Source organism: Pseudoalteromonas sp. NFXS39 (assembly GCF_040148775.1).
GTDB lineage: Bacteria > Pseudomonadota > Gammaproteobacteria > Enterobacterales > Alteromonadaceae > Pseudoalteromonas > Pseudoalteromonas apostichopi.
Window position 1 is genome coordinate 113,770 of sequence record NZ_JAGDEC010000003.1, and the last position, 57,671, is coordinate 171,440.

The 57,671-nt window shown below is 41.3% G+C and carries 51 protein-coding genes and 1 pseudogene (2 of these 52 only partly in view); 36 read left to right on the forward strand and 16 right to left on the reverse strand.

Going from position 1 to position 57,671, the window contains the following annotated elements:
- The 5 genes from J3455_RS06730 to J3455_RS06750 all read right to left on the reverse strand — a co-directional run.
- On the reverse strand, nt 1–226 hold the beginning of the coding sequence (locus J3455_RS06730) for an FKBP-type peptidyl-prolyl cis-trans isomerase (protein ID WP_130050399.1). The gene continues 263 nt to the left of window position 1, outside the view; 226 of the gene's 489 nt are visible here — the first part of the coding sequence; it begins with the start codon at nt 224–226; the stop codon falls past the left edge of the window.
- 64 nt (nt 227–290) lie between these two features.
- On the reverse strand, nt 291–1,769 hold the full coding sequence (locus J3455_RS06735; protein WP_502935092.1) for a LysM peptidoglycan-binding domain-containing protein: 1,479 nt from the start codon (nt 1,767–1,769) through the stop codon (nt 291–293).
- A gap of 43 nt (nt 1,770–1,812) precedes the next feature.
- Nucleotides 1,813–2,799, reverse strand: a complete 987-nt coding sequence (locus J3455_RS06740; RefSeq protein WP_167658403.1) for an MBL fold metallo-hydrolase — start codon at nt 2,797–2,799, stop codon at nt 1,813–1,815.
- Nucleotides 2,800–2,867: 68 nt separating this feature from the next.
- The gene (locus J3455_RS06745; protein WP_130050402.1) at nt 2,868–3,155 is read right to left on the reverse strand and encodes a cell division protein ZapA; all 288 of its coding nucleotides are present in this window, start codon (nt 3,153–3,155) and stop codon (nt 2,868–2,870) included.
- Complete coding sequence (locus tag J3455_RS06750; protein WP_130050403.1) at nt 3,155–3,385, reverse strand: DUF904 domain-containing protein; 231 nt, start codon at nt 3,383–3,385, stop codon at nt 3,155–3,157. The genes J3455_RS06745 and J3455_RS06750 overlap by 1 nt, the downstream gene beginning before the upstream one ends.
- A 239-nt stretch (nt 3,386–3,624) precedes the next feature.
- On the opposite strand from J3455_RS06750, the gene J3455_RS06755 reads away from it, so the two are divergent.
- A complete protein-coding gene (locus J3455_RS06755) occupies nt 3,625–4,464 on the forward strand; it encodes a 23S rRNA (adenine(2030)-N(6))-methyltransferase RlmJ (RefSeq protein WP_130050404.1) in 840 nt (279 codons plus the stop codon).
- A 56-nt stretch (nt 4,465–4,520) separates the two neighbouring features.
- Here the strand turns inward: J3455_RS06755 and J3455_RS06760 are convergent, their stop codons facing one another.
- The 3 genes from J3455_RS06760 to J3455_RS06770 all read right to left on the reverse strand — a co-directional run bounded on the left by J3455_RS06760 (nt 4,521) and on the right by J3455_RS06770 (nt 6,899).
- Entirely contained in the window at nt 4,521–5,330 is an 810-nt protein-coding gene (locus tag J3455_RS06760; protein ID WP_239977677.1) for an META domain-containing protein, read from the reverse strand.
- 157 nt (nt 5,331–5,487) lie between these two features.
- Nucleotides 5,488–6,054 (reverse strand): PhnA domain-containing protein, encoded by a 567-nt coding sequence (locus J3455_RS06765; RefSeq protein WP_130050406.1) that lies wholly within the window; start codon nt 6,052–6,054, stop codon nt 5,488–5,490.
- An 80-nt stretch (nt 6,055–6,134) separates the two neighbouring features.
- On the reverse strand, nt 6,135–6,899 hold the full coding sequence (locus J3455_RS06770; RefSeq protein ID WP_294091332.1) for a substrate-binding periplasmic protein: 765 nt from the start codon (nt 6,897–6,899) through the stop codon (nt 6,135–6,137).
- A 104-nt stretch (nt 6,900–7,003) separates the two neighbouring features.
- Between J3455_RS06770 and J3455_RS06775 the strand changes: the two genes are divergently transcribed.
- The 7 genes from J3455_RS06775 to J3455_RS06805 all read left to right on the forward strand — a co-directional run bounded on the left by J3455_RS06775 (nt 7,004) and on the right by J3455_RS06805 (nt 15,923).
- A complete protein-coding gene (locus J3455_RS06775; RefSeq protein WP_130050408.1) occupies nt 7,004–8,281 on the forward strand; it encodes an EAL and HDOD domain-containing protein in 1,278 nt (425 codons plus the stop codon).
- 54 nt (nt 8,282–8,335) lie between these two features.
- Complete coding sequence (locus J3455_RS06780; protein WP_130050409.1) at nt 8,336–8,950, forward strand: paraquat-inducible protein A; 615 nt, start codon at nt 8,336–8,338, stop codon at nt 8,948–8,950.
- A gap of 43 nt (nt 8,951–8,993) precedes the next feature.
- Nucleotides 8,994–9,347, forward strand: a complete 354-nt coding sequence (locus J3455_RS06785) for a hypothetical protein (protein WP_349561390.1) — start codon at nt 8,994–8,996, stop codon at nt 9,345–9,347.
- Between the two features lie 104 nt (nt 9,348–9,451).
- Nucleotides 9,452–10,774 carry a TolC family protein gene (locus J3455_RS06790; RefSeq protein ID WP_130050411.1) on the forward strand — a complete coding sequence of 441 codons (1,323 nt, stop codon included), beginning with the start codon at nt 9,452–9,454 and terminating at the stop codon, nt 10,772–10,774.
- Entirely contained in the window at nt 10,767–12,224 is a 1,458-nt protein-coding gene (locus J3455_RS06795; protein WP_130050412.1) for an efflux RND transporter periplasmic adaptor subunit, read from the forward strand. The genes J3455_RS06790 and J3455_RS06795 overlap by 8 nt, the downstream gene beginning before the upstream one ends.
- Entirely contained in the window at nt 12,221–15,325 is a 3,105-nt protein-coding gene (locus J3455_RS06800) for an efflux RND transporter permease subunit (RefSeq protein ID WP_349561392.1), read from the forward strand. The genes J3455_RS06795 and J3455_RS06800 overlap by 4 nt, the downstream gene beginning before the upstream one ends.
- Before the next feature lie 142 nt (nt 15,326–15,467).
- On the forward strand, nt 15,468–15,923 hold the full coding sequence (locus tag J3455_RS06805) for a hypothetical protein (protein WP_349561394.1): 456 nt from the start codon (nt 15,468–15,470) through the stop codon (nt 15,921–15,923).
- Nucleotides 15,924–16,198: 275 nt separating this feature from the next.
- Here the strand turns inward: J3455_RS06805 and ppx are convergent, their stop codons facing one another.
- The 3 genes from ppx to J3455_RS06820 all read right to left on the reverse strand — a co-directional run bounded on the left by ppx (nt 16,199) and on the right by J3455_RS06820 (nt 20,671).
- Entirely contained in the window at nt 16,199–17,686 is a 1,488-nt protein-coding gene (ppx, locus tag J3455_RS06810) for an exopolyphosphatase (RefSeq protein WP_167658397.1), read from the reverse strand.
- Nucleotides 17,679–19,760, reverse strand: coding sequence for a polyphosphate kinase 1 (gene ppk1 / locus J3455_RS06815; RefSeq protein WP_349561395.1), 2,082 nt, complete (start codon nt 19,758–19,760; stop codon nt 17,679–17,681). Before ppk1 ends, ppx begins: the two co-directional genes overlap by 8 nt.
- A 404-nt stretch (nt 19,761–20,164) precedes the next feature.
- Entirely contained in the window at nt 20,165–20,671 is a 507-nt protein-coding gene (locus tag J3455_RS06820; protein ID WP_130050417.1) for a glycine cleavage system transcriptional repressor, read from the reverse strand.
- 348 nt (nt 20,672–21,019) lie between these two features.
- On the opposite strand from J3455_RS06820, the gene J3455_RS06825 reads away from it, so the two are divergent.
- The 10 genes from J3455_RS06825 to J3455_RS06870 all read left to right on the forward strand — a co-directional run bounded on the left by J3455_RS06825 (nt 21,020) and on the right by J3455_RS06870 (nt 31,845).
- On the forward strand, nt 21,020–23,254 hold the full coding sequence (locus J3455_RS06825; RefSeq protein WP_130050418.1) for an ABC transporter permease subunit: 2,235 nt from the start codon (nt 21,020–21,022) through the stop codon (nt 23,252–23,254).
- A 15-nt stretch (nt 23,255–23,269) separates the two neighbouring features.
- On the forward strand, nt 23,270–24,919 hold the full coding sequence (gene pstA, locus J3455_RS06830) for a phosphate ABC transporter permease PstA (RefSeq protein ID WP_349561397.1): 1,650 nt from the start codon (nt 23,270–23,272) through the stop codon (nt 24,917–24,919).
- Nucleotides 24,920–24,945: 26 nt separating this feature from the next.
- Nucleotides 24,946–25,773: a phosphate ABC transporter ATP-binding protein PstB gene (gene pstB / locus J3455_RS06835; protein ID WP_130050420.1), complete on the forward strand. Its 828-nt coding sequence runs from the start codon at nt 24,946–24,948 to the stop codon at nt 25,771–25,773.
- A 47-nt stretch (nt 25,774–25,820) separates the two neighbouring features.
- Complete coding sequence (gene phoU, locus J3455_RS06840; RefSeq protein ID WP_130050421.1) at nt 25,821–26,522, forward strand: phosphate signaling complex protein PhoU; 702 nt, start codon at nt 25,821–25,823, stop codon at nt 26,520–26,522.
- 151 nt (nt 26,523–26,673) lie between these two features.
- Nucleotides 26,674–27,351 carry a TIGR00153 family protein gene (locus tag J3455_RS06845; protein ID WP_130050422.1) on the forward strand — a complete coding sequence of 226 codons (678 nt, stop codon included), beginning with the start codon at nt 26,674–26,676 and terminating at the stop codon, nt 27,349–27,351.
- 42 nt (nt 27,352–27,393) lie between these two features.
- Nucleotides 27,394–28,662: an inorganic phosphate transporter gene (locus J3455_RS06850; protein WP_130050423.1), complete on the forward strand. Its 1,269-nt coding sequence runs from the start codon at nt 27,394–27,396 to the stop codon at nt 28,660–28,662.
- Nucleotides 28,663–28,738: 76 nt separating this feature from the next.
- Entirely contained in the window at nt 28,739–29,668 is a 930-nt protein-coding gene (locus tag J3455_RS06855; protein ID WP_130050424.1) for a hydrogen peroxide-inducible genes activator, read from the forward strand.
- 132 nt (nt 29,669–29,800) lie between these two features.
- Nucleotides 29,801–30,343 carry an RNA polymerase sigma factor gene (locus J3455_RS06860; RefSeq protein ID WP_130050425.1) on the forward strand — a complete coding sequence of 181 codons (543 nt, stop codon included), beginning with the start codon at nt 29,801–29,803 and terminating at the stop codon, nt 30,341–30,343.
- Nucleotides 30,336–30,935 carry a hypothetical protein gene (locus tag J3455_RS06865; RefSeq protein ID WP_130050426.1) on the forward strand — a complete coding sequence of 200 codons (600 nt, stop codon included), beginning with the start codon at nt 30,336–30,338 and terminating at the stop codon, nt 30,933–30,935. Before J3455_RS06860 ends, J3455_RS06865 begins: the two co-directional genes overlap by 8 nt.
- Nucleotide 30,936: 1 nt before the next feature.
- Nucleotides 30,937–31,845: a hypothetical protein gene (locus tag J3455_RS06870; RefSeq protein ID WP_167658395.1), complete on the forward strand. Its 909-nt coding sequence runs from the start codon at nt 30,937–30,939 to the stop codon at nt 31,843–31,845.
- A 29-nt stretch (nt 31,846–31,874) separates the two neighbouring features.
- On the opposite strand, the gene J3455_RS06875 is transcribed toward J3455_RS06870, so the two are convergent.
- Both J3455_RS06875 and J3455_RS06880 read right to left on the reverse strand, forming a co-directional pair.
- Entirely contained in the window at nt 31,875–32,078 is a 204-nt protein-coding gene (locus J3455_RS06875; protein WP_054563535.1) for a hypothetical protein, read from the reverse strand.
- 233 nt (nt 32,079–32,311) lie between these two features.
- Nucleotides 32,312–34,822 (reverse strand): two-component system response regulator, encoded by a 2,511-nt coding sequence (locus J3455_RS06880; protein ID WP_167658394.1) that lies wholly within the window; start codon nt 34,820–34,822, stop codon nt 32,312–32,314.
- A gap of 215 nt (nt 34,823–35,037) precedes the next feature.
- On the opposite strand from J3455_RS06880, the gene queA reads away from it, so the two are divergent.
- The 5 genes from queA (at nt 35,038) to secF (ending at nt 40,541) form a co-directional block, all read left to right on the forward strand.
- Nucleotides 35,038–36,069 carry a tRNA preQ1(34) S-adenosylmethionine ribosyltransferase-isomerase QueA gene (gene queA, locus J3455_RS06885; RefSeq protein ID WP_349561399.1) on the forward strand — a complete coding sequence of 344 codons (1,032 nt, stop codon included), beginning with the start codon at nt 35,038–35,040 and terminating at the stop codon, nt 36,067–36,069.
- A 138-nt stretch (nt 36,070–36,207) separates the two neighbouring features.
- Complete coding sequence (gene tgt, locus J3455_RS06890; protein WP_058583935.1) at nt 36,208–37,335, forward strand: tRNA guanosine(34) transglycosylase Tgt; 1,128 nt, start codon at nt 36,208–36,210, stop codon at nt 37,333–37,335.
- A gap of 29 nt (nt 37,336–37,364) precedes the next feature.
- Complete coding sequence (gene yajC, locus J3455_RS06895) at nt 37,365–37,703, forward strand: preprotein translocase subunit YajC (protein ID WP_036973302.1); 339 nt, start codon at nt 37,365–37,367, stop codon at nt 37,701–37,703.
- A gap of 22 nt (nt 37,704–37,725) precedes the next feature.
- On the forward strand, nt 37,726–39,585 hold the full coding sequence (secD, locus tag J3455_RS06900) for a protein translocase subunit SecD (RefSeq protein ID WP_167658393.1): 1,860 nt from the start codon (nt 37,726–37,728) through the stop codon (nt 39,583–39,585).
- A gap of 8 nt (nt 39,586–39,593) precedes the next feature.
- The gene (secF, locus tag J3455_RS06905) at nt 39,594–40,541 is read left to right on the forward strand and encodes a protein translocase subunit SecF (RefSeq protein ID WP_130050431.1); all 948 of its coding nucleotides are present in this window, start codon (nt 39,594–39,596) and stop codon (nt 40,539–40,541) included.
- A 61-nt stretch (nt 40,542–40,602) separates the two neighbouring features.
- On the opposite strand, the gene J3455_RS06910 is transcribed toward secF, so the two are convergent.
- A complete protein-coding gene (locus tag J3455_RS06910; protein WP_349561402.1) occupies nt 40,603–42,099 on the reverse strand; it encodes a mannitol dehydrogenase family protein in 1,497 nt (498 codons plus the stop codon).
- Nucleotides 42,100–42,116: 17 nt separating this feature from the next.
- Nucleotides 42,117–43,829, reverse strand: coding sequence for a purine-cytosine permease family protein (locus J3455_RS06915; protein ID WP_349561403.1), 1,713 nt, complete (start codon nt 43,827–43,829; stop codon nt 42,117–42,119).
- A gap of 612 nt (nt 43,830–44,441) precedes the next feature.
- On the opposite strand from J3455_RS06915, the gene J3455_RS06920 reads away from it, so the two are divergent.
- From J3455_RS06920 to J3455_RS06940, 5 genes are all read left to right on the forward strand, one after another.
- Complete coding sequence (locus tag J3455_RS06920; protein WP_286259883.1) at nt 44,442–45,791, forward strand: carbohydrate porin; 1,350 nt, start codon at nt 44,442–44,444, stop codon at nt 45,789–45,791.
- A gap of 392 nt (nt 45,792–46,183) precedes the next feature.
- Complete coding sequence (locus tag J3455_RS06925) at nt 46,184–47,140, forward strand: sugar-binding transcriptional regulator (protein WP_130050435.1); 957 nt, start codon at nt 46,184–46,186, stop codon at nt 47,138–47,140.
- Between the two features lie 125 nt (nt 47,141–47,265).
- Nucleotides 47,266–47,817, forward strand: a complete 552-nt coding sequence (locus J3455_RS06930) for a hypothetical protein (protein ID WP_286259877.1) — start codon at nt 47,266–47,268, stop codon at nt 47,815–47,817.
- 87 nt (nt 47,818–47,904) lie between these two features.
- A complete protein-coding gene (locus J3455_RS06935; protein WP_130050437.1) occupies nt 47,905–49,695 on the forward strand; it encodes a GGDEF domain-containing protein in 1,791 nt (596 codons plus the stop codon).
- A gap of 83 nt (nt 49,696–49,778) precedes the next feature.
- A complete protein-coding gene (locus tag J3455_RS06940) occupies nt 49,779–50,609 on the forward strand; it encodes a substrate-binding periplasmic protein (RefSeq protein WP_349561405.1) in 831 nt (276 codons plus the stop codon).
- Nucleotides 50,610–50,645: 36 nt separating this feature from the next.
- On the opposite strand, the gene suhB is transcribed toward J3455_RS06940, so the two are convergent.
- Nucleotides 50,646–51,449 (reverse strand): inositol-1-monophosphatase, encoded by an 804-nt coding sequence (gene suhB, locus J3455_RS06945; RefSeq protein ID WP_130050439.1) that lies wholly within the window; start codon nt 51,447–51,449, stop codon nt 50,646–50,648.
- Between the two features lie 241 nt (nt 51,450–51,690).
- Between suhB and J3455_RS06950 the strand changes: the two are divergent.
- The 8 genes and pseudogenes from J3455_RS06950 to hscA form a co-directional block, all read left to right on the forward strand.
- Nucleotides 51,691–52,037: pseudogene (locus J3455_RS06950) on the forward strand (four helix bundle protein).
- A 163-nt stretch (nt 52,038–52,200) separates the two neighbouring features.
- Entirely contained in the window at nt 52,201–52,923 is a 723-nt protein-coding gene (gene trmJ / locus J3455_RS06955) for a tRNA (cytosine(32)/uridine(32)-2'-O)-methyltransferase TrmJ (protein WP_130050440.1), read from the forward strand.
- A gap of 192 nt (nt 52,924–53,115) precedes the next feature.
- Nucleotides 53,116–53,607 carry a Fe-S cluster assembly transcriptional regulator IscR gene (iscR, locus tag J3455_RS06960; RefSeq protein WP_130050441.1) on the forward strand — a complete coding sequence of 164 codons (492 nt, stop codon included), beginning with the start codon at nt 53,116–53,118 and terminating at the stop codon, nt 53,605–53,607.
- Between the two features lie 22 nt (nt 53,608–53,629).
- Entirely contained in the window at nt 53,630–54,847 is a 1,218-nt protein-coding gene (locus J3455_RS06965) for an IscS subfamily cysteine desulfurase (RefSeq protein WP_036973293.1), read from the forward strand.
- 40 nt (nt 54,848–54,887) lie between these two features.
- Nucleotides 54,888–55,271, forward strand: a complete 384-nt coding sequence (gene iscU / locus J3455_RS06970; RefSeq protein WP_054552501.1) for a Fe-S cluster assembly scaffold IscU — start codon at nt 54,888–54,890, stop codon at nt 55,269–55,271.
- A gap of 11 nt (nt 55,272–55,282) precedes the next feature.
- On the forward strand, nt 55,283–55,606 hold the full coding sequence (gene iscA, locus J3455_RS06975; RefSeq protein ID WP_054552502.1) for an iron-sulfur cluster assembly protein IscA: 324 nt from the start codon (nt 55,283–55,285) through the stop codon (nt 55,604–55,606).
- A gap of 78 nt (nt 55,607–55,684) precedes the next feature.
- A complete protein-coding gene (gene hscB / locus J3455_RS06980; protein WP_130050442.1) occupies nt 55,685–56,212 on the forward strand; it encodes a co-chaperone HscB in 528 nt (175 codons plus the stop codon).
- Between the two features lie 47 nt (nt 56,213–56,259).
- A protein-coding gene (gene hscA, locus J3455_RS06985; RefSeq protein ID WP_349561408.1) for a Fe-S protein assembly chaperone HscA crosses the window boundary here: on the forward strand, nt 56,260–57,671 show its 5' portion. Its footprint extends 451 nt past the window's final position; only the first 1,412 of its 1,863 coding nucleotides appear in the window; it begins with the start codon at nt 56,260–56,262; its stop codon lies beyond the right edge, outside the window.

A 57,671-nucleotide genomic window follows, 5' to 3' on the forward strand; every position in this document is an offset into this window, starting at 1 on the left:
GGATTAGGTTGTCAACGCGCTCACCGTAAGATTCGCTAGGCTCAAGTGTTACGCTGAAGTTATCACCAGCTGCTTTACCTTCAAGCGCTTTTTCAAGACCCGGAAGCATGCCTTCAGTACCATGGATATATGAAAGTGGCTCGCCATCTTTACTTGATTCGACTTGCTCGCCTGCTTCACTAAGTGTGTAGTGAAATTCAACCACTGCGTCTTTACTGATTTGCATGTTATTTCTCTTTAGAATTTAAAATATAGGCGGTGATTTTACGCTAACCGTTAAGACTGAGCAATCAAGGCTTTTTCAACGAGCCTTCTATTCTTGACAGCATGGCTTCACTGGTTGGCGTTTGTCGCTCTGCAGGTTTTGCTTGCGGTAAGTGAAGTGTCAAAATCGTGCCTGGTCTTAATATGCTGGTGGCACTCAGTTTATTCCAAGTTGCAATGTCTTTGTGTGGCACGTCGTATAATTGGCTGATACTCCAAATTGAGTCACCTGGCTTTACTAGGTAATCAACCGCAATGGTTGCGATAGTTTCTTCATGCTGTTCGAGGTAGGGGCTAATATTGTAATCAACCAGTAATGATTCTGGCATGGTTTGTGGCTGTGATAAACGCAACTGCTCACCAACTTTGATTAGGTTGCTTGTTTTGCTATTGAGTGCTTTTAGATCCTTTACAGACATATTAAAGCGTCTAGAAAGACTGTAAAGAGTATCGCCTTTTTGCACTATATACTCACCAGCAAAGTTATTGCGAAACAATTTGCTTTGTAATAGCGTACGCAGGTCAAGAGGCAATAGCAGGGTATGTGGACCATTCGGGGAGCTTTGGTTTTTTAAATATCCTGGATTTAATTTATGGAGCTGGTTATGTCCCACGCCAGATAAGTTAGCTATTACTGAAAAATCAAACTGCTGGCCAACATCAAACTCAGTAGTGAGTGCTTTATTAACCAATTTAGGCCGTTTTAAGCCTTGCTCAGGATGTTTCAGTAAATAACTTAGTGCTAATAGTTTAGGAATATAATCGGCAGTTTCTTTTGGTAAAGATAACGACCAATAGTCAGTTTTTTTACCTATTTTTTTATTCTTTTCAATGGCTTTTTTTACACGTCCCTCGCCACTGTTGTAAGCGGCAAGTGCATGTAACCAGTCACCATCAAAGCGCTTGTGTAAGTAACTTAAATAAGCCAAAGCGGCATCGGTTGAGGCGAGAATATCTTGGCGTCCGTCATACCATTGATCGCTTTGTACGCCAAAATGATAAGCTGTTGCGCCAACAAGTTGCCAAACACCTACAGCATTCTTTGATGAGCTTACTGTCGGTCTAAAATCACTCTCGACAAATGGCAGCAAGGCCAGCTCCATAGGTAGCTTTTGTTGTTCGATCCGTGTCACGATATGATACAAGTAAGGTGCTGCACGTTTGTTTACTTTTATGAGGTAATGAGGCTGTTTTAAATACCATTTTACACGTGCAGAAGTATGCTTATTAGTTTGAAAGACGAGTGTTAAATTGTTGGCGATATGCTGCCAAAGATCGTTCGAACGAGGTGTTGGTAACGGAGTGTCACCAGCTGGCAGTGGCGCAACTGTAGCGGGTGGTTCAACAGCTGTTGAAGCCACATAGTCACTAGTTGCTTGCTGGGTTGCTAAGTCGGGCTCATAATGGTTAAAAACCGCTGGCCTTTCCCGCTCATCTGTTTTCTGCTGAGTTAGTTGGCATCCCTGTAGACCAATAACTAAGCTCAGCCAAAGTAAATATCTCAAACTTACTCGAGCCATATAATAAAATCCTTTTACTATTTTAGCTCTATTTTGACAACTTGCTCTGTTTTAGTCCAGCCTCTAGAAACATAGAGAAAGCCCTTTCACCTATTTCATCAAGCTGATATTGCTGTTTTATCTCGGCAGGAAAAAGCGGAATTAATTCACTAACTGATTTATCTGGCGCTGATTTTGTCATCTCTTTAATCGTTTTTAAAAACCTTAAAGGGAGCGCAAGATCTTGTGGCGATAGTGGCTTGCCATGACCAGGTAAAATAGTTACGAGCGTGGTATTTTTTTGAATATCTTGCAGTACTGTGATCCAGCTAGTAAAGGTACCATGCCCGGGGTAGGGTAAGCTGTCGACTATATCTGCGCCTAACAGAACGCGGCCTTGATCTGCACTTAAAGTAAGATCGCCTTTAGTGTGCGCTTGGTAAGGTGTAATAACTACGGGATAATCACCAAGGTCTAGCTGTGTTGATTCAGTAATGCTAATAGCCGGCGGGTTTAAGGTTAACTCCCGCCAGCGAAATAAACGCTTTTTAGCAAGTTCTAGTTTGTCACGCCAAATCACTTGTTGATCTTCTGGTTGATTGGCAAGGCGTTGATAGCTCAGCTCTATGCTTTTTTCATAGCCATCTAATTTATCAGTTAATGCTTGCTGCATGGCGGCAAACTCAGTTTCTACTTGCTGATGAACTATCAGTTTGGCTTTAGGGAATTCAGCCTGTAAAACCGCTAATCCTAGTAGATGATCATCATGATAATGACTGGCCACTAAATAACATAATGGTGTTTTTAGGTGTTCTTTTAGCTGCTCTGCGAGCATTTCTACTTCGGCAAAGTTACCGCTGGCATCAAACATTAAGGCGCACTCTTTACCTTCAATTAGCACTTGATTCGAATCGTAAAAGCGCAGTTTATTTTGTTGTTGAAGAAATTGAATTTCGGGAGTGATGCTATGCCAGCTAACGCTTGATTGGGCGCTATAGCTTACAAAAAGACAGATCAAAAAAGCACAAAATCGCATGGTGTTCCGCTCGAATAATAGTCAGTGCAGTTGATTGTAAACAAAAAAAGCGCTGGATGCGCTTTTTTCTAAATACTAAGATGTTGGCTGAGCTTATCTATTAGTTTGTCATGTTGTTGCTCTTGTTCTGCTTGTTGCGATTTAACTTCGAGTAATTCATGACTTAAATGTAATGCGGCCATCAGCAGGGCTTTTTGGTCATTTCGAACCGATGAGCGTTGTTTCATTTGCTCCACTAAGTCATTCAAATTTTGTGCAGCAGCAACTAGGGCGTGCTCTTGCCCAGGTGGGCAAGAGAACTCATGTTCTTTACCTAGTAGCTCTACGCTGACCCGCTGACTTTGTGGGCTGCTCATTAGCTAGCCTGTTGTACGCTTTGTAATTTCTCAAGCAGGCCTGTTAGTGTACTGCTTGCATCTTTTTGCTTCTCTTCGTTTTCTAGCACTTCAAGTTGCAGAGTTTCGTTCTCATCTAAAAGCTTAGCTGTTTGCTCTTGTAGGCTTTTAACTTCGCTTTCAAGTTCGCTATTGCGAAGGATTAATTTGTCGATCAGTTGTTCGAGTTGGGAAAGAGTTTCGTTATTCATAAATGCGCTCATAAAACTGTGGTTATTGTCATGCAAATGTAAAGGAAAGTGTCTTGATATGCCAGCATTTACGGCTGTTTTAGCGTATTTTTATTTATTATTAAGGCTTAATTCAGCGTAATGGCTTTTTTATTCATTTATGGTTCATGGAATAGCCTGAACTTAGGATCATTTGTTGTTTATCATGTACAATAAGACTATTCATTTTTAACGCAGTTTGCATCTGGCGAATTATAAATATGCTTAGTTATCGACACTCTTTTCATGCGGGTAACCCTGCTGATGTGCTAAAACATCTTGTTCTAGCTGAAGTACTTAAATACCAAACAATCAAAGATAAGCCACTTGATTATGTAGACACGCACTCAGGTGCTGGTTTTTTTGAACTTGCAGGCAGTGACGCACAAAAAACACAAGAATATTTAGAGGGTATTGCTAAGCTTTGGCAGCATAATAGTGAGCATGATGCACTTAATGAATATATTGAGCTAATTAAATCATTTAACCAAAACGGTAATTTAGATTTTTACCCAGGTTCACCAAAAATTGCCGAGCACTTTTTGCGTCGCCAAGATAACGGTTGGTTTTTTGAGTTACACCCACGAGATCTACAATTACTGCAAGACAATATGAAAGGTAAACGTTCTATTCGTGTTCGTGGCGAAAACGGCTTTCAAGGCTTAGTTGGTTTGTTACCTCCAGCATCACGTCGAGCTTGCGTGCTTATTGACCCTCCATACGAAATTAAAAATGATTACGACACGGTTGTTAACACCCTTGTTAAAGCATATAAGCGCTTTGCAACGGGAACATATATGATTTGGTATCCGGTTGTTGACCGTGAACGAATCGATAGAATGGAAGCGGGTTTAATTGCATCGGGTATGCGTAACATTCAGCTTTTCGAGCTCGCAACACAGGCCGATACTGACGTTCATGGAATGACAGCGTCGGGTATGATAGTGATTAACCCACCATGGAAATTAAAGCAAACAATGGATGCGGTATTACCAGAACTTGTTTCATTATTAAGCGACAGCAGTGGTTTTTATCGTAGCGAGCAATTAGTTGAAGAATAATTCTTTTTCAATACAAAACGCCCAGCAATTGCTGGGCGTTTTTAATTTTACCGCTATTAATTCATGTAAGTAGCTGCAAAGGTCGCTAGTGGCTCGTCACTATCATCTAGCAAGGTTAATTGCTCACCATTGATAGAGTATTTAGCAGTGGCTGCTAGTGTTGCTGACATGGCTGCTTCGATATCCATTTGTGCTACACACATTCTTTCGGTGATAGCTAATGGTTTGAAGGTCAGCATTTGCTCATTAACTTCGTAATTACCTGAGAAGTTATTACAGCCTAAGTAACCACTGGTTGAACCATCGTCTTTAAACTGCACGAAGGGTTCTTTATTTTCAACAGTGATTGTTTCACCGCTAATTGTAACTGCTTTCCAGTAGGTATTTGTTAAAGTAACATCGGGTTTTTTAGCCGATACTTTTGTCACTGTTACCTTGTAAACATCGCCCGATACATCTTCAGCAAATGGGTTATTGTGAGTGGTGCTAATGTAAAGTAATTTACCTTGATTCTCTATGCGCGCACTTACACTATAACGGTGACGGTCAGCAATTTTGCTTTCATCATATTCGAGTTCCACGCTGTATGGTGGGGCGCCGTTTAATTCAATTTCTTGTTCGCTGAGTACGTCAGCTTTGGCATCCATTTTTGAAACATCAGCCAACTGTACTTTTAATACCGAACCAGGGGGGAGCATGCTACGGTCTAAATAAGTAACTTGAGTATTTAGGGTTTTCATTGTTGATTGTTCAGCCTGTGGTGCACCTGAGTCTTCACCACAACCTGTTAATACTAAGCTGCTCCCTAAGATCATTAAACTGCATAGAGAAGCGCGTTTGAAAGATGAGATGGTATCCGAAGCCATGATTGTTTCCTTGCGTTTTTAGGGGTATGCGTCTTTGTTTTAAAGTTAGCATAAAGTTCGCTGACTTAATCATAGCTTAATTAACAAAAAATGGGCACTAGGCCCATTTTCGTCATAACGAGTCGCTTTATGAAAAAAAAGCGTATTAGAGTAATCGTTACTTTTTCACGTATTTGGTGAGGATAACAATTCGCTGCCCGTCAACACGACCTTCGATGTGCTCAGGGTTGCTTGTTAAACCGATGTTTCTTACTGCTGTGCCACGTTTAGCAACAAGGCTACTGCCTTTAACATCAAGATCTTTAATTAGTGTTACAGTGTCACCTGCTTGAAGTACAACGCCATTACTGTCGATGTGTTTAATATCATCGTCTTCCGCAAGTGCTGTTTGTGCCCACTTTAGCGTGTCTTCTTCTAAATAAATCATGTCTAGAGCATCTTGTGCCCAGCCGTTATCGGCCGCTAAACGTTTTAACATGCGATAAGCCACTACTTGTACTGCAGGTGTTTGACTCCACATACTATCATTTAAACAATGCCAGTGGTTTGCAGTTAGATCGGCATTATTCTCAATTTGATCTTTACAAGTTTGGCAAACATAAATGCATTTATCAGAATGAGCCTCTGTAACAGGTGGCACCTCGTAAACAGATAGGTTATCTGTAGCGGTGCAAAGTTCACATTGGTTATTACTGCGTTCGATTAGTGCTTGTTCAATGCTCATAGGAGACTCTTTTTAGTTAACAAGGTAAGAAAAACAGCGCGCATTATAGCAAAAGCAGGTCCAAAGCGGAATATCCCTAATTATTGTAGGGATATGCTTTTTGTGTATTTATTGATTATGGCATCTAAGCTGCCAGAGTTTTTAAGCTCTTTAATAGCTGCATTTATTTTTGGTAGCAATAGCTGATGTTCACTACGCAGGCGAATTTTTAAGTTTCCCAGCGAATGTAAAGCGCCAAAGCCAATATCAACATTAAATTGCTCAGCCCAGTATTGTGCCGGAAGTTTGTCTATTATGACAACTTCGATACGCTGCATTTTTAATGCTTTTATTAGTTGTTTTTCAGAATGAAAATCAACGCGCTTAAAGCGATTGTCATCGTAGTAGTAATAGCCTAAGACAGTACCCACTGGCTGATTATTAATATTGTTAAGTTGCTGCCATTGAGTCACAGAGTTTTTTAAACTGACCAGGTACTCCTCAATGAGAAACAGGGTGTCTGAATAAATAAATTGCGGGTTTTGTTTTTCTGCTTGGCTTAGCCATTCAGGGCTAAGAACATCAAAGTCGATGTCTCCTTGGTGTAGGTATTTTACAGTCCTTTTTGCAGGAAGTTCGATATGCTGCACTTGAATATCAGCAAGCTGCATAACTTGCTTAATCATTTCGGGTAGGATCCCAGGGGTGTTGTTGTCGTTGATGTAATAAGGATAATAGTTACCCGAGCCAGTAACATTGTATTTTAATACCGGTTGCTGCTCAGCAAAAACTACTGGTGAGAGCAAAAGTAAAATTAATAAAGTCGAGTTAAAAAAGTTCAATGGTCTGATTGAATACGTTTTCATGTACCTAGTTTGGTTGGGTTTTTGTTTTTTAGCAAGGTAAACATCTTTCACTATACTTATAACAATAGTAATGTGGAGATAGCCACATCTAAGTGAGAAGTAGAATGTCAGAATTAAGTATTGAAGGTAACAAAAGTCAGAGTGTGACTCAGTATATAGCACGGCAGCCAATATTTAATGCTGATAGAAGTTTGTATGCATACGAATTACTGTACAGAGAATCGAGCGACAATGTTTTTCCGGTAGGCACGAGTGATGGTCAAGCGACAGGGCGGCTGTTTTTTAATGCGTTGATGCTGATGGGGCTCGAAAAGCTAACGGGGTTTCAACCCGCGTTTATCAACCTATCAACCGACGCTATTTTGGATGACTTTCCAAAGCTGTTGCAACCACGCAGTGCGGTTATCGAAATCGTTGAACGAGCGACGAGTATTCCTAAAGTAGTGAACCGCGTTAAGCAGTTAAAGCAAGAAGGCTACTTGTTCGCTTTAGATGATTACGATGGCACTGATAAATGGCAAGATATCTTACCTTTGATGGATTTTATTAAGCTTGAAGTAACGCAGCCGATTATCAAAACCAACATGATGATCAAAAAACTAAAACGCAGCTTCCCTGATACCACTATCATAGTTGAACGTATTGAAAATTATGAAGACTTTGAGCAGTTAAAAACCGCTGGTTGTGATCTGTTCCAAGGGTACTTTTTTGCCAAACCAGAACTTTTAAGTTTTGGAAATGTTGAACCATCAAAAGTTGCCGTACTTGAATTACTCAATTGCACTGCACAAACTGATTTAAATTTTGATGCTATTCAACAACGTGTTGCTAAAGATTTAGGGCTTACCGCACGCATTTTAAAGTTAGTTAATGCGCGAGCTAGCAGCACCCAACAAACTATTCGTTCGATCTCGCAAGCGGTTATTTATCTTGGTGAAGATGCGATTAGGCAATTTGTGCGTGTATTAGCACTTAGCGAATTAGGTAATGATAAACCGCAGGAGCTGACAAAACTTGGTTTAACAAGGGCAAAATTTATCTCTTTGATGCTTGAGCCAGGTGGGAAAGAGCTTGCTGAGCAAGGGTATTTGGTTGGGCTACTTTCTGTGCTTGATGCTATTTTAGATATGGAACTTGATACCATAGCAAAAGAGTTTTCGCTTGGTAGTGAGCTCTCTAGCGCTCTTTTAAACTTTAATGGGATGCAAGGTGCAAGCTTACAACTCACGAAAGCGGTAGAGGAAGAGCAATGGGAAACGGCTCATGAGTTGCTAATGATGATTCGTCCTGCCTCAAAAATGGATGTAGTTTTTCAAGCCATGTACGATGCTCGTGCATATGCAGATGACGTTTTCGTAAGCTTATCTTCGGTTACAGACTAAAAGTGCAGAGTTCGCTATGATGCGGGCTCTGTGTATCAAAAAGGTTTGTAAATAATGCGTTTAGCTTTACAGGTAGTGACCATCTTAGTTGCTTTGGCGTTACTTATACCAGGAGTAACCCAGCCGGTACTTACCCTTGAAGGAAAAATCGATAAATCTAAGCTTGCTAAAACAGGTATTGAAATGATTGCCGATGAAGGCGACCGGAATACCCGTAGTGTACTAATGATGGCATCAAGCATGTTGGGGCTTGATAGGCTTGAAGGTGAAATTGATGCCTATAAAAAAACACGCAGCATTTGGGGTACCGTGAATGAGCTTGCTAATAACAAAAACTACCTTGTCGCCGCGCTTGTTGCCGTGTTCTCCATAGTGATCCCCACTTTAAAATTGCTGATGCAATTGTTTTATTGTTTCTTACCTATGAATAAAATTAAACATTTACTCGGTCAACTCATACAAGGACTAAGTAAATGGAGCATGGTCGATGTGTTTGTGATTGCATTGATCGTGTCTTATTTAGCTGGCAACGCCGATGGGCAAATGGGCGAACTTATAAAAATGCATGCCGAACTGGGGGATGGATTTTGGTATTTTACTGGTTACTGCCTGTTTGCTATTGCTGCCAGCAATAGTATTAAAATAGATAAACCCTTGTCGAGCGCGTAAATTTCGGGCTACAATTTGGGCAATTAATTTTTAAGGTATGATGATGACGCGACTTTCAAGCTACTTATTGATAGCTATGATGCTGCTCACTTTTGTGGGTCAGTCAGTTGCGTCTGTTGCTATGGTATGTGATATGCCACATGGCAGCATGCAAATGGATCATCATGCTAATATGAATGCTGACAGCGACATGAGTGATATGGATTGTTGCCATGAAGATGCAATGGATAACAGCGATTGCGCGTGTCCGTTTAATGCCTGTACAGCTCACTCACTCCTTCCGTTAAATGATTTAGTTGTTAAATCAATTAAGCAATCCGAAAAAGTCACAGTGTTAGGCGCCAGCCAGCTTAGTTTCCACGCAAGTTCTTTATATCGTCCACCTATTACTGCTTAAGCAGGATAGGTCTGTCTAAAATTCAGTAAAACGCTGAAATACACCTCATTCTGCACCCAAAATCTATTGTTTTTTAACCATTTTTAAGATTTTTGGAGCATGTGATGACTCACAGCAAATTGATTAAGGCGCTTTCTCTAGGCGTAGTATTGATAACCTCAAGTTTAGTGAAAGCAGAGCCGTTGGCACTCAATCAGGTGATTGATTATGCACTGACTCACGAGCCTTGGTTGCAGGCGAATAAATACCAGCAGCAGGCGATAGAAGCGCAAAGTATTGCTGCAGGCACTTTACCAGACCCAGTATTAACTGTCGGACTAATGAATTTACCAACCGATGGCTTTGCCTTTGATCAAGAAGGTATGACGCAATTTAAAGTGGGCTTGTCGCAGCAGTTTAGTCGAGGTGATAGCCTTGCCTTGCAGCAGCAGGCATTAAGGCAATCAGCTGAGCAATATCCTTGGCTTAGAGCAGATCGTCAAGCCCAGGTTAAAGCCATTGTTAGCGAAGCCTGGCTAAATGCCTATCGCGCGCAAAAAAGCATTCAATTAATCAACCAAGATAAAGCTTTATTCAATCAATTAATTGATATTACTGAGGCAAGTTACGCCAATACACTTGGTGCGACTCGCCAGCAGGATATTATTCGCGCTCAACTAGAGCTCACTCGTCTTGAAGATAAGCTAGTGATGTTAGAGCAGCAGTTTGATAGTGCCAAAAAGCGACTAGCTCAATGGCTACCGATTGACATGTTAAACGGTGCTGTAAGCGATGAAAATATAAAGGTGGCCGCATTAATGCCTTATCAAGAGCTTGCTCCATCAGGGGTGATAGAAGTGTTGATGGCTCATCCCGCAATTATTGCTATTGAGCATGCTTTGCGTGCTAAGAATACACAAGTGCAAGTGGCAGAAGAAGCGTATAAGCCTCAATTTGGAATGAACCTAGGCTATGGCTATCGTGAAGACACGCCTATGGGGGACTCGCGCGCTGACTTACTCTCAATAGGGGTTAGTGTTGATTTACCTCTCTTTACAGATAACCGTCAGGACCAACAAGTTAATGCTGCGATAGCTAGTGCAGAGGCGGTAAAAACTAACAAACTTATTACCCTACAAAAACTACAAGGTCAGTATTTTAAAGAGTTAAGCCAGTTAAGCCGGCTAGCCCAGCGCAAAGCGCTGTATCAGCAACAGCTATTACCGCAAATGGCAGAGCAAGCTGAGGCGACATTAAATGCTTACACTAACGATGCTGGTGACTTTTCAGAAGTGATGCGTGCACGCATCAGCGAACTAAATGCGAAAATTGATGCGTTAAATATCGAAGTAGATAAACAAATAACCCTCGCTCGCCTTAACTATTACGCGGCGGCAAAAGATAGCCAAATAAATGCGGCACAAAGCCAAGGAGTTACCTATGAATAACACAGTCAAATTAGTTGTCGCTTTGGCGGTAGGTGCTGCATTGGCAACGGCTGTAAACAAACTTGCTGAGCAAGATCATGCAACTATGCCTAGCGCTGAAAAAAAGCCGCTATATTGGGTGGCACCTATGGATAGCAACTACCGTCGTGATGAGCCAGGTTTATCGCCGATGGGTATGGAATTGGTGCCTGTTTATGAGGAACAAAGCAGCGCTGAAGACAGCCCAGGTACTGTGAGAATCTCACCAGCCGTAGTGAATAACTTAGGGGTAAGAACAGCGCCAGTGCGTTTTAAATCATTACAAAGCACAGTTGATACGGTTGGCTATGTGCAATATGACCAAGACCAATTAGTGCATATTCATCCTCGTGTCGAAGGCTGGATCGAAACTTTATATGTAAAGGCTGCGGGTGACCAAGTTAAGCAAGGCGAGCCTCTTTATACCTTGTATTCTCCACAGTTAGTGAATGCACAGGAAGAGCTACTGCTTGCCCTTAAACGTAACAATGCGGTACTTATTCGTGCGGCTAAAGCGCGCTTAGCCTCATTAAATGTTTCTGACGATTTTATTGCGCGATTAGAGCAAAGCCAAAAGGTTAGGCAAAACATAACCTTTTATGCCAAGCAAAGTGGCGTATTGGATGAGCTAAATATCCGCGAAGGTTTTTATGTGAAACCGGGCACCACCATGATGAGTATCGCTCACCTAGAAGAAGTGTGGGTTGAGGCAGAAGTTTTTGAGCGTCAAGCTGGCCTTATTCATAAAGGCTTGCCAGTTACCATGAGCTTAGATTATTTACCGGGTAAACGTTGGCAAGGGAAGGTCGATTACATCTATCCAACCCTTGATGAGAAAAACCGTACTCTTCGTGTACGCCTTCGCTTTGCTAACCAAGATGGCCTACTAAAACCGAATATGTTTGCTGAAGTGAGTATTATTACTAGGCCGACTGAGCCGCAATTAGTCATCGCAAAAGAAGCGGTGATCCGCACTGGTAGCCAAGACCGTGTCGTGATTGATTTAGGCGAAGGCCGCTTTAAGTCAGTCGCTGTGACGTTAGGTCGCAGTGATAATCATGACGTCGAGATTTTATCAGGCTTACTGAAAGACGATAAGGTGGTTATTTCAGCGCAGTTCTTAATCGACTCAGAATCAAGCAAAAGCTCTGACTTTATGCGTATGCAAGAACCAGATAGTGACAGCGCAATGGTGAATGGCGTGATCAACAGCATTGACCGTGAAGCCAGAACTGCTGTAATCAGTCGTGAAGCCATCCCCAAGTGGGGCCGAGAGGCCGCAACCATGGAATTTCACTTTTCGCCGCGTATTGATATGTCTAGTTTGCAAAGCGATGATGAAGTGCATTTTACTTTTAAGTTAGTGGACGGTGAGTTTATGATTTTTGACATCATGACCATGAGCCATCCTATGCAAGGAGAAATGCAATGATAGCAGCCGTGATCCGTTGGTCAGTCGGGAATCGCTTCTTTGTATTACTGCTGTCTTTAATGTTGGCAGGTTTTGGGGTTTTTTCTTTAAAGAATACCCCAGTTGATGCCTTACCTGACTTATCTGATATACAGGTTATTGTAAAAACCTCTTACCCAGGACAAGCGCCGCAGGTAGTGCAAGACCAAGTGACGTTTCCGATCACTACGGCAATGTTGTCGGTGCCGGGGGCTGAAACGGTCAGGGGTTTTTCGTTCTTTGGTGACTCTTACGTGTACGTTATTTTTAACGAAGATACCGACCTTTATTGGGCTCGTAGTCGAGTACAAGAGTATTTGAGTCAAGTAAGTGCTCGCTTACCCGATTCAGCTAGGCCAGAACTTGGCCCAGACGCAACAGGTGTGGGTTGGATTTACCTTTATGCGCTGGTGGATAAAACTGGCAAAAACGATATTAGCCAGCTACGAAGTCTGCAAGATTGGTTTTTAAAGTTTGAACTGCAAACTGTGCCAGGTGTATCAGAGGTGGCTTCTGTTGGTGGTATGGTTAAGCAGTATCAGGTTAATGTCGACCCCGACAAATTACGAGCATATGGTATTCCACTGAGTTTAATTCAAAAAGCGATTAAACAAGGTAACCAAGAGCGTGGTGCCTCAGTGGTCGAAATGGCTGAAGCCGAATACATGGTATCAAGCACAGGTTATATTAAAGGTGTTGCCGATTTAGAAGCCATCCCGCTTGGTACCAATGCCAATGGTACACCACTGCAATTACGCGATGTGGCCGATATTAAACTTGGGCCGCAAATGCGCCGTGGGATTGCCGAACTTAACGGCGAGGGCGAAGTGACAGGTGGTGTGGTGGTGATGCGCTTTGGAGAAAACGCTGAAGCGACCATCAAACTAGTAAAGGAAAAGCTAGAGTCGCTCAAAAAAGGCCTGCCAGAGGGCGTTGAAATCATCCCTGTGTACGACCGTTCAAACCTTATTACACAAGCACTTGATAACTTAAGTTCAAAGTTAATTGAAGAATTAATTGTCGTGGCCTTAGTGTGTGTGGTGTTTTTATTCCATATACGTTCATCGATAGTTGCCATTATCACGCTGCCAATGGGGATTTTAACGGCTTTTGTGGTTATGTATTGGCAAGGTATAAATGCCAACATCATGTCGCTAGGCGGGATAGCGATTGCGATTGGTGCAATGACAGATGGCGCTATCGTGATGATAGAAAATATGCATAAACATATGGAGAAAACTCCACTGACCGACGAAAACCGCTGGCAAGTAGTGATGGACTCAGCCGCAGAAGTGGGGCCCGCGTTATTCTTTAGTTTATTAATTATCACAGTCAGTTTTATGCCAGTGTTTATTTTAGAAGCACAAGAAGGGCGTATGTTCTCGCCGCTGGCTTACACAAAAACCTATGCAATGGCGGCCTCGGCTGGTCTAGCGATTACACTGGTGCCGGTATTAATGGGCTACTTTATTCGCGGTAAGGTTATTTCGGAGCAGAAAAACCCTGTAAACCGCTTATTGGTGGCAGCGTATAAACCCTTGTTAAATGCGGTGTTAAAAGCGCCGAAAACAACACTGGTATTGGCTTTAGTTTTGGCAGTTATCGGCTTTTACCCGGTTAATAAAATTGGTAGTGAGTTTATTCCTCCTCTTGATGAGGGGGACTTGATGTATATGCCAACTACTTATCCTGGTATTTCAATTGGTAAGGCCCGTGAAATTTTACAACAGACCGACAAATTAATTGCCAGTGTGCCAGAGGTTGAGTCGGTATTTGGTAAAGTTGGTCGTGCAGATACTGCGACAGATCCAGCGCCGCTAACCATGATCGAAACCTTTATTCAGTTAAAGCCAAAGTCACAGTGGCGCGAGGGTATGACAACCGAGAAACTGAAAAAAGAGCTCGATAATCTGGTTAAGTTCCCAGGGCTCACCAATGCGTGGGTTATGCCAATCAAAACGCGAATCGACATGCTTGCCACTGGTATTAAAACGCCTGTGGGGATCAAAGTTGCAGGGCCAAAGCTGAGTGAAATTCAAAAAATCGGTGAGCAAATTGAAGTCATCTTAAAAGATTTACCGGGCACAGCTTCGGTTTACTCAGAGCGCGTTGCCGGTGGTCGCTACATCAAAGTCGATATCAACCGTGAAAAAGCAGCACGGTACGGTTTGAACATTGCTGATGTGCAACAGGTCGTTGCCACCGCTATCGGTGGTATGAATGTGACCGAAACGGTTGAAGGGCAAGAGCGTTACCCTGTTAACTTGCGTTACCCGCAAGATTATCGTGACTCGCCAGAAGAGCTGAAGTTGTTACCCATTGTGACGCCAAATGGACAACGTATTGCATTGGCTGACGTTGCTCATGTTTTTATTGAAGATGGTCCGCCGGGTATTAAAAGTGAAAATGCACGTATCAATGGCTGGAGCTTAATTGATATTGAAGGCAGTGATGTCGGCAGTTATGTTGAGCGTGCGCAACAAGCACTGCATGAGCAACTCGAGCTACCTGCTGGTTACTCAATTACATGGGCGGGGCAATATGAATATATGGAGCGCGCAAAAGCCAAACTCAGTTACGTATTGCCACTAACTTTGGCAATTATTGTGGTGCTGTTATATCTCAATTTTAGAAGTTTTATTGAGGTGGCAATGATCATGCTGACCTTACCACTTGCGATGATAGGCGGTATTTGGTTGATGTACCTTGAAGGCTTTTATTTCTCGGTCGCTGTTGGGGTTGGCTTTATTGCCCTAGCAGGGGTTGCCGTAGAAATCGGCGTGATCATGCTGGTTTATCTCAATCAAGCGTATCAAGATGCCAAAGCGCAATCAGCACAGTTTACGGTTACAGAGCTGCGCCAAGCAATTATCAATGGTGCAGGCCTTCGGGTTAGGCCTGTGATGATGACAGTTGCCACTATTATCATAGGTTTACTACCTGTGCTGTATGGTACTGGAACGGGAAGCGAGGTGATGAGCCGAATTGCAGCGCCGATGGTTGGCGGGATGCTCAGTGCCATTGTTTTAACGCTACTCGTGTTACCTGCACTTTATTTTATATGGCGTAAACGCCACCTATAAATTTTACAGTCAGTGTGTAACTTGTACGCTTTCACTTGCTTCAAGTTACACTTTTTATTTTTAAGGCGCTGATAATTAATGTTTTTTCTAATGGTGTGATTTATGCAAAGTCATATTAAATTGATTTTGATAAGGAATACACATGCAAGTTAAAACAATACAACAAGTTTATGATTGGACCGTGTTATTTCATACTCAAATGGCAGCTAATTTCCACAGTGTTAAAGATTTACTGGACGAGCATAATCAAATGCTGGTGGATTATTATCTGCAATATGAGAAGAAACTAGCAGAAGATCTCGTTGGCTTTAAAGCAATTACTGAGATAAACACGCTAGATACGTATTGCTATGAGTATTTTGCTGAAAACCCTGAGCTAATTACCTTCAACGATATCAGCACAGATCAGCAAATTGATGAAAAGGCGATTCAGGTTTACTTAACCACGCAACACCAAAAAGTAATCGACTTATACGAGTACTTGGTATCGCGCGCTGATACAGAGCAAACCAAAGAAAAGCTTGAGCGATTGCTAGAGCTTGAGCATCAAGGCCTTAAGCAAATGATGCAAAGCTCAAACCGCCATATGGATATGTAGTATACCCAAACCACCTCAAGATGCAGAATTCAGCGTTTCACAGGTGCTTAATATCAAGGCGTTACTTTGCAAGAGTGCAGTCCCTTTTAAGAAGTAACAACGATGAGAGTAAGTACCTGTGAAGCGCCCAACGGGTTGGTTTAAAAGCGATTTATACTGCGTTATCGATCTTAACAATAGAACCACTATTACTTGCAATCAATGCCTTGCCTAAATCGCTTTTAATTCCAACTGAAACTTACATCTTGAGGTGGTTTGGGTATATATTAATCCGCTTAATGAAAATCGAGTAAGAAGCCGACCTTCTTAAGGTATTTTTGCTCTTGCTGTAAGTCAGCTAAAAGCAAGGTATGTTCTTTGAGCCACTTATTGTGAAACTTTAGGAACATACTATTTTGCTTAGCTGTTATCTCAAGCTTAAAACCTTGATCGGTAATACGCTTTTGATTCAACAGTACCGCTAAGCGCAAAATCACAATAAGTTGTAATATTTCATAATGCTGCATTGTATGCAGTGCCGGAAACTCTTCTAAACGGATCTTTTTCCGATAAAAGCGGATCATGCAACTGAGCAAGGTTTGCTGTTGCTGCGTAAACCCTGGTAATTGGCTATTCGCAACGATGTACGCACTATGCTTATGTATTCCTGATGAATTTACCCCTAAGCCAATTTCATGCAGCTGCGCGGCCCAATCCAGTAAGTTGATATAGTCCGGATCAGTAAATTGCCATGCACCTTTTACTTGTTCAAACAGCCATTTTGCAGTTTTAGATACGCGGTTAGCATGCTCTTTATCTATGGCGTTACGTTCAGACAGGTTCTCTATGGTATTAGTGCGAATATCTTTATGGGCGAGCTTTTGCTGCATTTCATGAAGTAAACCTTCACGAAGAGAAAAGTCGCTGTATTGCATTGCTTCTATTTTAAATAGCTTAAATACTGCAATCAATATCGCTAAACCACCACAAATACTGACTTGTCGCTCAGCTGTGAGACCTTCAATTTGTAGCGCCTGAATTTGTTTAGCAGCAATAAACTGGGTTTTTAATTCTAGTAATCTCTCAAGCGTGATTAACTGTTGCTCGGCATCATTGGCGTTAATCATGGCAAGGATTGATTTAATTGTGCCAGATGTCCCTACTACAGATTGCCAGCCAGCCGATAAGTAGTTGGCAAAGATCACTTCGAGTTCTTGTTCTGCGCGAACCTCTGCTTTATCAAAGCGCTTAGCTGTAATTTGCCCATCAGCGAAAAACTGCTTGGTATAGCTGACACATCCCATGTTTCGGCTAGCTAGTAGCTTGTGTTTAAAATGTTTGCCAATTATGAGCTCAGTACTGCCACCACCAATATCAATAACTAAGCGATTTTCATCATGATGAATGTAATGGGCGACACCTTGATAAATTAAGCGCGCCTCTTCTTGCCCTGAGATCACTTCAATCGGGTAATTAAATACCCTACTTGCTTGGGTTAAGAACGAATGAATGTTTTTAGCGCGGCGTAATGTGTACGTCGCGGCAACTTTGACATTCTCGATGGGAAAGTCCTGTAAGGTGGTCGCAAATTGTTTAAGGATGGCTAGAGCACGTTCAATAGCTTCTTGGCTTAAGTGATTTTTATCATCCAAACCGTCAGCTAAGTAAACGCGCTGCTTTTCTTTGTGTAAGATCTGCAAAGAGCCATCGACCTCTCTTGCCACCACTAAATGAAAACTGTTTGAGCCTAAATCAACGGCAGCTATTGAGGGATAATCATTCATTATTATAGTTACTTTCCCATTTTTTAAGGTGGTCATAAATGGCAATTTGTGAGCGAATTTTCTTACGATTACCACGGCGCACATAGCTATTTTTTTGCTCACTATCGATTATGCGTGCTTTTGTTCTATCTTTAAACTGTAGTTCAAGAATATCAATGATAAGCTGTTTTAATTTTTTATCATAAATTGGAGTGGCCACTTCAACACGATGATCTAGGTTACGGGTCATCCAGTCAGCTGATGAAATATATACTTTTTCATCACCATTATTATGAAACACCATAACCCGCGGATGCTCTAAAAAGCGGTCAACGATACTAATGATACGAATGTTATCATTTGCGACAGAGGGTACTAACGAACACATACCACGCACTATAATACGAATTTTTACGCCACGTCTTGCGGCAAAATAAAGGTGATCAACCAGCTCTTTATCGACAAGGTTGTTTATTTTTAAAGTAATTCGCCCAGCCTTACCGTGCTCTACATTGCTAATTTCTGCATCTATCAGTGAGATGATAGTTTGCCTTGCATTGACTGGCGAGATCATCAAATGATCAAACTGAAATGGCTTATAACTACTTTCAATGAATTTAAAAACGCTATCGCATTCTTCGCTAATACTTTCATGCTTAGTGAATAAGCTAAAGTCAGTGTATATTTTGGCTGTTTTTTCGTGAAAGTTACCTGTGCCAATGTGTGCGTACTTCACTATGTTGTTTTTTTCTTTACGGTGAATGACACATAACTTGCTGTGTACTTTAAGTGCTGGGATACCAAAGATCACTTTAACACCAGCATTACTGAGTGTTTTTGCCCATTCGATATTATTTTGTTCATCAAAGCGCGCTTTAAGCTCGACCATGACAGTTACATGTTTGCCATTTTTGGCGGCATTAATGAGCGTAGAAACTAGACGAGACTGACTGGCTACACGGTAAATATTGACCTTAATTTGTGTCACATCCGGATCAAAGGCTGCTTGGCGTACAAACTCAAGTAAATGGTTAAAAGTGTGATATGGGTAATACAGCAAAATATCTTGCTCTGAGATGGCATCAAACACACTCGAGTAATTATTAAAGGCCGTGCTTTGTAACGCTGGTAGTGGTTTGTTTTCTAAGTACTGGCGGCCAACATTCGGAAACGCAATAAAATCGCGGAAGTTACGGTAACGACCACCGGGGATCAGCGCATCATGTTGACTAATATTAAGGCGTTTTTTCATCACTTTAAGCATTTCAGCTGGCATACTTTCGTCATAAACAAGACGCACAGGTTCAGCATAAATACGTTGCTTTAGTCCTTTCGACATTTTATCGAGCAAGCCTTCTTCAAGCTCGTCATCTAAATTGTACTCGGCATCACGAGTTAGTTTAATGGCATAACATTGAATATCATCAAAGCTAAAGAAGCTGCTAAACACATCGCGAATAAAGTAGGCGATGATGTCATCAAGCATCACAATAGTTTTATGACGGCGTGTTTTCTCTGGTGGCAAAATAACAAAGCGAGATACGCGGTCAGTTGGCACCTCCATCATGGCATAATGACTTTTTTGATTGGTCATTTCGACAAACAAATAGGTCATGGTGTCGTTTATTTGATCTGAATAGTCTTTCTTTTCAGTGAGTAAAATTGGCAGTATATGTTGTAGCACATTGTCGTGGAAAAACTTTTTCAGCCAGGTTAAATGAAATTCAGATAGTTTCTCTGGTAGCTCTACGTGAATATTGTGCTCGTTTAAATCATTCAAAATATCTTTATGAATTTGATTAAACTTTTTACCAAGCAGTAGCACTTTACTTTGGATCTGATGAAGTAGTATTTCGTCTTCTTCAAAGTTCGCATCAGGAATTTTATTAAGTAAAATTCGACGCTTTACATCGGCTACACGTACTCTGAAAAACTCATCCATGTTGTTTGAGTAAATACCTAAAAAGCGCATGCGCTCAATAATCGGGTTCGATTTATCTTTGGCTTCTTGCAGCACGCGTTCATTAAAAGACAGCCAACTAAGCTCTTTAGCAAAGTAGTTTACAGCTTGAGAAGAAGAATGTGATGCGTTCATCTGGTTTTCCAACGTTTATAACTAGTTAGAATATAGAGGATGCAGATGACGGTTGTATTAAAATACTCAAGCTGCCTCTAGATACCGTTTCAGTTGGAATTAAAAGCGATTTAGGCAAGGCATTGAATGCAAAGAATGGTTGCTCCCTTGTTAAATTCAATAACGCAGAATAAATCGCTTTTAAACCAACCCATAGGGCGATTCTCTGGGGCTTACTCTCTGCGTTGTTACTTTTTAAAAGGGAATGCCATTCCTGCAAAGTAACGCCTTGATATTAAACCCCAGAGAAACGCTGAATTCTGTATCTAGAGGTAGTTTGAGTATTAAACATGTCGGTTTTGTGACATGTATGTCATTAATTTTAAAGCTTAGTTTAAGCTCGGATGTCCCTATAAACTTGTTTGTTATGCGTCCTCAATATCAACAATTAGGTCTGTGGTAATAGACTCAAGTGCAGTGATTACTTCGTCTTTGTTCATGCCTATTGGTAAAGCAACGGTGGCAACAGCACTAAAAATAGGTACCCCCCAGTTAGGTGCACTTTGTTGTTTTGAATTTAGATGAGTGATATTCGCACCTTTATGGCGAATAACGCTGGCTAACTCTTGCACAATGCCTGGTCTGTCATTTCCTGTGATAACAAAATTAATCTGTTCAGACTTTTCTTCAGGTAGTATTTCGGCACCGCGTTCAATTCTAATTTCTAAATACGGCAGGCTATGTAGTGCATCTTGCAGCTCTTGCAGATGTTCTTCGGGGACTGCGGCTTCAATAATTCCTGCAAAGTGGCCTGCAAGATGGCTCAAGTTACTGCTTAACCAATTACCATGGTGGTTTAAAATCGTAGCTGAGAGGTCTTCAACCAGGCCGGGTTTATCTGGTCCTAAAATAGTAATTACTAACTGCTTCATACTTATATCTCTATAAAAATGCCTCTGAAAAATGCGAAAAAAGGAAGGAGGCGTTGGTTTAAAAATGATTCTTATTGTCGAAAAAATAAGTCCTATTGAGTATTGATGTAGTTTTATTGTTTGTCCAATTTTTTCCATATAGTTATAAAAAATTAGTTATAACAATTTGTTAGCTTGTGAATTTGGTCGTTATAAATACGCAGAACAATGTCGCAATTTGGTCATTTGTTAACGTTAAAATACGTTCCTTAAATACATGCTTTATTACACTGAATTATGACGTTTGTAACATTACTGTCATCTTGGTGAAATATAATGCGCGCAACGTTAAGTTTTAAGGGTGTTTTGATGACTTCCAATCCGAATAAACCTACCTTTCATACGGATAGAAGCCGTCTATTTAAAGACAGGTTTGCCAAGTGGGGTATTTCCGCAGGTGGCGTAATGGTGCTAGTAGCACTACTACTCATATTCTTTTACCTTCTTTATGTTGTTCAACCTATTTTTGAGTCAGCAAAAGTAGAGACACGTAACAGTGTAAAACTACAAAATGCGTCAGAAGTTGTTGGTCTTGGCATTGAAGAGCAAACAGAAGTTGCCTTTTTACTTGGTGAAAAAGGAAATGTTGACTTTTACAGTGTTGAAAAAGAGCAGTTTGGTAAAAAGATCACCACTCTTAATACAGAATTACCTAGCGATGTAAGCAGCTTTGCAAGCTCTGCACCGTTCCAAGGTCAATACGCATATGGCCTTGAAAATGGTTCTGTTGTTGTGGTTGCACCAAAATTCTTAGTGACATTCCCTAACAACCAACGTCAATTAACACCACGTTTAGATTACCCGCTGGGTGATTTGGCGCTAGAGGTCGATGACCAAGGTGCGGCAATCACTAAATTTGCATTTAGCCACTATGAAGATAAAACAGCGGTTGTTGCTTTAACGGCTGATAGGCGCGTTTTGTTTAGCAGCTTTGTAGGTGAAGAAAACATGTTCACTGGCGAAGTTGAGTGGGTTGTTGAACGAACTGAGCTGGATATTGAAGGTCGTGTTGATGAGCTATTAATCTCACCTGATACAACACGTACATTCGTGCGTTCAGCAAATCAAATTTACGTATACGATACGCGTTACCCTTCAGAGGTTGAGCAAATCCAACTGCTTGCTGCGAACGAAGAAAACGCGAACCTAGTTTCAACTCAACTATTAGCTGGTGCAAACTCACTGATGCTTGCCAACGATAATGGTGAAGTATCTCAGTGGTTTGAAGTAAACACTGAAGATGGCCGTGAGTTCCAAAAGATTCGTGCATTTGAAACCAGCAAGCAATCTAAACTAAACATTTTTACAGAATTCTACCGACGTACTTTCTTCACAACAGGTGCTAACGGTGAGCTAGGTATTTATTACACAACTAGCGATGCCAAACTGTGGCAAGGTAAAGTAAGTGAAGGTCCAATTCAAAACTTTGCAATTGCACCACGTTCTAACGCGGCATTGATTCTTGCAGATGACGCGTTGAAAGTAATTGAAATTCATAATGAGCATCCAGAAGTAACTTGGTCTGCACTATGGCAAGAAGTATGGTACGAAGGTTATCCAGAGCCGGGTTATATCTGGCAGTCAACGTCGGCAAGTGATGACTTTGAATCTAAGTTCTCATTAGTGCCAATTTCATTCGGTACGATTAAAGCTGCAATGTACGCGATGTTATTTGCGGTACCCATTGCACTTTCAGCGGCAATTTACACGGCGTACTTTATGTCGAGTGAACTACGTAAAGTAGTTAAACCGACTGTAGAAATCATGGAAGCATTACCAACGGTAATTCTAGGCTTCTTAGCAGGTCTTTGGTTAGCACCATTAATTGAAGAACATTTACCAGCGATTGTCGGATTATTAGTGTTGCTGCCAATTGGTATCTTATTAACCGCATTTGGCTGGAACAAATTACCGGCGTCTATCCGTCACCGTGTTCCTGAAGGTTCTCACTCAATATTACTGATTCCAGTTGTTATCTTTATTGGTTGGCTATCGTTTGCGATGAGTAACTCAATTGAGTTATGGATGTTTGACGGTAATGTGCGTCAGTACTTAACCAATGAATTAGGTATGACATTCGACCAACGTAACTCGTTAGTTGTTGGTATTGCAATGGGCTTTGCTGTAATCCCAACTATTTTCTCAATTGCTGAAGATGCGGTATTCAGTGTTCCAAAGCACTTATCAAACGGTTCATTAGCACTAGGTGCAACGCAATGGCAAACATTGGTTCGCGTAGTACTACTAACAGCAAGCCCAGGTATTTTCTCAGCAGTGATGATGGGTCTAGGCCGCGCTGTAGGCGAAACAATGATTGTTCTAATGGCTACAGGTAATACACCTATTATGGACTGGAGTATCTTCCAGGGTATGAGAACACTTGCTGCGAATATCGCGGTAGAGATGCCAGAATCTGAGGTAGGCAGCTCGCATTATCGCATCCTATTCTTAGCAGCATTTGTATTATTCATATTCACATTCGTTTTCAACACAGTGGCTGAGTTTGTTCGTCAGCAACTGCGCGAAAAATACAGTTCAATGTAGGTGGAGAAACACGACATGGTAAAGCAGTGGTTTAAGTCTGGTTCTCCTTGGATTTGGATGACCGGCGGTGCGGTAAGCATCAGTTTAATCTCGGTTCTTGGCTTACTAGCCATGATTGCTTGGAAAGGTTTAAGCTTTTTCTGGCCATCAGAAGTAGTGCAACTTGAGCTGCAAGGTTCAGTAGCAAAGCAAACAGTGATCGGTGAAGTTTATGACCGAGAACTAGTTGCAAAATCACGTATTGAGGCGACGGGCGTTGATTTATCTGATTACGACAAAGAGCAACTAGAGCGCTTACTCATTAAAACAGGTAACCGAGAGTATGTAGATCTAGATTTCCGTTGGGTACTAGAGACAGATATTACATCACGTACTACGCCAGCTGAGCTTGCTGTATTCGAGCGTAGCAAAAACGGTAACTTTTACGGTTATGTTGAACAGGTTATTAAAGACGGTGAAGTTATCACAGATAACAAAATCGAAGAGCTTTATGATCTTGTTGACCGCGCAGTTGACCTGAATGACCAAGCCTTAGATTTACAAAATGGTGAAATTGGCCATATCAACTATGAGCTTGAGCGTTTACGTTTAAAAGAAAAAGCATACCAGCTTGATAACGAACTAACAGATGAGCGTGTTGCAGAGCTTGCACAAGCGCGTGCTGAGCTACGCGCTGAGTACACTGTATTAGAAAATCAGTTATTCGCACTTCGCAAAGCAGCTAAGCGTGACCAAGTAACGGTTAAAGACATGCGTGGTGAAGTGGTTACTTTGCCACTTTATCAAGTTCTTGATGTGTGGTTCCCTAATGACATGGGCTTTTTTGCTAAGCTTGGTCATTACTTTGTACAACTTGGTAAATTTGTTTCGGATGACCCTCGTGAAGCCAACACTGAAGGGGGTGTATTCCCTGCGATTTTCGGTACTGTGTTTATGGTCTTACTAATGGCAGTGATTGTGACGCCATTTGGTGTAGTCGCAGCGATTTACTTACATGAATACGCAGCAAAAAACGCCATTACTAAGATGATCCGTATCGCGGTAATCAACCTTGCCGGTGTACCTTCAATTGTATACGGTGTATTTGGCCTAGGTTTCTTTGTATACATGCTAGGCGGCAGTATTGACCAATTGTTCTACCCTGAGTCGTCGCCAAGCCCTGTATTTGGTACGCCAGGTGTTATTTGGTCAGCATTAACGCTAGCAATTCTAACGCTACCCGTTGTAATTGTTTCGACTGAAGAAGGTTTATCACGTATTCCTAGTACAGTGCGCCATGGTTCACTTGCACTTGGCGCAACAAAAGCAGAAACGCTATGGCGTATCATCATTCCGATGGCAAGCCCAGCGATTATGACCGGTTTAATCTTAGCGGTTGCACGTGCAGCCGGTGAAGTAGCACCACTAATGCTTGTTGGTGTTGTTAAGATGGCGCCAACACTGCCACTTGACGGTAACTTCCCATACATACATTTAGATAGAAAATTTATGCACTTAGGTTTCCACATTTATGATGTTGGTTTCCAAAGCCCTAACGTAGAAGCGGCACGCCCGCTGGTATATGCCACGGCATTCTTACTGGTATCAGTAATTATCGCCCTGAATATCACCGCGATTGGTATTCGTAACCACTTACGCGAAAAGTTTAGAGCTCTTGAGCATTAATACAGAATTTTTATAGGTAGACAGAGATGATTACAGTTGCACCACAAGTAAACCAAGCGAAAAGCGCGGCAAAGCTAGATTTAGATAACCTAACTGCAGAACAAACTGCGTTAGAAATTAAAAACTTAGATCTATACTACGGTGATAAACAGGCACTTAGCAGCGTAAATATGAACATCCCGAAGGGTCAGGTAACGGCATTTATCGGTCCATCGGGTTGTGGTAAATCAACACTTTTACGTTGTATCAACCGTATGAATGACCTAGTTGATAGCTGTCGTATAGATGGTGAGATCTTACTACATGGTCACAATATCTATGATAAGAATGTAGATGTTGCTGCACTACGAAGAAATGTCGGGATGGTATTCCAACGTCCTAATCCATTTCCAAAATCGATCTACGAAAATGTCGTTTATGGCCTACGCTTACAAGGTATTAAAGAAAAGCGTAAACTAGACGAAGTGGTTGAACAATCTTTACGTGGCGCAGCGTTATGGGATGAAGTGAAAGACCGCTTACACGATAGCGCATTTGGTCTATCTGGTGGTCAGCAACAGCGTCTTGTTATTGCTCGCTCAATTGCTATCGAGCCTGAAGTACTACTTCTGGATGAGCCTACATCGGCACTAGATCCAATTTCTACTTTAGTTATCGAAGAGCTAATTAACGACTTAAAGAACAAGTTTACCGTGGTAATCGTTACTCACAACATGCAACAAGCCGCTCGTGTATCTGACCAAACTGCGTTTATGTACATGGGTGAGTTGATTGAGTATTCAGATACCAATACGTTATTTACAACACCAAGCAAGAAGAAAACAGAAGACTACATTACAGGCCGTTACGGTTAGTCAATAAAGTCACTTGGTCTCGTAGACGAAATTTATAGAGGTAGACAATGGAACATAATATCAATAAACACATTTCGGGCCGTTTTAATGAAGAGCTTGAAAATGTGCGAAACCATGTATTGAACATGGGAGGGTTAGTTGAGCAACAACTAAACAGTGCACTAGATGCTGTTAGCAATGGTGATGCAGAACTTGCACAAAAAGTACGTGAAAACGACTATAAAGTGAATGCAATGGAAGTGAACATCGACGAAGAGTGCACGCGCATCATTGCTCGTCGTCAGCCAGCAGCAAGTGACCTACGCCTTGTGATTGCAATTGCTAAAACAATTGCTGATTTAGAGCGTATTGGTGATGAAGCTGAGCGCATTGCTAAAGTAGCGCTGGACTCATTCACAAAAGATCAGCAAGACCTACTGGTGAACATTGAAAACATGGGTCGCCAAGTATCGAAAATGCTTCACGATGTTCTTGATGCATTTGCACGTATGGATGTGCAGTGTGCGTTTGAAGTACACAAAGAAGATGCCAAAGTTGACCGTGAATATGAAGCAATTACACGTCAGATCATGACATACATGATGGAAGATCCACGCTCAATTCCGAAAATTATGGATTTAGTGTGGTCAGTTCGTTCATTAGAGCGAATTGGCGATCGTTGCCAAAATATAGCTGAATACATCATCTATTTTGTAAACGGTAAAGATATTCGTCATACATCTCAAGAAGATATAGAAAAGTCGCTGTAAATTAAGCCGCTCCTTTTCATTATTAAATCGAGCGGCCCTTGGGCCGCTTTGTGTTTTATTGGTGATGTAAGGCAGAAAAAGCGTTCACAATCGAACACAATGCTGTAAAATTCGCAGCTGCCAAAGCATACTAATTTATAAAGGGTCAGTTATGCCTACAAATGCATTTTTAGGGGTTTTTGCTAAATCACCTATTAAGCCTATGGAAGATCACATTAAGAAAGCACATCAAGCAAGTAAAGCATTGATACCTTTCTTTAATCACGTTTTTAAAGCAGAGTGGCAAGAAGCGGAAGAAATCCGCCTAAACATTCGCAATTTAGAGCGTGAAGCTGATGAAATGAAACGTAACATCCGCCTTCAACTACCACGTGGTTTATTCATGCCCGTTGAGCGTACCGATTTGCTTGAGCTTGTTACCCAACAAGACAAAATTGCTAACAAAGCAAAAGACATTGCAGGTCGTGTAGTTGGTCGTGAGATGACTATTCCCACTGAAATACAAGAAGATTTCCTTGTTTATTTAACGCGTTGTGTTGATGCGACTAAACAAGCATCAAAAGCAATCAATGAGCTAGATGAGCTGCTAGAAACTGGCTTCAAAGGTCGCGAAGTTACTTTAGTTGAGAAAATGCTCGTTGAATTGGACGCTATTGAACAAGACACGGATGACATGCAAATCAAAATTCGCCGTCAATTGCGCGCCATCGAAAATGAACTTAATCCTGTCGACGTAATGTTCTTATACAAGATCATTGAATGGGTAGGCGAGCTTGCAGATATTGCTGAGCGCGTAGGTTCTCGTCTTGAGCTGATGTTAGCTCGTTAATTTCAAATCAGTTCAAAAACGAAAAAATTAAAGGTTCACACAATGGATATCATTGCAAATTACGGCACGATACTGGTTTTAACTGCCGCCGCAGTTGGTTTCTTCATGGCTTATGGTATTGGTGCAAATGATGTTGCCAATGCGATGGGTACATCAGTTGGCTCAAAAGCACTTACAATTAAACAAGCAATCATCATCGCGATGGTGTTTGAATTCGCTGGCGCATACCTTGCTGGTGGTGAGGTTACATCTACAATCCGAAAAGGAATTATTGATGCGACGCCATTTATGGACATACCGGAACTTATGATCCTTGGTATGATTGCCGCACTATTCGCTGCGGGTAGCTGGTTATTGATTGCCTCTTTCTTAGGCTGGCCTGTATCTACGACTCACTCAATCATTGGTGCCATCATTGGTTTCGCTCTGGTTGCTGTCGGTAGCGAAGCAATCCAATGGAACAAGGTAATGGGTATTGTTGGTAGCTGGATTGTTACCCCTGCTATTTCTGGTTTTATTGCATACCTGATCTTTATGAGTGCGCAAAAGCTAATTTTTGACACTGATGCACCACTGAAAAATGCTAAGCGTTTCGTACCTGTGTATATGGGTCTAGCAGGCTTTATCATGTCACTGGTAACAATTAAGAAAGGCTTGAAGCACATTGGTATTGATTTAGGTGCTGTTGAAGGCTACGCGCTTTCTATCGCGATTGCAGTTGTCGTAGCTGTTATTGGTAAGATTGCTATTGCGCGTCTGAAAATCGATCCTAAAGCTGACAAAGCAATGCAATTTAACAACGTTGAGAAAGTGTTCGCAGTACTTATGGTACTAACAGCATGTTGTATGGCTTTCGCACACGGTTCAAACGATGTTGCTAACGCGATTGGTCCACTAGCTGCTGTTGTAAACATTGTTGAGCACAACGGTGAAATCGCTAAGAAAGCGGCTATCGCATGGTGGATTTTACCACTAGGTGGTTTAGGTATTGTTGCTGGTCTTGCTATCTTAGGTAAGAAAGTAATTAAAACAATCGGTGAAGGTATCACGCACTTAACACCAAGCCGTGGTTTTGCTGCAGAACTTGCTGCGGCTTCTACAGTTGTTATCGCTTCAGGTACTGGTTTACCTATTTCTACTACACAAACACTGGTGGGTGCGGTACTAGGTGTAGGTATGGCACGTGGTATTGCGGCACTTAATATGGGTGTTGTAAGAAACATTGTAGTTTCTTGGGTAATTACATTGCCAGTTGGCGCAGCCCTTGCTATTGTTATTTTCTACGTACTGAGAACTGCCTTCGGGGTATAAAAAGTACTAAAAGACTTTTAGCTTGAAAAGATCTCAATGCCTTAGGTATTGGGGTCTTTTTATTTTCAGGTAGAGTATGAATAACTTACCAAGTATAAAACAACTACAGTATTTACTAGCAGTCCATCAACATCAACACTTTGGCCGCGCAGCCAGCGCCTGTTTTATTGGTCAATCTACATTAAGTAGTGCAATTCAAAATCTAGAAGAAACTTTAGGTTGCCAGCTCATAGAGCGCGAAAACCGCAGTTTAATGTTTACAGCTATTGGCGAGGAAGTTGTAGAGAAAGCCCGTAAAATTATTGACGACACTCTTAGTCTAAAAGAGCTTACAAAGAGCTTTTTAACGCCTTTAAGCGGGACACTTACTCTTGGTGTGATCCCAACGATTGCCAGCTTTATTGCTGCGCCCTTATATCATTTCTGCAAACAAACCTTTACTGAGTTAGAGTTAGTCTTGGTTGAAGATACCAGCGACAAGCTACTCGATAAGCTAGAGCACGGACAAATTGATATGGCTTTACTGGCCTTGCCATTTGATACTGAAAAGTTTCATACCCAAGTACTTGCCAAAGATCACTTCAGTCTAGTGCATCATAAAGATTACACTCCAGCGGATGGTGTAGAAGATTTTAATCTGTTACCTGATGCTAGCGTGTTTTTACTTGAACGTGAGCATTGTATGACTGGGCACGCGCTAAGTGCCTGTCATTTAAATCGCTCAAGCTGTATTAATCCATTTGAAGCGGCAAGCTTACATACTTTATTAAGTATGGTTGAACACCAACTGGGTGTTACTTTCCTACCTCAAATGGCCATAAATGCCGGCATTTTAGATAAGAAAGATATGGTCGCAACGCCATCTCAAGGCGATGCTTACCGAGAAATAGGTATCGTGTGGCGTAAAACCACAGGCCGGATCAGAGACTTTAGGCTGTTTAGCCAACAGTTAGAGCTATTTCTTAACAAGCAATGTAGCTTAGACGGTCAGTGTGACAACGAATAAAGCCTCTACCTCTAAATAAAACCCCAAATAAAAAATTTGGGGTTTTTTATTATTTAAACAAACTATTTTTTTCCTTCCCTCGACTAACATAATAACAAAACCATAAAAGGCAGATCAGATGACGAGGCTAGTGTGTTTTTTCAATCACTTGAAACATTAATTGCTAAAGCGCAGCAAGGTAATAAACGGGCGTGGTTGAAATTAGTCAAGCAGCACGAAACACAGGTGTATAACTATTGTTTAAGGATGCTAAGCCACCCTGATGATGCAATGGATTTGATGCAAGAAGTGTTTATTTCTGTATATAAAAGCTTGCCAAGTTTTCGCGGGGAATCGAGTTTTAACACTTGGCTCTATCAAATTGTGCACAGGCGCAGTGTTGAATATTATCGCCGCCGTAAGCTGCATCAGAGCTTGGATTCTGTACCAGAAGAAAGTTGTGAGCAGAGTGAGTTAGAAACCAATCGACTGCAATCCGAGCAGCATTATGAGCTCAAAGAAATGATGAATAATTTACCCTGGGAGCAACGCTTGGTGGTGGAGTTAAAATTTTTTCAGCACTGTACGTTTGAAGAGATAGCTGAGCAATTAGGTATTTCAACCAATACAGCTAAATCGAGACTATACAGTGCACTTGGTAAGTTAAAAGTGCATTTGGAGGCCGTAGATGGCTAATTTAGATTCATTGTTTAGCGCATGGTTAGAAGGCGAAAGTCTTACAGACGAGCAAATTGCGTTGCTACAGGCCAATGCTGAATATGCATTAATGATGAGTAATGCAATGCAATGGCAACAGCAAAGTCAGAATTATGAAACGGTGTCAGTACCAAACTGGGATCGAGAGTCCAGTATGCCAAAAGTACAAAAATCGAATCTGTTTTTTGGTTCAGGGATGTGGGCAGTGGCTGCATCAATTGCATTTTGCGCGTGGCTTTTTGTTAGTAATCCACAGCAAGGAAATCAGCAATTACTCGAGCAAGTGGCCAAACAAACCAATTTATTAGAGTCACAACAAAAGCAAATAGATCAATTGCAAAATATTATCACTGCGCAAAATGAAGTGCAGCAGCAACAAATGTATCAGTTAGCAAAAGAAGCTATTAAGACGGGGCGAGTAGAGCGTCAGGAAGATATTGCCAGTGTGCTTGCATATATTAAAACGCAGCGAGCCCAAGACCAAGCGTACTTACGTATGCAATTAAATGATTTAGCAGAGCAAGTGGATGGTAGCCCATTGCCAACCGTTGCCAATAACTTGGAGTATTAAGATGTCAAAATACAAATCAACCACAGCTGCCTTATTGCTTTGCACAGTAGTAAGCTTATCAGCACAAGCAAGTGATGAATTAGATCAAATTCAGCGAGAAGTAGGCATAATGGAAAAAATCCTAACAGCCGCATTAAAACAAGATACCGATAACAAGGTAAGAAACGTGTCTTCAAGTTATTTGCAGCACCAAGGCGTGGTGTTTAGCTTTGATGTGCGAGGTAGCTCACGTTGGTCTTCAGTATTTGCGACTGTGCCTGATGCCCCCCTTCCACCACTGCCAGATATCGATTTTGAAGAGCTGGCTGAAATAGAAGTGCTGGGCGAACATGTGCAAGTGATTAGCGATGCTGTCGTAGTGAAAACCCAAGAGGCCTATCAACAAGCCATGGAAGTAATGCGAGAAAGCGCTGAACGAGTTCGTGAAGTAGCTGAACAAGAGCGCGATGTTAGCCGTGAAATCCGCGACCTTGAACGTGAAAAGCGCGACCTTGAATTTGACCGCCGTCACGATAAAGATGCGAAAGAGCAAGAGCTCGAAAAGCGTAAACAGGCTTTGCAAGCATCTATCAAAGAGCTTGAAAAACAGCAGCAAAAGTTGTCATTAAAACAGCAAGAAATGCGCAAAGAGTTAGCTGAGAAGAAGCAAGCGCGTGTTAAAGAACAAAAACAGCAATTGGCCGCCTTAGCTCAGCAAGTAGATAAAAGTTTATCACTGACCTTATGTGATTATGGTAGCGGCTTAAGAAGTCTACCTAATGATGAGCATGTCAGTTTTATCATTCGTGGTGTTAGCGAAGGTAAAAGTGAGCAAGTAAAAGTGTTTAAAAAATCAGATATTAAAAAGTGTGTGGTTGGTGATATAAAAGCCGCACAATTACTTGATAAAGCATCAAGTTATAGCTTTTAAGCTTTCACACTCCCAACTAAAAAAGCAGCCTAAAGTGGCTGCTTTTCATTCATTGAAAATGGTTTTAAGTCGGGTAAAAACAACAAGTAAACCCACACGACTAAATTAAAGTAAGGTACTAACCCTAGCCCTGTAAATGTTTTTACCGGATACCCCTTAAAGGTCGCATTACGGTAACATTGATACGCTATCCCTAGATTCACAATCAGTAACAAAACGATTAGTTGTGTCATCACTTTTCTCCTTTATACCGTCAATACATGGACTTAACGATGTTAAGTTATATTATGTATGTTTAATATAATATGCAATGTCATGTTTTTTTTAGATAATCACCATAAATGCATGACATTTCATCTTGCTGTGGATTTAAGTATAGATGAGTATTGTCAGTATGGAAGTTTAAAAACTAATAAAAAATGTTTAAAAATGTATTAAATTTAAGCTTTTTAAGGCTAGATAATTGTTAGTTAAACAGATTATTTTCAGATATTTTTTTAAGCTCGTCGCTTATTTTTTCAACCGGAACAGGACGAGCAATAAAGTAACCTTGACCATAGTCGACACCAATCTCTTTTAGCGCTAAGAATATCTCTTTATTTTCAACATATTCAGCAACAGAGCGTTTATCTAAAGAAGTACTAATGTCATTAATCGCTTTCACAAGAGCTAAATCGATGGGGTCATTCAACATGTCGCGGACGAATGAGCCATCAATTTTTACATGCTGAGCAGGTAATTGTTTAAGGTAGTTAAAAGTACTAAAGCCAGTTCCAAAGTCATCAATAGAGAAGTGGCAACCTAAGCCGTTTAATCGCTCGATCATGGCACGGGTAGCAGCAAGGTTATTGATACTTGCAGACTCAGTGATCTCAAAAATAATGCGTGTTGGTTCAACACTGTATTCTTTTAAGCTCGACTCAATATGTGGCAGCAAGCGCTCATCTAAAAATGACTGTGCAGACAAGTTAATCGCAACTTGATTTAGTTCGGGGTACTTGGCAACGCTTTTAATAGCATTACGAATTACACATTGATCCATCAAAAAGGTATCGTTTAAAAGCTCTAGTGCAGGAATAAACTGGTTAGGGTAGATGAGTTCATCATCAAGCGTTAAGCGTAATAAAGCTTCAAAATAGGCAACGTGACCTTGCTTGAAATCCCAAATCGGTTGATAGTGTAATTCGATAGCATCATGTTGTAATGCTTGGCGAATACTGTGGCCCCACTCAAGGCCAGCTTGTAAACTGTTGTGGCTAGAGTCTTCCTTCGAGTAGCAATGAACTAGATTTCGGCCTAAGCTCTTTGCCACATACAGAGCAATATCAGCTTGCTTTAAACACTCACTTGGATCGTTATTTTCAGCGGTTATTTGGGTTAAACCTATCGAGCAGCTAATTGAGTATTCTTGACCTTCTGAGTGAAAACGGTGTTTTTCAATCGCCATACAAATACTTTCTGCAACTAAGTGCGCATCGAGTAAGTTGGTATTTTTTAAGATCACGGCAAATTCATCACCACCTATACGGCAGATCAGGTGCTCCTCACTGATATTTGTAATGAATAACTGAGCAACCTCTTTTAAAACGATATCACCTTGTTGGTGACCTTTACTGTCATTGATAATTTTAAAGTGATCTAAGTCGATATAAATGAGCGCATGCTCGGTATCATTACTGGTGTATTTAGCTTTACAAATACGTTGTAATTGTTGGTCAAAGTAGTAGCGGTTATGCAGTTCTGTGAGCGTATCATGGAGCGCTAAGTGACGTAGTTGCAGTTCAGCTTGCTTACGTTCATGGATGTTATCGATAGTAGCAGTTATCGTCGCTGAGTTTTGGCTATTTTTAATCAGCTGTAAGCGGCACTCAACCCAAATTGCATTGCCATTTTTGTGTTTTAACTGAATTTCAACTTGTTGCTGTAACTCGCCACCACGCAAGATACTCTGAATTGTAGCCTGCAGCTTTGTTTTGCACTCAGGCAAACAAAAGTCAGTTAATGATTTCGCCAAACTAGACTTAATGCCGTAGCCCGTCAGATGCTCCCATGCTGGGTTAATAAAGCGAATATTACCCTCTTGGTTAAACTCAAGTACCACAGTATTGAGATGTAATAAAATACGTTGGTGGGCAGAAAACAGCTCTTTATAACGGCTTTGGCTCTGACTTAGTTGTTCTACTTTTTGCGCAAACTCTGCATAGCTCACCATAAAGTCTTCACGACGGGCGGCATGATCGCAGACTTTACTCAATAACGAATGATCGTAAGGTGCGCGAATAAAATCAGTGACGCCAGAAAGTAACAATTGCTCAGCGTAATCTGCATCATTGTTATCTATGATGGTTACAATTGCTTGTTTAGGGTTGTGCTGTAAAATTTCACTAATCAATCCGGCTGCGGTATCAGAGTGAGATTCAGTGGCATCTATCAGTACAATGGCAAACTTTTGCTGCAAATAGGTGGCAAGGGCCGCTTTTGTTGATGTGGTATGGGTAATAGCGAAGCTGAGTTTTAGCTGTTCGCTAATGTCATTTGCTTTACGGTTATCTGTTTCAAGTAGTAATAAATTAAGGCGACTACTTTTTTCAAGGTGAGTTGATAACACGTTTGCCAGTACTTGCGGTAGCATATCTTGGCGCTCAAACGGCAGTACGGCATCAATACCATAGCTTCGTGCAGTGGTTTCGGCTATGCGTTCACAATAAATTGGAGGAGTAAGTAAAATCGGTGTGTTTTTTGGGGTCTTTAATAACCCAGAGCGAATCATGCGCGAGAAACGCCAGCCATCAATTTTACCGACCTCAAGGCCTGTAATGATAATATCCACAGGGTGGCTTTTGAGAATTTTTAGCGCATCTTGAGAGTCACTAGCTTCGATAAAGGTGAAGACATTAAGCTTATTTAATGTAGTCTTAATTGTTTCACGCTCAGCAACGCTCGCGTTCAAAATTAGCAGCTTTAACTGCTTTGCCATGGCGCTACTACCTCTTACTTAACCCATGTTTAGTGAATAAGCTAGAATAATGACATTTTGCCTAATCTACAAGCAAACTTTACCTAAAAGCGGTTATTAAGCACTTAAGTCTAAAATCGCCTTTAGCGAGCGCTAAGATGGTGCAGGGCTTTGCTTGAGGTAGTGGGCGTATCAGAGTAAACTTGGCGCGTTTTTATTAATGAGAGATATGCTCCATGCGCGTAGCTGATTTTAGCTTTGACCTTCCTGATGAATTAATTGCTCGTTTTCCTAAAGCAGATCGAACTAGCAGCCGTTTACTGACGCTTGATGGCCCGTCAGGGCAAGTTGAGCACAAAGTATTTAGTGATATTTTATCGCTCGTTAACGAAAATGACTTATTAGTTTTTAATAACACCAAAGTGATCCCTGCTCGCATGTTCGGGCAAAAAGAGTCGGGTGGTAAGCTAGAGGTATTGGTCGGGCGTGTGCTTGATGAGCACCGAGTGCTGGCTCATGTACGTGCCAGCAAATCACCAAAACCAGGATCAAAAATCATTCTTGAAGGTAAAGCTGAAGCAATCATGGTTGCCCGTCACGGTGAGCTATTTGAGCTTGAATTTGCCAAAGACGAAAATGTACTTGATATTCTTAATGACATTGGGCACATGCCATTGCCACCCTATATTGACCGCCCTGATAACGAATCAGACCGTGAGCGTTACCAAACAGTATATGGTGAAAAACCAGGTGCAGTTGCAGCCCCAACTGCAGGCCTGCATTTTGACGATAAGTTAATGGCAGCCTTAAAAGATAAAGGCATTAACATGGCGTTTGTGACTTTGCATGTTGGTGCAGGTACTTTCCAGCCTGTGCGCGTTGACTCAGTTGATGAGCATGTCATGCACTCAGAGTACATCGAAGTACCAGATGAAGTGGTTAAAGCGGTAGCTGAAACGAAAGCAAAAGGTGGTCGTGTAATTGCGGTGGGTACTACGTCAGTGCGTTCGTTAGAGTCAGCTGCTAAAGTGCACGGCGGCAAATTAGATACATATTTTGGTGATACCGATATCTTTATCTACCCGGGTTATCAGTTCAATGTGGTTGATGCCATGGTGACAAATTTTCACTTACCTGAATCAACGTTAATCATGTTAGTGAGTGCTTTTGCTGGCCAAGAGAACATTATGGGTGCCTACCATACGGCTATTGAGCAGCAGTATCGCTTCTTTAGTTATGGTGATGCGATGTTCTTAACGCGCAAATAACTATAAAAAGCCCAGTTTTTTAACTGGGCTTTTTATTTTCGAATTTAGCCCAATTTATAGTAATAAACCCGCAAACAGGGTAGAATCGAGCGGTTAAATTATAGCTTGTTGGACTGTTTTTCCGACACTGAGGATAATATGAAATTTGAATTAGACCGCACTGACGGTAAAGCGCGCCGCGGCCGCTTGATTTTTGAACGTGGTGTTGTAGAAACGCCAGCATTTATGCCAGTAGGTACTTACGGTACTGTTAAAGGCATGACGCCTGACGAAGTGAAAGATACCGGTGCGCAAATTTGCCTAGGTAACACTTTCCACTTAATGCTGCGTCCTGGTACAGAAATCATAAAGCAACACGGTGATTTACACGACTTTATGAATTGGGATCGTCCAATCCTAACTGATTCAGGCGGTTTCCAAGTATTCAGCTTAGGCGCAATGCGTAAAATCACTGAAGAAGGCGTAATGTTCAGCTCACCAGTTAATGGTGAAAAAATCATGCTTTCGCCAGAAAAAGCGATGCAAGTTCAGCGTGATTTAGGCTCTGACATCGTGATGATTTTTGACGAATGTACGCCATACCCTGCGACAGAAAAAGAAGCTAAAGATTCTATGGAGTTATCACTTCGTTGGGCTAAACGTTCAAAAGAAGGTCATGGCGATAACCCAGCTGCGCTATTTGGTATTATTCAAGGTGGTATGTATCCTGAGCTTCGTGCACAATCACAAAAAGGCCTAGAAGAAATCGGCTTTGATGGTTATGCCTTAGGTGGTTTATCGGTAGGTGAGCCGAAAAATGAGATGATCAATATTCTTGATCACTGTGCTTACAAAATGCCTGAAGACAAGCCTCGTTACTTAATGGGCGTTGGTAAACCAGAAGATTTAGTTGAAGCGGTTCGCCGTGGTATCGATATGTTTGACTGTGTAATGCCTACGCGTAATGCTCGTAACGGTCATTTATTCGTAACAGGCGGCATTGTTAAAATCCGTAATGCAGTCCATAAAACAGACACGGGTCCACTGGATCCTGAGTGTGATTGTCATACTTGTAAAAACTATTCACGTGCATACTTGCATCATCTTGATAAATGTAATGAAATCTTAGGCGCACGTCTAAACACGATTCATAACTTACGTTATTATCAACGCGTGATGGAAGGCTTACGTAATGCCATTAGCAATGGCAAACTAGACGAATTTGTTGCAGATTTTTATGCACGCCGCGGCCAAGAAGTGCCTGAGCTTGCAGATACATCAGATTAAATTTTTAGAAAAATTAAAGAGGAAGTGAAATGAGTTTATTCATCTCAAACGCCCACGCAAGTGCGGCAGGTGCAGCACCAGCAGGTGGTGGCATGGAAATGCTGATCATGTTGGGTATTTTCGGTCTGGTATTTTATTTCTTAATCTACCGTCCACAAGCTAAGCGCGTAAAAGAGCATAAAGCACTAATGAGCGCAATGGCAAAAGGCGACGAAGTACTAACGCAAGGTGGTTTAGTGGGTAAGATTGCTAAAATCGCTGATGACAAAGACTTCATCGTGATTTCATTAAATGACCAAGCAGAAGTAACAGTACAAAAATCAGCTGTTTCTGCAGTATTGCCTAAAGGCACTATGAAGTCGCTATAACAATAAAAATAAGGACTCACACGTGTTAAACAAGTTTCCATTATGGAAGTATTTACTTGTTCTTGTAGTGTTAGTCGTTGGTATTTTATATGCCTCTCCTAACTTGTATGGCCGTGACCCGGCCATACAAGTATCGGGCACTAAAGGTACTGATGCTGACCTCAGCGTACTCGATAAAGTAAATGCGACTCTCAAAGAACATAACGTTACTGTTAAATCAAGTAAACTTGAAGACGGACAAATTCTGGTTCGTTTTAAGAATGTTGAAGACCAACTAAAAGCGCAAGATCTACTGCGTGATTCCCTTAGTGAAGATTATATCTCTGCAATCAATATGGCTCCTGCTCAACCAGAGTGGTTAAAGTCACTGGGTGGTAACCCAATGAAGCTAGGCCTAGATTTAAGCGGTGGTGTTCACTTTACTATGGAAATCGACATGGCGACGGCGGTTGATACTCAGCTTGAGCAAATGGAACAAGATTTCAAAAGTGACTTACGTGAAGAAAAACTACGTTATCGTACTATTCGCCGTGTAGCGAATAGTGAGCGATTACGTGTTGAAATGCGTAACGAAGAAGATAAAGACGCTGCAGAGCGTTTCTTATCAACACGTTACCCATTAAACGTTTATGTTGATGATAGCAGCAGCGATAATGCTTTTTATGCCAGCATGAGCGAGCAAAAGCTTAAAGAAATTCGTGATTACGCTATCAAACAAAACGAAACGATTATTCGTAACCGTATTAACCAGATTGGTGTTGCAGAGCCGAACGTACAGCGTCAAGGTGCTGAGCGCATTATCGTGCAGCTTCCGGGTGTACAAGATACAGCTCGTGCAAAAGAAATTCTTGGTGCAACAGCAACATTAGAATTCCGCGAAGTTGATGAAAACGCAGATGCAAGTGCTGCGCTTCAGGGCCGTTTACCGCCTGGTACTGAAATGATTATGGCTCGTGAAGGTTACCCTGTGGTACTTAAGCAACGCATCATCCTTGAAGGTAGCCACATTACTGGCGCGCAATCAGGTATGGATGAGTATCAACGTCCACAAGTTAGCATCACGCTAGACAGTAAAGGTGGCGCGAAAATGAATGCGTTCACTAAGCGTGCGATCGGTAAACGCATGGCAACGGTATTTATCGAATATAAGCCATCAGGTAAAACAGATGAAAATGGTAAAGCACTTCCACCAATTAAAGTTGAAGAAGTGATTAACGTGGCGACGATTCAAGCGCGTCTTGACCGTTCATTCCGTATTACTGGTATCGATAACCCAGCTGAAGCACATAATCTTAGCTTATTACTACGTGCGGGTGCACTTGTTGCGCCAATTCAAATTGTTGAAGAGCGCACGGTAGGTCCAAGCTTAGGTCAGGAAAACATTGAAGCGGGTATGACCGCGGTTGTGCTTGGTTTCGTGTTTGTACTTTTATTTATGCTTGTTTATTACAAAGGTTTCGGCATGGTGGCGAATATCGCCCTAGGTGCCAACTTAGTACTAATCGTCGGTGTAATGTCGCTTATCCCAGGTGCAGCGCTAACGCTACCGGGTATTGCCGGTATCGTACTAACCGTAGGTATGGCCGTTGATGCCAACGTACTTATCTTCGAACGTATTCGTGAAGAACTTGCAGATGGACGCAGTCCACAACAAGCGGTTCATTTTGGTTACGACAGCGCGTTTAGCACAATTTTAGATGCTAATATCACAACGCTTATCGCAGCAGTGATCCTATTTGCAGTGGGTACTGGTCCTATTGCTGGTTTCGCAGTAACGCTAGCGATTGGTATTATCACCTCTATGTTTACAGCCATTGTTGGTACCCGTGCGGTAATCAACTTGTTTATTGGCGGTAAGCGCGTTGAGAAGTTGTCGATTTAGGAGTCAGCATGCAAATTTTAAAACTCGGTGGTAAAACACTCCCGTTTATGAAGTTAAGAAAGTTTGCCATGGCACTATCAACTTTGTTGATTTTGGCTTCTTTCGTATCGTTTTTTACTAAAGGCTTAAATTTTGGTCTCGACTTCACTGGCGGTACCGCTGTTGAGGTAGGCTTTACACAGGCACCTGATCTTAAAGAAGTTCGTGATGCAATCACTGAAAGTGGCTTTGAAGATTTTTCGGTGCAACTGTTTGGCTCAAGTAAAGAGATTCTAGTGCGTCTTGCTCCGCAAGGTCCTGGCGTAAAAGCAGAAGTAATTGGTAACCAAATCATTACGGCATTACAAAAAGTTGAGTCGACAGTAGAAATGCGTCGTATCGAATTTGTTGGCCCAAGTGTTGGTGAAGATCTGAAAGAGCAGGGTGGCCTTGCCATGTTAACTGCGCTTATCTGTATCTTAATTTACGTTGCGTTTCGTTTTGAATGGCGTTTTGCGGTCGGTGCAGTATCAGCACTATTACACGACGTTATCATTACATTAGGTTTATTCTCAGTGCTTGGCCTTGAATTTGACTTAACGATTCTTGCGGCAATTTTGGCGGTAATAGGTTACTCACTCAACGATACCATCGTTGTATCTGACCGTATCCGTGAAAATTTCCGTAAGGTGCGTATTGATGACACGATTGAAATTATCGATATTTCATTAACGCAAACGTTAAACCGTACCCTAGTAACTTCAATCACCACTATCTTAGTATTGATTGCGTTATTTGGCTGGGGTGGTCAAACGATCCACGGTTTCGCAACTGCATTACTATTTGGTGTATTCATCGGTACTTACTCATCTATCTATGTTGCCTCAGCTGTAGCAATTGCAATGGGTGTAAGTAAAGAAGACTTAATTCCAGAAGTAATAGAAAAAGAAGGTGCGGATCTCGATCCTATGCCTTAACCAGTGTTACAAAGAAAAACCGCCATAGGGCGGTTTTTTTTTGAATAATATCTTTTTAAACTTACCTTACCTGATCCTTACTTAACAATGCTTCCATAATGTGCTCTATCGCCACTCCCGCATAAAGTTTACTGATGTAATATTTATATTCATCACAAAATGACTTGTTTTCAATAATTGGGCCGAAAATGCTCGGTTGCTCAAGAAAAGCGAGTGGTGAGATTCGTGATGCATGAGCTGCCTGCTGTAATGTTTCAGCTATATCATCGATAACCTCTAAAGGCTTACCTTGTTGCGATGAATGAGTGTCGCTGTATAAGCACCAAGCTGCAATCACTAAATTAGCAATTGGAGTATTCCCACCAATTTTAAAGTTTTCTAAAATAGTAGGCACTAAAAAGGTAGAGACCTTACTTGCGCTTTGAGAGCAAATTCGTGTAAGGCTGTCTTTGATGTTAGGGTTTGCAAATCGAGCTATCAGCGTTCGCTTATAATCACTAAGATCAATACCGGGCACGTCATCTAAAATAGGTGTTACTTCGTTATCCATGAAATTGCTTATTACTGCTGCAAATAAGGGATCTGAAATTGTTTGTTCTATGGTTTGATAGCCACGCAAAGAACCGAGTATTCCCAAAACAGTATGACTCGCATTTAACAAGCGAATTTTCATGGTTTCATAAGGAGTTACATCAGTTACTACTTGTGCACCTACTTTCTCCCAAGCTGGGCGTTGTTGACAAAACTTATCCTCGATGACCCATTGGTGAAAAGGCTCACAAGTGACAGGCCATGAATCGATTACTCCCATTTGTTCAGCTAGAGCAATATCTTTATCAGTGGTTGCAGGCGTTATACGATCGACCATTGCATTAGGGAAGCTAACTTGACTTACTACCCAATCAGCAAGCTCTGAGTCAAACGAACTAATGTAAGTAACTAACATTTTCCGTAGTACATCACCGTTGTGTTGAACATTATCACAAGACTGAATTGTAAATGGTTTTTTGCCACTTTTTCTACGGCGATCTAAAGCAGCAGCAAGGTAGCCAAAAATCAGCTTTGGCTTGTTTGGGTTTGCTAAATCATGTTGTATATCGGGGTTTGAAAAATCGAACTCGCCGGTAGATGGGTCATAATTATAACCCCCTTCTGTTATTGTTAATGAAACAATCTGAGTTTCATCAGCGGCCATTTTATTTATTACGGCTTCTGGATCATCCGGCGCTAAGAGAAAATCGGTTAAACAGCCAATTACTTGCACATCAGTTTTGCCACTTGGGTGTTTTACTAATAGAGAGTACAGATAATCTTGTGCTTCTAGAGATTGCTTAATAGCCCGATCAGCCTCGCGTAAGCCTATACCGCATATGCCCCAACCTAAATCTCCCGTATGGTTGATGTAGTTATCAGTATAGAAAGCTTGATGAGAGCGGTGAAACCCGCCCACACCAACATGGACAATCCCGGCTTTTAGTGATTGTCGGTTATAACGCGGCACCGATATAGATGTAGGAAATGAGCTCAGTGTTGAGTTATTTAAAGAAAGTGCGCTCATGTTTTGCCTCCGAGCAGTTAAACGGCTGAAAATTGTTTTTTACGTTGCATAGCCCAGTACGCACAAACGAAATAAATGATGGTACATGCGAATCCACTATTGAAAAATAATGTTCTATTGTATTCATATGAAGCAACATCAGGTGAGTAGAACATGGTATTTGCTGCTAGCACCACAGTGATACCTAAACTTAACCAAGTAACCGAAGTGAGTACTTTGGTTAGCAGACGTGTATCAAGAATAAATGATGGCTCATTGGCTGCTTGCTCGGCGTGAAATCTTTCTACTTTTTTATCAAAATTAGCAAGATCTGCTTCTTCTTCAGGATATTTATGTGCAGCTCCACTTCGTTTTGCTAAAAATATATATACGACAATACTGAAAACCCAAGTCGGTAAGAAAAGGTAGTAGAATGGGATTATATTGATCGCGTTTAATGTAAATCCGAAAACCAAACCAAGTGCCCACGCAATCACAGCCGCAGAGCTATGCTCAAGCTTTTTATAGGTAACCCAATAACGAGTTAGCCCTATCTTTGGAAATAAAAAGTGTTCAGCAAAAACGATGGCACCTACAGGTACGACTAAAAGCCCTGCGTATGTTAGTAATGGGAGTAACTTAGTAAATACAAATGGAAAGCAAGCAATTAAAACAGTAACTATGCCCACCAAAAATGTCGTTCTGGTACGCGAAAGGTTACTAAATATAGCTTGTGCAGCAAGACCTGCTCGGTATAAGTTTGCATTTGCTGTTGTCCAGCCTGCAACAATAACAATAACTAACCCAGATAATCCAAGAGCATGGAACGCAACATCACCTGGATCTAGCTCCGTAATAGACTTTTTCACAAGGACAGCTGTGCCCGCACCCATAATACCAGCGGAGATCCAAGCGATATAGTGACCAAATAACATACCTGCTGATGTACATAAGCCATAGCTTTTTTTCTTCGCGTAACGTAGTAGGGCCATGTCTATTAAACCAAAATGAGTAATCGTGTTCGCTGCCCAAGAAAAACCGATGACTTCTAACAGCCCAATGCCTGGCTCACCATTAGCATCTAACCCAGTCCATACGGAGACACTGCCAATGTGCATAAAGTCTCTCCAGCTGGAGACTGAGGTTTCACCAATTACAGAATTTGCAAGTTCAGGCATGAGTACTAACGGACCGCTGATGAACATAACAAATAACCATGGAGCACAAATACCTGAGAATTGCGATACAGCATTAAAACCATACATGGCAACCAATACAACGATAATGCCAACGGCAAGAACGACCATGACAAACCATGCGTTTGTTGGATACCAATTTAATTGAGCGGGAATATCAAGTGCAAAGCGAACAGCCGTTGCAGAGACGGTGATCATAGCTGCAGAAATGACTGTAAAGATTATTACGTTCGCCCAGTTATACAACCGGGTCATAGAGTTTCCTGCTATTTTTTGAAGGTAAGTATATAGACTCAGGCGTGTTTCAACCGCTATTGGGGTTGTGATTAGTGTCCAGCTCAGCACGGCGAGAATATTACCTATTAGTAAACCAAGCAGAATATCTGTCATGGTTGCACCAAGTGCAACAAAGGTTGCACCAAATACAAATTCGGTGGCAGCAACATGCTCACCAGCGTATAAACCTAAAAAATGTCTCCATCCTTTGAGCTTATGTTTTGCAATAGGCAATTGTTCTTCTTCTATGTGGTTTAGGTCTTTATGATCACTTTTCATAAGTAACGATCCCAGTACTTTTTAGGCATGCTGATTTGCAAGTGAATAGCTTAAACCGCATTTTTATTTGTGTGCTTATTGCTTAACACTTAAAACTTTTTATTAGACAAATAGAAAATTTCAAATTCAACATGCCCATGATTGTTGTCATTGAGCATTTACATAAAAGCAAATGCTTTCTTGGGCAAATCTATGCCTGTTGGGCATAATCCTACGTTGTTTGTTTTTTGTCAATGTTAATAAACTAGTCTGCTCAATCGGTTAATTGTTAATAATAAGTCGAAGTAATTACACTTGTTTAGCAAACTTAAACCTCATTAAATTATGCTTAGTTAAGTTATTAAATTTTATTTATTCTCATCAATGTTTTATTTGTTTTTGTTTTTGTCTGCAAGCACTGGTCGCATTAACGAGGATTAGTTTTATCCATTCCAATTTATCTTTGGTAGATTTCAATTTCTTTTTATTAGAATTTAGGCTCTATTTTTTGATGTTGACAAATATAGTGTGTGTTAGGAATATGCTCATACTGGTGTCATTTGCTCTTGTTGCGAGCGCTAGACACCAAGATACTGATTAAGCTAGGACAATTTTAAAATGGAGAGCATGCATATGAACAAAAATCAACAACCTAAGTTTTGTCGTATATTGAAAGGGAGAAGCTATCGATATTCTAATGTAGCTAGACTTAAATCTATTGCAGCCATTATGTTGCTGTATTCTCAGTCAGGACATACAGCTAATAGTTTTGATTTTCACAGCCATTTAAGTGGCGATTGGCTAGGGGCAAGAGATAAGCTAGCAGAGCAAGGAGTGAATATTCGTTTAGGCTACTTCAGCCAAACAGCGCATAACTTAAAAGGAGGAGAAAGCACAGAAACAGCCTATGCAGATCAGTTTTTTGTCGGTGGCTACTTTAATTTAGAAAAATTGGTTAATTGGTCTGGCGCCGAATTTAAAGTGGAGCTTACTAATCGTAATGGCGAGCTTATTAATGAAAAAGCAAATCTGCCTGTTTTGCTGCAATCGCAACAAATTTATGGTCGAGGCAATGTAACTCGTTTAACCCAATTTTCGTTAACTCAGCATTTATTTGAAGATCAACTTAGCATTAAAGTGGGTCGAATTTACCCAAGTGCTGATTTTTTTGCGATGAGTTGTGCCTTTCAGCACCTGACATTTTGTAGTGGTGGTTCATCTAATTATTTGAGTAGTAGCTGGTATGGTGACCCTCTTAGTGCATTAGGAATGCAATTAACATACAAAGTGACTGATAATTTGCTTTTTAAACTAGGCAGTTATGATGCAAATCCTGCAACCATGTCATTAAATCAGGGGCTAAAATTAACAACATCAGGTGAAATTAACGGAACTACCTTGGTTAGTGAGCTGGAATATAAAAGGGATTACAAAAATGGTTTAGATGGCGATTATCGGTTTGGCATTGTCCGTAGTAGTTTAGATAAAACTAAACTAGTCAATAACGCTGGTTATCCTGCAGGCACGACAAACGATATGGTTGCTATAGAGGATACTGATAACGCATTTTATTTTAATATTGAACAACAGCTTACTCGTAATGTATCAGGAGGTGGCTTACGTATATTTGCGAGTATGATTCATGCAGATAAAAGCATCAGTGCTATTGGCGAAGTTTTGGCTTTTGGCGGATATATTGATGCACCATTGGTTAGTAGACCAAACGATCGTATAGGTTTTGCAGTAGGTCGAAACAGTGTGAGTAATGATCTTAATGATGCTCAGCGCTTTTATAATGCTAATTTTTCAAATAATGAATTAATAGTAAGGGATCATGAGTACCCGATTGAGTTAAATTATAATTATGTTGTCACCCCGGCAATACAGTTAATGCCTAGTATCCAGTATATCATCGACCCTAATGGTGATAATGATGCTGAGAATGCAATGATTGCTGGTTTACAGTTGAGCTTAAATTTCTAGCTAAACCTTTTAAACCGAAGTTATTTGACTGCAAATTCTTGATTTTGTCGTTCAGATGCTAATAGCTTCAGGTTATTCACACTTTGTGAAATGCATAGGCACCTCACTAATTTTGAAACAAATTTAGTTAGGTGCTTTTTTAGTTTAGAGTGTGAACCCTAAAATTGTTATTCATGACAGATTATGTATAAAATAGCCGCTGCATAGCTGATTCTAACTTAACCTGAGAAGCAATATAGAGTCGATTTTTAACTTTGTTTGCAACCCAAGGGATGAGTACAGCACAATTATATAAATGTATTTAAAAATCCCTAAAAAGTAATAAATCTCTTGTTTAGCAGACTGATTTTGCTAATTATTTACCTCATTTATTGTTTAAACAGGCGTATAAAATGGCTTCAATTTCTAGCAGTGATAATCAAAAATTAGAAGAAGCAGCGAGGGCTGGCTGGCTCTACTATGTTGCTGGTAAAACTCAAGATGAAATAGCCAAGCAACTTAATACATCTCGCCAATCTGCGCAAAGGCTTGTTGCTTTGGCAGTATCACAGGGGTTAATAAAAGTACGATTAGAGCATCCAATTCGACGCTGTATGGAGCTTGCTGATGCACTGCAAAATCGATACGGTTTGCTTAGTTGTGAAGTGGTGCCTAGCGAGAGTAACGATATAAATTCTACTGTTGGCTTGGCTCAAGCGGGTGCTGCAGAAATCGAAAGACAGCTAAAACAACGTCAGGCAAAAATCATAGCGTTTGGTACAGGTAGAGTGTTGCGTGCATGCGCAGAAGAGCTCCCAACAATGCATTGTCCACATCATCGTATTGTATCTTTAGTTGGAAATATTGCTCAAGATGGCTCAGCAAGTCGCTATGGAGTTGCAATTCATGTTGCAGAAAGAGTTGGTGCGCAACATTTTCCTATGCCAGTACCCGTCATTGCAGGATCTGAAGCTGAGAAAGTAGGCTGGCAGCAATTAACGCATGTTAAAAATGTACATCAACTTGCATCACAAGCTGATGTTTCATTTGTTGGAATTGGTGATTTAGGAACTAATTCACCCCTTCACTTAGACGGCTTTGTTACTCGGCATGAACTGGCTGCGCTTGACGCTATTGGTGCTACAGGTGAAGTAATTAGCTGGATTTATAATAATGAAGGTAATCTTGTCGAATCAGAAATAAATAATCGAGTGACGAGTGCAGTACTTTCTCCCAGCAATGAAAAACGTGTTATTGGGATTGCAGCAGGTAACAATAAAGTGCCAGCCATTGCTGGAGCGATAGAATCTGGAATGATCAATAGTCTCATTACGAACGAACTAACTGCAGAGGCACTGTTGCTGAAGTAAATCTTGGTGTTATGAAATTGACTATACTTAACGAGTTACATGTTTTCAGTTGTTCTTGCATTTATGGTTACTCTTGCTACTAATGATTGTTTTAAAATGAGTTAAATCAGACTCTCGGAGAAATTATGAAACACCTAATGTTTAGTGTGTTTATACTTTTAATGCTTAGCGCTTGTGGCAAAAAAGCAGAGCCAGAACAGACTGAAATACAACAATCACCTGAGGTGACTCTAGGGCAGCAGTTCGACAGCTATCAAGGGTTGGCTTGGCAAGTTGTAGAAGCATTACAAAACCAATCAACTGCTCAGCAATTACAAGATCTGACGCTTAAGCTAATTAGTTCATCAACTGGTTTGTTTTTAAACCTTAAAGCACAGCTGCCAGAATGTGAGGCAAGTTTGCAAGCGATGGCAAACGCAACAGAGTTTCAGCAACAGCAAAGTGATGATACAGAAGCGTTGAAGAATGAAATTACGATTAACTTAGAACCGGAGCTTCCAGAATTTGCAGCTGCAAGTTGCTATCACGCGCAGCAGTTATTACTTAATCCGCTTGCAATTTATAAATTAGCTCAACAAACAAGTTTAGCACAGGATGATTACCAGAGCGCCAAACTAAAAATGATTGATAGTTTTGCCCGTATTAAACAGCTTGAGCTGATCACTGCCATTGACTAGTCTGCACTCGTCATCGCCTTGCCATAAAATTGTCATACAAGGTTGCTAATTTAGCCTCCTACTTGTATTTTTTAGGCTAGGTGTAAGGTGAACGCACAACTACAGCAGATCTTAGATAACAGTGCAATTGAAACCTTGTTTCAACCTATCTTTGACATTTCTAATCAACATATTTTGGGCTACGAGGCGTTAAGTCGCGGCCCGAAAGGGTCTGAGTTAGAAATGCCGAGTAGATTGTTCAGCGCAGCCATTGATTGCCATAAGATCTCTGAATTAGAGCTACTTTGCCGCAGTAGAGCAATTGAAAACTTTGTTAAGCTCAATCTTGAGGGTAAGTTGTTCTTAAACGTAAGTCCTAAAACTTTACTCGACCCTTGCCACCCTAAGGGTGAAACATTACATCTAGTTGAACACTTTGGCCTTGCAACTAATCGCGTGGTTATTGAGGTTACAGAGCAAGAAAAAGTGGATGATGGCTTTTTATTGTTAAAGACCATTGCCCATTATCGTGAGTTAGGTTTTTCGATTGCCATTGATGACTTAGGCGCTGGCTATTCGGGTTTAAAGCAATGGTCTGAGTTATGTCCTGAGTTTGTAAAAATAGACCGCTACTTTATCGATCATTGTGACCAGAGTGTCGTTAAAAAAGAGTTTTTAAAGTCAATTATTGAGCTTGCAAAAGCCACCAATACGCAAGTGATAGCAGAAGGCATTGAGCGGGCTGAGGAACTTCGTCTACTCGAAATTTTGGGCGTGCAGCATGCACAAGGTTTTTTACTGGAAAGGCCGAGCTTGCAGCCTAGTTACGAAATTAATATCCACTGCTTAAAGCACTTGGAGTCATCAGACAATAGCAATACATTTGAGCAGTCAATGGCGATTGGTTGGTTAGCAGTAGAACACGCCAACATTGAAGCAACAACACGCTGTAAAGATGCTCACAGTATTTTTGAACAAGATAAAACCCTAACTAGCCTTGCCGTACTAGAGCACAATATCCCCGTTGGTTTATTACATCGAGATCAACTCACTGAAGTATTTGCCGCTCCTTATGGCCATGCACTTTACGACAAGCAACCAGTTACTTCTTTAATGGATAAGCAGCCGTTAGTAGTAGACGAAAACGAGTTACTCGATACGGTGAGTCAGCAAATTACCGAATTTGAGTTTGATATTCGACGTCACATTGTGATCACCCGTAATGGCGAATACTTAGGCTTGGCACCACTACGTAATATCTTAAAACACATTACAGAAGAAAAAATCCGCCATGCACAACATGCCAATCCGCTAACTATGTTGCCGGGTAATGTCGCTATTAACGAAGCAATTGAACTTAGACTTCGCAATAATTACCCATTCTCGTTAGCCTATGTTGATTTAAACCACTTTAAACAATTCAATGACCTGTATGGGTACGCCAGTGGTGATAGCGTTATAAAGCTGCTTGCAGAAGTAATCGTAGAGGCCTGTAGTACTAGCAAAGGCTTTGTGGGTCACATTGGTGGTGATGACTTTATGGTAGTGTTTGATAAAAATGATGCAGAGCAAGTATGCCATGACATTATTGATAAATTTGAGCTGCAGTCTCGCGCCTTTTTCACCCCAGAGCATATGGAGCAAGGGGGTTACTGGGCAAGTAACCGAGAAGGGAAAAAGCAGTTTGTGCCATTACTTACACTATCAATAGGTTTGGTTAAGCCTGATTTGGAGCTTTGCATCAACAGCCACCAAGTTGCAGCGTTGGCTACTGATGCGAAAAAAGAGGCCAAGCGCTATCAGAGTAGCCACTTGTTTGTATGTAAACGTAGCCGACCAGCCCCCGCCGTGGTGCGTTTAAGCAGCCAAAAAGATGAAGCACTTACTATTAACTCATGAAGAAATTTGAAGTTTGCTTAATTTTACTTGTGTCCCTGTTTAACTGGGTGTAGCTTAAAAAAAACACATTAACAAAAATAACAATGAAGCGACTATGTAGTGCAATATTAATATTGCTGAGCCTAGGATACAGCCTTGCTACTGAAGCTAACAATGTGGTGAATTTAGCGGTTGAGCAACGCCCATTTTATAAACGTGATTATTATCTTCATGAATTACTGACAGCGGCGTTACGTGCCGGTAATTACCAAGCAGAAATCAATGAAGTACTTGTTCATCCTCACCAACAGCGTACTTTGCTTATGCTTGATGCAAAGCAAGCCGATTTGTTTTGGAGTATGACAAGCCCAGAGCGTGAACACTTAGCCATTGCTGTACCCGTCCCTTTGTTTAAGGGTTACATAGGCAAACGAGCGCTACTTACCAAACGAGCGTTTGTGCCTCGTTTTAAAGATGTAAAAACGAAACAAGATTTAGCACCGTTTACAGCTATACAGGGTCATGATTGGCCTGATACTAAAATTCTTGCGCAAAATGGTCTATCTGTCAGGCCGTTAGCAAATTATCAAGCAATGTTTAGTTTAGTGATCAGAGGGCGAGTTGATTATTTTCCACGTTCGTTCATTGAAGTCATTTCAGAAATGGAACAAGTAAAGAGTGACGAGCTGGTTATAGTGCCTGACCTTTATATTAGTTACCCAACAGCATTTTACTTTTTTGTCAGCAACCACAGGCCAGAACTCGCTGAGGTGTTATTGAAAGGACTCACCAAGATGAAAAGCATGGGCGAGTTTGAGCAATTATTTGCGAGCTACTTTGCTGAGGACTTAGCCAAATTGCCATTTAAAGAAGGTGAAGTAACAGAGATAGAACTCGATAACGATTATTTTCAGCCACAAAAAAAGGAGCCTTAGCTCCTTTTTGTATGTAAATCTGTATTACAACCGCTATTAGCGAAGTAGTGATTCAGTTAACACTGGGCGAATTTCACGAATGATCGCTTGAGTTAACTTAGGTGCGCCACAAATGATGTTGCCGCTTTGGTTATAGTTAATACCACCTGCGAAATCAACAACCATACCGCCAGCTTCTTTAACTAAAAGCTCGCCTGCCGCTGTGTCCCATGGCTTAAGGCCAATTTCAAAGAAACCATCAACACGACCCGCAGCAACATAAGCCATATCTAACGCAGCAGAACCTGCACGGCGGATATCAGCAGTTTGAATGAAAAGTGCTTTAAACGCTTCAGAGTATGCGTCTAAGTGGTGCTTTTGTTTGAATGGGAAACCAGTTGCAAGTATAGAACCTGCTAACTCGTTAGTTTTAGTTACGCGTAAACGCTTGCTGTTAAGCTGTGCGCCTTGACCACGTGAAGCAGTGAATAATTCACCGCGAATTGGATCATAGATAACAGCTTGATCTAAACGACCTTTAACTTTAAGTGCAATTGATACTGCGAAATGAGGGATACCCTTGATGAAGTTAGTTGTGCCATCAAGTGGATCAACAATCCATTGGTAATCTGCATCTTTACCTTTGTGCTCACCAAGCTCTTCACCTACGATACAGTGATCAGGGTAAGATTTTAAAATGGTATCACGAATTGCGGCTTCAGCTTCTTTATCGATGTTAGTCACTAAGTCGTTAGTGCCTTTTTGTTGTACATCAACTTTTGATAAATCTTCACTTGCACGAAGTAAAATTTTGCCTGCGTTACGCGCAGCGCGAACCGCAATGTTTAACATTGGATGCATAGCATTACCTTTGGGTTGTAAAAGAACGAATATATTTAAGCCGGCGTATTCTAGCGATTTCTAGCGTAAAGTAAACAATAAACTCGAATAAATTAGGTTGTTTTTTGTGCAGTTCTGATTTTGTTATTGATTTAATTTCAGAAGAATGGGTTAGCCGTCAGCCGTCAGCCGTCAGGTTTGAAATTTGCATTCTGAAAAATTCGTGCCTATATAAAGTTTTTATACTTAAAAGGATGCAAGTATGAATTTTGAAAAATTAGAGGTATGGAAGCGTTCAGCAAGATTAAGTGCTGAAATCTACAAAGAAACGACAGATCTAAATGATTTTGGCTTTCGCAATCAGCTCACACGTTCTGGTTTATCAATACCGAGTAATATCGCAGAAGGTATGGCGGGGTCAGCAAAAAAGAGCGGGTACGTTTTTTAGATATATCAAGATCGTCAATAGCAGAAACACGAACGCAAATTTATATCGGAATTGAGATTAAATATATTGATGCTGCCATAGGTAGAGCTTGGGTGAGTGAAACGGAAGAGCTATCAAAAATGTTGACATCTCTTATGCATAGGATCGAGGCTGATAGCTGATAGCTGATAGCTGATAGCTGATAGCTGATAGCTGATAGCTGATAGCTGATAGCTGATAGCTGATAGCTGATAGCTGATAGCTGATAGCTGATAGCTGATAGCTGATAGCTGATAGCTATGTTATAATCCCCGCAATTTTTGACTTTCAGTAAGTAACAACGCAATGACACTTGATGATATTCGTATCGTATTAGTAAACACATCACATTCTGGTAATATTGGCTCAGCGGCACGTGCTATGAAAACGATGGGCTTATCAAATTTATATCTTGTTGATCCTGCTTGTGAAATCGATAGTCATGCGAGTGCGCTTGCTGCAGGTGCCACGGATGTTTTAGGTAAAGCTGTGGTTGTTGATACGCTAGCTGATGCAATTGCTGATTGTAGTTTAACAATTGGTACGAGTGCACGTTCACGTACTTTATCTTGGCCTATGGTTGAGCCGCGTGAATGTGGTGAAAAACTAGTGGCTGAAGCTGAGCATGGTCCAGTAGCATTGGTATTTGGCCGCGAAAATAGTGGTTTAACTAACGAAGAACTACAACAATGTAACTACCACGTATGTATTCCTGCGAACCCTGAATACAGCTCGCTAAATCTAGCAATGGCTGTGCAAACATTGTGTTATGAAACACGTATGGCTTATTTAAACAAGCAGCCAAAAGCACAAGAAGAAGACGAAGCAACCTACCCAAATGCAAAGCAAACTGAGCTGTTTTACGAGCACTTAGAGCAAACTCTAAATGATACAGGTTTTATCATCAAGCAACACCCAGGTATGGTGATGACAAAACTTCGTCGTTTATTCAACCGCGCACGCCCAGAAGAAGCAGAGATGAACATCTTACGCGGTATTCTTACCTCAATTAATAAGTCTATAAAATAATCACAGGTTATAAGTATAATACTTGACTAAATTACTCAGGTAATTAGAATAGACCTAGTACTTGACCATTTTTGTCAGGTATTAGGTTTTATCAGTGGCAAGTATCAATTTTTATCAAGTGATAATACTTGACTATTTTGGTCTGGTAATTAAAATTTGCACACCTTAGCGTGCAGTAACATCGGGGGCTCTATGAAGTTAACATCAAAAGGCAGATACGCAGTAACCGCCATGTTGGATGTTGCACTACATACAAATGTGGGTGCAGTTCCCCTTGCCGATATTTCTGAACGCCAAGAGATTTCGCTATCTTATCTCGAACAATTATTCGCCCGTTTACGTAAAAACGGCCTTGTGACCTCTGTGCGTGGCCCAGGTGGCGGATATTTACTTGGTAGAGAAGCAAACGAAATTTCTGTCGGCGATGTGATTAATGCCGTAGATGAGTCTGTTGATGCAACACGTTGTCACAATGCAACGGGTGGTTGCCAAAGCGGCATGCGCTGTTTGACTCACACCCTATGGTCGGACTTAAGCGCACGTATCGAAGATTTTTTAAATAGTATTACCCTTGCTGAATTGGTGGAAAAGTCAGATGTGAAAGAAGTCGCATCTCGCCAAGATAACAGCATCAACACTGCAATTAAGCAACTGGAAAACATTCAAGTAAGCTGTCAACTGTAGCTTGACGAAAGCGGAGAGAGAAATGAAGTTACCGATTTATTTAGATTACGCAGCAACCACGCCTGTTGATGAACGTGTGGCAAAAGAAATGATGCAATGCCTGACTATGGACGGTAATTTTGGTAACCCTGCATCACGCTCACACCGTTTTGGTTGGCAAGCAGAAGAAGCGGTTGATCAAGCGCGTACAGATATTGCTGATCTGATCAACGCTGACCCGCGTGAAATTGTTTTCACTTCAGGTGCTACAGAATCAAATAACCTAGCAATTAAAGGTGCTGCGCAGTTCTATAAAAAGAAAGGCAAGCACGTTATCACTGTTAAAACTGAGCACAAAGCAGTGCTTGATACGTGTCGTGAACTAGAGCGCCAAGGTTTCGAAGTAACCTATATGGACGTTGAAGAAAACGGTTTACTTGACCTTAAAAAGCTTGAAGCTGCCATGCGTGACGACACGGTGCTTGTGAGTGTAATGCACGTAAATAACGAGCTAGGTGTTATCCAAGATATCGCGACAATCGGCGAAATGTGCCGTGAGCGCAAAATTATGTTCCATGTTGATGCTGCACAAAGCGCAGGTAAAGTACTTATCGACGTGCAACAGTTAAAAGTAGATTTTATGTCGTTCTCTGGCCACAAAGTATATGGCCCGAAAGGTGTAGGCGCACTTTATGTTCGTCGTAAGCCTCGCGCACGTTTAGAAGCACAAATGCACGGTGGTGGTCATGAGCGTGGTATGCGTTCAGGCACACTTGCTACTCACCAGTTAGTAGGTATGGGGGCGGCATTTAGAATCGCTAAAGAAGATTTCGAAAAAGACCATGCACACATCAGCGCACTTCGTAAGCGTTTGGTTGATGGCATTATGGCTGATATGGACGAAGTTTACTTCAATGGTGAACCAAGCCAGTCAGTTCCGGGTATTGTAAACATCAGCTTCAACTTTGTTGAAGGTGAGTCGTTATTAATGGCTGTTAAAGACATTGCTGTTTCATCAGGTTCAGCCTGTACCTCAGCAAGCTTAGAGCCTTCTTATGTACTACGTGCATTAGGCCGTAATGACGAGTTAGCACACAGCTCAATTCGTTTCAGCATTGGCCGCTTTACGACTGAAGAAGAGATTGATTACACCGTTGAACTAATCAAAAACTCGATCGGCCGTTTACGTGAGATGTCTCCTTTATGGGAAATGCATCAAGAAGGTATTGATTTAGATTCAGTTGAGTGGGCGCATCACTAATCAGTGATTGCCGCCGCTAGCAGGTAGTGAGGATAGTATTATGGCTTATAGTGATAAAGTAATCGATCATGTTGAAAATCCACGTAACGTGGGTGCTTTAGACAAAAATGATCCGTCAGTTGCAACAGGCATGGTGGGTGCACCAGCATGTGGTGACGTAATGAAATTGCAAATCAAAGTATCACCAGAAGGTGTAATTGAAGATGCAAAATTCAAAACATATGGTTGTGGTAGCGCAATCGCTTCTTCTTCACTTGTAACTGAGTGGGTAAAAGGCAAAACATTAGATGAAGCTGCAACAATCAAAAACACTGATATCAGTGCTGAGCTTGAATTACCACCAGTGAAAATTCACTGTTCAATTTTAGCAGAAGACGCGATTCAAGCAGCAATTGCTGACTACAAAAGCAAACAAGCGAAGTAAGAGATAAATTCATGGCAGTGACATTGACAGATGCGGCAGCAAACCGCGTAGAATCATTTTTAGCAAATCGCGGCAAAGGCATTGGCCTACGCGTTGGCATTAAAACGACGGGCTGTTCAGGTCTTGCTTATGTTCTTGAATTTGTTGATGAGTTAGCTGACGGCGACGAAATTTTTGAAAGCCGTGGCGTGAAAGTTATCGTTGATGCCAAAAGCTTAGTTTACATTGATGGTACTGAGCTTGATTACACCAAAGAAGGTTTGAATGAAGGGTTTAAATTTAACAACCCGAACCAAGCCGATGAGTGTGGTTGCGGCGAAAGCTTCACCGTTTAAGCTTAACAAACTTTCTTTGCTTGAAGCCCTGCCTATGTAGGGCTTTGTTATTTCCTGTTTACCGAGTTGGATTATGTAATGCGTTACTTTGAGTTATTTGCAATTCCAGTAGATTACAACATTGATTTAGCGACTATTAATAAAAACTACCTCGAGCTGCAACGCGCAGTTCATCCAGATCGCCACGCAAGCTCCAGTAGCCGCGATAAACTACTCGCTGTGCAAAATGCAGCTGAAATCAATGATGCATTACAAACTTTAAAACACCCGGTAAAACGTGCTGAATACATGCTAAGTGAACTAGGTGTTGATATTCGCGCCGAGCAACAAACATTGCAAGATCCGTTATTCTTAATGCAGCAAATGGAACTGCGCGAAGAATTAGAAGAACTTGAAAATGCCGCAGATCCTGATGCAGCAATTGCCCAGTTTGAAGCGCAAATTAAACAACTCGATAAACAATACAGCAGCGAATTAGCCGCTCAGTTGGCAAGTAACGACGAGCAACAATGGCAAGCTGCCGCTGACAATATTCGTAAATTGAAGTTTGTTTATAAGTTACGCGATGAACTAGAGCGTATTGAAGACAGTTTATTTGATGATTAATCGTTAGTTGTTTTAAAGCAGCTATTTAAGAGTTTAAAAAGAGCATTATGGCATTATTGCAAATTGCTGAGCCGGGGCAGAGCGCGGCACCACATGAGCACAAATTAGCAGTCGGTATAGACCTTGGTACGACTAACTCGTTAGTTGCAACAGTGCAAAGCGGCGAAGCTCGCACACTGACTGATTTAGCGGGCAATGCGATGCTTCCATCGGTTGTGCAATACCAAACTGATAGCATTATTGTAGGTGAACGAGCAGCGGCTGCTGCTACTCAAGACCCTGCAAACACATTAATCTCGGTGAAACGTTTCTTAGGTAAAACGCAGGCTGAAATCGAAAAAAGCTATGGTCAACTGCCTTATGAATTTTGTGAGCATGATGGCTCATTAGCAATCAGCACAGTTGCGGGTGCAATTAGTCCTGTCACTGCATCGAGTGAAATTCTAAAAGCATTAAAACTGCGTGCAGAAGACAGCTTTGCAGGCCAAGATATTCTAGGTGCGGTAATTACTGTACCAGCGTATTTTGATGATGCGCAGCGACAAAGCACAAAAGATGCTGCAGAGCTTGCCGGTATTAAGGTTTTACGTTTATTAAACGAGCCAACGGCTGCGGCTGTTGCTTACGGCCTTGATTCGGGTCAAGAAGGTATTATCGCTGTATACGATTTAGGTGGCGGTACCTTCGATATTTCTATTTTACGTTTACACCAAGGTGTATTCGAAGTGCTTGCCACTGGCGGTGACTCAAGCCTTGGTGGTGACGATTTTGACTCGCTATTAGTTGATTACTTTAAAACACAAACTGGTGTGAGTGAGCTTTCTGCATCGGTGTTACGTTTATTCATCAACAAAGCCAAAGCATGTAAAGAAGCATTAAGCCAATACCAAACTGTTAATGTCGGTTTAGAGTTTGATGGTCAAAGCCACAAAGTTGAAGTTACCCGCGAAACCTTTGATGAGCTCGCTCTTAGCCTTGTGAAGAAAACACTCCGTTCTTGTCGCCGTGCCGTAAAAGATGCCGGTATCGAGAACGAAGAAGTACTACAAGTTGTAATGGTTGGCGGCTCGACTCGTATGCCAATTGTACGCTCTCAAGTTGCTGCATTTTTTGATAAAGAGCCACTGACTTCTATTGACCCAGATCGCGTGGTTGCACTTGGTGCGGCACTTCAAGCAGATGTACTGGTTGGCAATAAGCCTGACTCAGACATGCTGCTATTAGATGTATTACCACTGTCACTAGGTCTTGAGACTATGGGTGGCTTGGTTGAGAAAATCATTCCACGTAACACCACGATTCCTGTTGCACGTGCCCAAGAGTTCACCACTTTCAAAGATGGTCAAACAGCTATGTCACTGCATGTATTACAAGGTGAGCGTGAGCTAGTTGATGATTGTCGTTCATTGGCTAAATTTAGCTTAAAGGGTATTCCGGCAATGGCTGCAGGTGCTGCGCA

Excerpts from the sequence above, each read along its gene's own strand:
- J3455_RS06740 (WP_167658403.1), bottom strand. The coding sequence starts at position 2,799 with ATGCGATTTTGTGCTTTTTTGATCTGTCTTTTTGTAAGCTATAGCGCC.
- J3455_RS06795 (WP_130050412.1), top strand. The coding sequence starts at position 10,767 with ATGAATAACACAGTCAAATTAGTTGTCGCTTTGGCGGTAGGTGCTGCA.
- J3455_RS06925 (WP_130050435.1), top strand. The coding sequence starts at position 46,184 with ATGGCTTCAATTTCTAGCAGTGATAATCAAAAATTAGAAGAAGCAGCG.
- tgt (WP_058583935.1), top strand. The coding sequence starts at position 36,208 with ATGAAATTTGAATTAGACCGCACTGACGGTAAAGCGCGCCGCGGCCGC.
- J3455_RS06825 (WP_130050418.1), top strand. The coding sequence starts at position 21,020 with ATGACTTCCAATCCGAATAAACCTACCTTTCATACGGATAGAAGCCGT.
- J3455_RS06930 (WP_286259877.1), top strand. The coding sequence starts at position 47,266 with ATGAAACACCTAATGTTTAGTGTGTTTATACTTTTAATGCTTAGCGCT.
- pstB (WP_130050420.1), top strand. The coding sequence starts at position 24,946 with ATGATTACAGTTGCACCACAAGTAAACCAAGCGAAAAGCGCGGCAAAG.
- J3455_RS06910 (WP_349561402.1), bottom strand. The coding sequence starts at position 42,099 with ATGAGCGCACTTTCTTTAAATAACTCAACACTGAGCTCATTTCCTACA.
- J3455_RS06920 (WP_286259883.1), top strand. The coding sequence starts at position 44,442 with ATGAACAAAAATCAACAACCTAAGTTTTGTCGTATATTGAAAGGGAGA.
- iscR (WP_130050441.1), top strand. The coding sequence starts at position 53,116 with ATGAAGTTAACATCAAAAGGCAGATACGCAGTAACCGCCATGTTGGAT.
- J3455_RS06745 (WP_130050402.1), bottom strand. The coding sequence starts at position 3,155 with ATGAGCAGCCCACAAAGTCAGCGGGTCAGCGTAGAGCTACTAGGTAAA.
- yajC (WP_036973302.1), top strand. The coding sequence starts at position 37,365 with ATGAGTTTATTCATCTCAAACGCCCACGCAAGTGCGGCAGGTGCAGCA.
- queA (WP_349561399.1), top strand. The coding sequence starts at position 35,038 with ATGCGCGTAGCTGATTTTAGCTTTGACCTTCCTGATGAATTAATTGCT.
- secF (WP_130050431.1), top strand. The coding sequence starts at position 39,594 with ATGCAAATTTTAAAACTCGGTGGTAAAACACTCCCGTTTATGAAGTTA.
- J3455_RS06845 (WP_130050422.1), top strand. The coding sequence starts at position 26,674 with ATGCCTACAAATGCATTTTTAGGGGTTTTTGCTAAATCACCTATTAAG.
- J3455_RS06865 (WP_130050426.1), top strand. The coding sequence starts at position 30,336 with ATGGCTAATTTAGATTCATTGTTTAGCGCATGGTTAGAAGGCGAAAGT.
- J3455_RS06855 (WP_130050424.1), top strand. The coding sequence starts at position 28,739 with ATGAATAACTTACCAAGTATAAAACAACTACAGTATTTACTAGCAGTC.
- J3455_RS06940 (WP_349561405.1), top strand. The coding sequence starts at position 49,779 with ATGAAGCGACTATGTAGTGCAATATTAATATTGCTGAGCCTAGGATAC.
- J3455_RS06750 (WP_130050403.1), bottom strand. The coding sequence starts at position 3,385 with ATGAATAACGAAACTCTTTCCCAACTCGAACAACTGATCGACAAATTA.
- pstA (WP_349561397.1), top strand. The coding sequence starts at position 23,270 with ATGGTAAAGCAGTGGTTTAAGTCTGGTTCTCCTTGGATTTGGATGACC.
- J3455_RS06780 (WP_130050409.1), top strand. The coding sequence starts at position 8,336 with ATGCGTTTAGCTTTACAGGTAGTGACCATCTTAGTTGCTTTGGCGTTA.
- trmJ (WP_130050440.1), top strand. The coding sequence starts at position 52,201 with ATGACACTTGATGATATTCGTATCGTATTAGTAAACACATCACATTCT.
- J3455_RS06755 (WP_130050404.1), top strand. The coding sequence starts at position 3,625 with ATGCTTAGTTATCGACACTCTTTTCATGCGGGTAACCCTGCTGATGTG.
- J3455_RS06870 (WP_167658395.1), top strand. The coding sequence starts at position 30,937 with ATGTCAAAATACAAATCAACCACAGCTGCCTTATTGCTTTGCACAGTA.
- J3455_RS06805 (WP_349561394.1), top strand. The coding sequence starts at position 15,468 with ATGCAAGTTAAAACAATACAACAAGTTTATGATTGGACCGTGTTATTT.
- phoU (WP_130050421.1), top strand. The coding sequence starts at position 25,821 with ATGGAACATAATATCAATAAACACATTTCGGGCCGTTTTAATGAAGAG.
- J3455_RS06875 (WP_054563535.1), bottom strand. The coding sequence starts at position 32,078 with ATGACACAACTAATCGTTTTGTTACTGATTGTGAATCTAGGGATAGCG.
- iscU (WP_054552501.1), top strand. The coding sequence starts at position 54,888 with ATGGCTTATAGTGATAAAGTAATCGATCATGTTGAAAATCCACGTAAC.
- suhB (WP_130050439.1), bottom strand. The coding sequence starts at position 51,449 with ATGCATCCAATGTTAAACATTGCGGTTCGCGCTGCGCGTAACGCAGGC.
- J3455_RS06820 (WP_130050417.1), bottom strand. The coding sequence starts at position 20,671 with ATGAAGCAGTTAGTAATTACTATTTTAGGACCAGATAAACCCGGCCTG.
- J3455_RS06775 (WP_130050408.1), top strand. The coding sequence starts at position 7,004 with ATGTCAGAATTAAGTATTGAAGGTAACAAAAGTCAGAGTGTGACTCAG.
- J3455_RS06915 (WP_349561403.1), bottom strand. The coding sequence starts at position 43,829 with ATGAAAAGTGATCATAAAGACCTAAACCACATAGAAGAAGAACAATTG.
- iscA (WP_054552502.1), top strand. The coding sequence starts at position 55,283 with ATGGCAGTGACATTGACAGATGCGGCAGCAAACCGCGTAGAATCATTT.
- J3455_RS06765 (WP_130050406.1), bottom strand. The coding sequence starts at position 6,054 with ATGAGCATTGAACAAGCACTAATCGAACGCAGTAATAACCAATGTGAA.
- J3455_RS06965 (WP_036973293.1), top strand. The coding sequence starts at position 53,630 with ATGAAGTTACCGATTTATTTAGATTACGCAGCAACCACGCCTGTTGAT.
- ppx (WP_167658397.1), bottom strand. The coding sequence starts at position 17,686 with ATGAATGATTATCCCTCAATAGCTGCCGTTGATTTAGGCTCAAACAGT.
- hscB (WP_130050442.1), top strand. The coding sequence starts at position 55,685 with ATGCGTTACTTTGAGTTATTTGCAATTCCAGTAGATTACAACATTGAT.
- ppk1 (WP_349561395.1), bottom strand. The coding sequence starts at position 19,760 with ATGAACGCATCACATTCTTCTTCTCAAGCTGTAAACTACTTTGCTAAA.
- J3455_RS06800 (WP_349561392.1), top strand. The coding sequence starts at position 12,221 with ATGATAGCAGCCGTGATCCGTTGGTCAGTCGGGAATCGCTTCTTTGTA.
- J3455_RS06785 (WP_349561390.1), top strand. The coding sequence starts at position 8,994 with ATGACGCGACTTTCAAGCTACTTATTGATAGCTATGATGCTGCTCACT.
- J3455_RS06850 (WP_130050423.1), top strand. The coding sequence starts at position 27,394 with ATGGATATCATTGCAAATTACGGCACGATACTGGTTTTAACTGCCGCC.
- J3455_RS06770 (WP_294091332.1), bottom strand. The coding sequence starts at position 6,899 with ATGAAAACGTATTCAATCAGACCATTGAACTTTTTTAACTCGACTTTA.
- J3455_RS06760 (WP_239977677.1), bottom strand. The coding sequence starts at position 5,330 with ATGGCTTCGGATACCATCTCATCTTTCAAACGCGCTTCTCTATGCAGT.
- J3455_RS06880 (WP_167658394.1), bottom strand. The coding sequence starts at position 34,822 with ATGGCAAAGCAGTTAAAGCTGCTAATTTTGAACGCGAGCGTTGCTGAG.
- J3455_RS06790 (WP_130050411.1), top strand. The coding sequence starts at position 9,452 with ATGACTCACAGCAAATTGATTAAGGCGCTTTCTCTAGGCGTAGTATTG.